The 57,344-nt window shown below is 71.1% G+C and carries 52 protein-coding genes and 3 pseudogenes (1 of these 55 running past the window's edge); 39 read left to right on the top strand and 16 right to left on the bottom strand.

Annotated features, from left to right (window positions below; genetic code table 11):
- The 9 genes from EMA17_RS49205 to EMA17_RS49165 form a co-directional block, all read left to right on the top strand.
- Positions 1-344 carry the 3' portion of a sugar isomerase domain-containing protein gene (locus EMA17_RS49205; protein WP_126643726.1) on the top strand. The gene continues 436 nt to the left of window position 1, outside the view, so 344 of the gene's 780 nt are visible here — the last part of the coding sequence; its start codon lies beyond the left edge, outside the window; its stop codon occupies positions 342-344.
- A complete protein-coding gene (locus tag EMA17_RS49200; protein ID WP_126643725.1) occupies positions 341-1,030 on the top strand; it encodes an SDR family oxidoreductase in 690 nt (229 codons plus the stop codon). Before EMA17_RS49205 ends, EMA17_RS49200 begins: the two co-directional genes overlap by 4 nt.
- The gene (locus EMA17_RS49195; protein ID WP_126643724.1) at positions 1,027-2,361 is read left to right on the top strand and encodes an FAD-dependent oxidoreductase; all 1,335 of its coding nucleotides are present in this window, start codon (positions 1,027-1,029) and stop codon (positions 2,359-2,361) included. The genes EMA17_RS49200 and EMA17_RS49195 overlap by 4 nt, the downstream gene beginning before the upstream one ends.
- Positions 2,362-2,368: 7 nt before the next feature.
- Positions 2,369-3,382, top strand: a complete 1,014-nt coding sequence (locus EMA17_RS49190; RefSeq protein WP_126643723.1) for an ROK family protein — start codon at positions 2,369-2,371, stop codon at positions 3,380-3,382.
- Positions 3,383-3,676: 294 nt separating this feature from the next.
- Positions 3,677-4,777, top strand: coding sequence for a helix-turn-helix domain-containing protein (locus EMA17_RS49185; RefSeq protein WP_160161863.1), 1,101 nt, complete (start codon positions 3,677-3,679; stop codon positions 4,775-4,777).
- Positions 4,778-4,911: 134 nt separating this feature from the next.
- Positions 4,912-5,898 carry a sugar ABC transporter substrate-binding protein gene (locus EMA17_RS49180; protein WP_126643721.1) on the top strand — a complete coding sequence of 329 codons (987 nt, stop codon included), beginning with the start codon at positions 4,912-4,914 and terminating at the stop codon, positions 5,896-5,898.
- Positions 5,899-5,950: 52 nt separating this feature from the next.
- On the top strand, positions 5,951-6,700 hold the full coding sequence (locus EMA17_RS49175) for an ATP-binding cassette domain-containing protein (RefSeq protein ID WP_126643720.1): 750 nt from the start codon (positions 5,951-5,953) through the stop codon (positions 6,698-6,700).
- Positions 6,697-7,701 (top strand): ABC transporter permease, encoded by a 1,005-nt coding sequence (locus EMA17_RS49170; RefSeq protein WP_126643719.1) that lies wholly within the window; start codon positions 6,697-6,699, stop codon positions 7,699-7,701. The genes EMA17_RS49175 and EMA17_RS49170 overlap by 4 nt, the downstream gene beginning before the upstream one ends.
- A gap of 80 nt (positions 7,702-7,781) precedes the next feature.
- Positions 7,782-8,702 carry an alpha/beta hydrolase gene (locus EMA17_RS49165; protein ID WP_246127407.1) on the top strand — a complete coding sequence of 307 codons (921 nt, stop codon included), beginning with the start codon at positions 7,782-7,784 and terminating at the stop codon, positions 8,700-8,702.
- A 262-nt stretch (positions 8,703-8,964) separates the two neighbouring features.
- Here the strand turns inward: EMA17_RS49165 and EMA17_RS49160 are convergent.
- A pseudogene (locus tag EMA17_RS49160) lies at positions 8,965-9,958 on the bottom strand (GlxA family transcriptional regulator).
- Between the two features lie 51 nt (positions 9,959-10,009).
- Between EMA17_RS49160 and EMA17_RS49155 the strand changes: the two are divergent.
- On the top strand, positions 10,010-10,405 hold the full coding sequence (locus tag EMA17_RS49155) for a cupin domain-containing protein (RefSeq protein WP_126643717.1): 396 nt from the start codon (positions 10,010-10,012) through the stop codon (positions 10,403-10,405).
- Positions 10,406-10,500: 95 nt separating this feature from the next.
- Here EMA17_RS49155 and EMA17_RS49150 read toward each other — a convergent pair.
- A pseudogene (locus tag EMA17_RS49150) lies at positions 10,501-11,068 on the bottom strand (Tn3 family transposase); the annotation flags it as partial.
- 54 nt (positions 11,069-11,122) lie between these two features.
- On the opposite strand from EMA17_RS49150, the gene EMA17_RS56270 reads away from it, so the two are divergent.
- Entirely contained in the window at positions 11,123-11,851 is a 729-nt protein-coding gene (locus EMA17_RS56270; protein WP_170222382.1) for a hypothetical protein, read from the top strand.
- Positions 11,852-12,268: 417 nt separating this feature from the next.
- Here EMA17_RS56270 and EMA17_RS49135 read toward each other — a convergent pair whose 3' ends face one another.
- Positions 12,269-13,204: an SGNH/GDSL hydrolase family protein gene (locus EMA17_RS49135; protein WP_246127401.1), complete on the bottom strand. Its 936-nt coding sequence runs from the start codon at positions 13,202-13,204 to the stop codon at positions 12,269-12,271.
- A gap of 152 nt (positions 13,205-13,356) precedes the next feature.
- Positions 13,357-13,590, bottom strand: coding sequence for a hypothetical protein (locus EMA17_RS55880; RefSeq protein WP_126643715.1), 234 nt, complete (start codon positions 13,588-13,590; stop codon positions 13,357-13,359).
- Positions 13,591-14,468: 878 nt separating this feature from the next.
- Here EMA17_RS55880 and EMA17_RS49125 point away from each other — a divergent pair.
- From EMA17_RS49125 to EMA17_RS49110, 3 genes and pseudogenes are all read left to right on the top strand, one after another.
- Positions 14,469-14,726: pseudogene (locus EMA17_RS49125) on the top strand (ATP-binding protein); the annotation flags it as partial.
- A 14-nt stretch (positions 14,727-14,740) separates the two neighbouring features.
- Positions 14,741-15,493, top strand: a complete 753-nt coding sequence (locus tag EMA17_RS56265; RefSeq protein ID WP_371863257.1) for a PCC domain-containing protein — start codon at positions 14,741-14,743, stop codon at positions 15,491-15,493.
- Positions 15,494-15,958: 465 nt separating this feature from the next.
- A complete protein-coding gene (locus EMA17_RS49110) occupies positions 15,959-16,381 on the top strand; it encodes a hypothetical protein (RefSeq protein WP_126643713.1) in 423 nt (140 codons plus the stop codon).
- A gap of 669 nt (positions 16,382-17,050) precedes the next feature.
- On the opposite strand, the gene EMA17_RS49105 is transcribed toward EMA17_RS49110, so the two are convergent.
- The 3 genes from EMA17_RS49105 to EMA17_RS49095 all read right to left on the bottom strand — a co-directional run bounded on the left by EMA17_RS49105 (position 17,051) and on the right by EMA17_RS49095 (position 21,298).
- On the bottom strand, positions 17,051-17,821 hold the full coding sequence (locus EMA17_RS49105; RefSeq protein ID WP_126643712.1) for a hypothetical protein: 771 nt from the start codon (positions 17,819-17,821) through the stop codon (positions 17,051-17,053).
- A 381-nt stretch (positions 17,822-18,202) separates the two neighbouring features.
- Entirely contained in the window at positions 18,203-20,293 is a 2,091-nt protein-coding gene (locus tag EMA17_RS49100) for an HAD-IIB family hydrolase (protein WP_126643711.1), read from the bottom strand.
- A 45-nt stretch (positions 20,294-20,338) separates the two neighbouring features.
- On the bottom strand, positions 20,339-21,298 hold the full coding sequence (locus EMA17_RS49095) for a carbohydrate kinase family protein (RefSeq protein ID WP_126643710.1): 960 nt from the start codon (positions 21,296-21,298) through the stop codon (positions 20,339-20,341).
- A gap of 822 nt (positions 21,299-22,120) precedes the next feature.
- On the opposite strand from EMA17_RS49095, the gene EMA17_RS53095 reads away from it, so the two are divergent.
- The 6 genes from EMA17_RS53095 (at position 22,121) to EMA17_RS49065 (ending at position 28,883) form a co-directional block, all read left to right on the top strand.
- Positions 22,121-22,414, top strand: a complete 294-nt coding sequence (locus EMA17_RS53095) for a hypothetical protein (RefSeq protein ID WP_174861542.1) — start codon at positions 22,121-22,123, stop codon at positions 22,412-22,414.
- Positions 22,411-22,653: a hypothetical protein gene (locus tag EMA17_RS49085; protein ID WP_126643709.1), complete on the top strand. Its 243-nt coding sequence runs from the start codon at positions 22,411-22,413 to the stop codon at positions 22,651-22,653. The genes EMA17_RS53095 and EMA17_RS49085 overlap by 4 nt, the downstream gene beginning before the upstream one ends.
- A 1,115-nt stretch (positions 22,654-23,768) precedes the next feature.
- Positions 23,769-24,239: a hypothetical protein gene (locus EMA17_RS55035; protein ID WP_246127408.1), complete on the top strand. Its 471-nt coding sequence runs from the start codon at positions 23,769-23,771 to the stop codon at positions 24,237-24,239.
- Positions 24,240-24,916: 677 nt separating this feature from the next.
- Positions 24,917-25,234: a hypothetical protein gene (locus tag EMA17_RS49075; protein WP_218043274.1), complete on the top strand. Its 318-nt coding sequence runs from the start codon at positions 24,917-24,919 to the stop codon at positions 25,232-25,234.
- Positions 25,235-25,393: 159 nt separating this feature from the next.
- Complete coding sequence (locus tag EMA17_RS49070) at positions 25,394-25,672, top strand: hypothetical protein (protein ID WP_126643707.1); 279 nt, start codon at positions 25,394-25,396, stop codon at positions 25,670-25,672.
- Positions 25,673-27,893: 2,221 nt separating this feature from the next.
- Positions 27,894-28,883 (top strand): replication-relaxation family protein, encoded by a 990-nt coding sequence (locus EMA17_RS49065; protein WP_126643706.1) that lies wholly within the window; start codon positions 27,894-27,896, stop codon positions 28,881-28,883.
- A 408-nt stretch (positions 28,884-29,291) separates the two neighbouring features.
- On the opposite strand, the gene EMA17_RS49060 is transcribed toward EMA17_RS49065, so the two are convergent.
- Both EMA17_RS49060 and EMA17_RS49055 read right to left on the bottom strand, forming a co-directional pair.
- The gene (locus EMA17_RS49060) at positions 29,292-29,924 is read right to left on the bottom strand and encodes a hypothetical protein (protein ID WP_218043275.1); all 633 of its coding nucleotides are present in this window, start codon (positions 29,922-29,924) and stop codon (positions 29,292-29,294) included.
- 163 nt (positions 29,925-30,087) lie between these two features.
- Positions 30,088-30,708 (bottom strand): tetratricopeptide repeat protein, encoded by a 621-nt coding sequence (locus EMA17_RS49055; protein ID WP_503826248.1) that lies wholly within the window; start codon positions 30,706-30,708, stop codon positions 30,088-30,090.
- Between EMA17_RS49055 and EMA17_RS49050 the strand changes: the two genes are divergently transcribed.
- The 4 genes from EMA17_RS49050 (at position 30,679) to EMA17_RS52425 (ending at position 34,514) form a co-directional block, all read left to right on the top strand.
- Positions 30,679-31,173 (top strand): hypothetical protein, encoded by a 495-nt coding sequence (locus EMA17_RS49050; RefSeq protein WP_126643703.1) that lies wholly within the window; start codon positions 30,679-30,681, stop codon positions 31,171-31,173. The two genes, EMA17_RS49055 and EMA17_RS49050, sit on opposite strands and share 30 nt — an antisense overlap.
- Entirely contained in the window at positions 31,154-31,612 is a 459-nt protein-coding gene (locus EMA17_RS56260) for a DUF4303 domain-containing protein (RefSeq protein ID WP_126643702.1), read from the top strand. The genes EMA17_RS49050 and EMA17_RS56260 overlap by 20 nt, the downstream gene beginning before the upstream one ends.
- Positions 31,613-32,124: 512 nt before the next feature.
- Positions 32,125-32,631, top strand: coding sequence for an Imm15 family immunity protein (locus EMA17_RS49040; RefSeq protein ID WP_160161860.1), 507 nt, complete (start codon positions 32,125-32,127; stop codon positions 32,629-32,631).
- Between the two features lie 449 nt (positions 32,632-33,080).
- A complete protein-coding gene (locus EMA17_RS52425) occupies positions 33,081-34,514 on the top strand; it encodes a hypothetical protein (protein ID WP_160161859.1) in 1,434 nt (477 codons plus the stop codon).
- 852 nt (positions 34,515-35,366) lie between these two features.
- Here EMA17_RS52425 and EMA17_RS49030 read toward each other — a convergent pair.
- Positions 35,367-36,671 (bottom strand): helix-turn-helix domain-containing protein, encoded by a 1,305-nt coding sequence (locus EMA17_RS49030; protein ID WP_126643700.1) that lies wholly within the window; start codon positions 36,669-36,671, stop codon positions 35,367-35,369.
- A gap of 191 nt (positions 36,672-36,862) precedes the next feature.
- Between EMA17_RS49030 and EMA17_RS49025 the strand changes: the two genes are divergently transcribed.
- From EMA17_RS49025 to EMA17_RS49010, 4 genes are all read left to right on the top strand, one after another.
- A complete protein-coding gene (locus EMA17_RS49025; protein ID WP_126643699.1) occupies positions 36,863-37,078 on the top strand; it encodes a hypothetical protein in 216 nt (71 codons plus the stop codon).
- A complete protein-coding gene (locus EMA17_RS49020; RefSeq protein WP_126643698.1) occupies positions 37,078-38,022 on the top strand; it encodes an MvdC/MvdD family ATP grasp protein in 945 nt (314 codons plus the stop codon). Before EMA17_RS49025 ends, EMA17_RS49020 begins: the two co-directional genes overlap by 1 nt.
- Positions 38,023-38,057: 35 nt before the next feature.
- Positions 38,058-38,849, top strand: a complete 792-nt coding sequence (locus EMA17_RS49015) for a phosphotransferase (RefSeq protein ID WP_246127397.1) — start codon at positions 38,058-38,060, stop codon at positions 38,847-38,849.
- 422 nt (positions 38,850-39,271) lie between these two features.
- Entirely contained in the window at positions 39,272-40,480 is a 1,209-nt protein-coding gene (locus EMA17_RS49010) for a hypothetical protein (protein WP_126643696.1), read from the top strand.
- Between the two features lie 229 nt (positions 40,481-40,709).
- Here the strand turns inward: EMA17_RS49010 and EMA17_RS49005 are convergent, their stop codons facing one another.
- The 3 genes from EMA17_RS49005 to EMA17_RS48995 all read right to left on the bottom strand — a co-directional run bounded on the left by EMA17_RS49005 (position 40,710) and on the right by EMA17_RS48995 (position 43,523).
- Complete coding sequence (locus EMA17_RS49005; protein ID WP_126643695.1) at positions 40,710-41,831, bottom strand: methyltransferase domain-containing protein; 1,122 nt, start codon at positions 41,829-41,831, stop codon at positions 40,710-40,712.
- Positions 41,832-42,399: 568 nt separating this feature from the next.
- Positions 42,400-42,978 carry a PASTA domain-containing protein gene (locus tag EMA17_RS49000; RefSeq protein WP_126643694.1) on the bottom strand — a complete coding sequence of 193 codons (579 nt, stop codon included), beginning with the start codon at positions 42,976-42,978 and terminating at the stop codon, positions 42,400-42,402.
- On the bottom strand, positions 42,975-43,523 hold the full coding sequence (locus EMA17_RS48995; RefSeq protein WP_126643693.1) for a SigE family RNA polymerase sigma factor: 549 nt from the start codon (positions 43,521-43,523) through the stop codon (positions 42,975-42,977). Before EMA17_RS48995 ends, EMA17_RS49000 begins: the two co-directional genes overlap by 4 nt.
- Before the next feature lie 635 nt (positions 43,524-44,158).
- Here EMA17_RS48995 and EMA17_RS48990 point away from each other — a divergent pair.
- The 3 genes from EMA17_RS48990 to EMA17_RS48980 all read left to right on the top strand — a co-directional run bounded on the left by EMA17_RS48990 (position 44,159) and on the right by EMA17_RS48980 (position 45,643).
- Complete coding sequence (locus tag EMA17_RS48990) at positions 44,159-44,863, top strand: hypothetical protein (RefSeq protein ID WP_126643692.1); 705 nt, start codon at positions 44,159-44,161, stop codon at positions 44,861-44,863.
- Positions 44,864-45,137: 274 nt separating this feature from the next.
- Positions 45,138-45,404 (top strand): hypothetical protein, encoded by a 267-nt coding sequence (locus EMA17_RS48985; protein ID WP_246127396.1) that lies wholly within the window; start codon positions 45,138-45,140, stop codon positions 45,402-45,404.
- Positions 45,401-45,643 carry a type II toxin-antitoxin system RelE family toxin gene (locus tag EMA17_RS48980; protein ID WP_126643691.1) on the top strand — a complete coding sequence of 81 codons (243 nt, stop codon included), beginning with the start codon at positions 45,401-45,403 and terminating at the stop codon, positions 45,641-45,643. The genes EMA17_RS48985 and EMA17_RS48980 overlap by 4 nt, the downstream gene beginning before the upstream one ends.
- An 862-nt stretch (positions 45,644-46,505) precedes the next feature.
- On the opposite strand, the gene EMA17_RS55685 is transcribed toward EMA17_RS48980, so the two are convergent.
- Positions 46,506-47,498: an HNH endonuclease gene (locus EMA17_RS55685; protein ID WP_126643690.1), complete on the bottom strand. Its 993-nt coding sequence runs from the start codon at positions 47,496-47,498 to the stop codon at positions 46,506-46,508.
- A gap of 577 nt (positions 47,499-48,075) precedes the next feature.
- Positions 48,076-48,303: a hypothetical protein gene (locus EMA17_RS48970; protein ID WP_126643689.1), complete on the bottom strand. Its 228-nt coding sequence runs from the start codon at positions 48,301-48,303 to the stop codon at positions 48,076-48,078.
- Between the two features lie 227 nt (positions 48,304-48,530).
- Between EMA17_RS48970 and EMA17_RS48965 the strand changes: the two genes are divergently transcribed.
- Both EMA17_RS48965 and EMA17_RS48960 read left to right on the top strand, forming a co-directional pair.
- The gene (locus EMA17_RS48965; RefSeq protein WP_160161857.1) at positions 48,531-48,977 is read left to right on the top strand and encodes a hypothetical protein; all 447 of its coding nucleotides are present in this window, start codon (positions 48,531-48,533) and stop codon (positions 48,975-48,977) included.
- Positions 48,878-49,327, top strand: a complete 450-nt coding sequence (locus tag EMA17_RS48960; RefSeq protein ID WP_126643687.1) for a hypothetical protein — start codon at positions 48,878-48,880, stop codon at positions 49,325-49,327. The genes EMA17_RS48965 and EMA17_RS48960 overlap by 100 nt, the downstream gene beginning before the upstream one ends.
- A gap of 598 nt (positions 49,328-49,925) precedes the next feature.
- On the opposite strand, the gene EMA17_RS48955 is transcribed toward EMA17_RS48960, so the two are convergent.
- Positions 49,926-50,159: a hypothetical protein gene (locus EMA17_RS48955; RefSeq protein ID WP_126643686.1), complete on the bottom strand. Its 234-nt coding sequence runs from the start codon at positions 50,157-50,159 to the stop codon at positions 49,926-49,928.
- 298 nt (positions 50,160-50,457) lie between these two features.
- Between EMA17_RS48955 and EMA17_RS48950 the strand changes: the two genes are divergently transcribed.
- From EMA17_RS48950 to EMA17_RS48925, 6 genes are all read left to right on the top strand, one after another.
- Positions 50,458-51,081, top strand: a complete 624-nt coding sequence (locus EMA17_RS48950; RefSeq protein WP_126643685.1) for an RNA polymerase sigma factor — start codon at positions 50,458-50,460, stop codon at positions 51,079-51,081.
- Positions 51,078-52,118, top strand: coding sequence for a hypothetical protein (locus EMA17_RS48945; protein WP_126643684.1), 1,041 nt, complete (start codon positions 51,078-51,080; stop codon positions 52,116-52,118). The genes EMA17_RS48950 and EMA17_RS48945 overlap by 4 nt, the downstream gene beginning before the upstream one ends.
- A 922-nt stretch (positions 52,119-53,040) precedes the next feature.
- Positions 53,041-53,406 carry a hypothetical protein gene (locus EMA17_RS48940; RefSeq protein WP_148112350.1) on the top strand — a complete coding sequence of 122 codons (366 nt, stop codon included), beginning with the start codon at positions 53,041-53,043 and terminating at the stop codon, positions 53,404-53,406.
- 564 nt (positions 53,407-53,970) lie between these two features.
- On the top strand, positions 53,971-54,213 hold the full coding sequence (locus tag EMA17_RS48935; RefSeq protein WP_126643682.1) for a hypothetical protein: 243 nt from the start codon (positions 53,971-53,973) through the stop codon (positions 54,211-54,213).
- Positions 54,214-54,296: 83 nt separating this feature from the next.
- Positions 54,297-54,461 (top strand): hypothetical protein, encoded by a 165-nt coding sequence (locus EMA17_RS48930; protein WP_246127395.1) that lies wholly within the window; start codon positions 54,297-54,299, stop codon positions 54,459-54,461.
- A gap of 826 nt (positions 54,462-55,287) precedes the next feature.
- Entirely contained in the window at positions 55,288-56,538 is a 1,251-nt protein-coding gene (locus EMA17_RS48925; protein ID WP_160161856.1) for a DUF2716 domain-containing protein, read from the top strand.
- Positions 56,539-57,344: the final 806 nt, after the last annotated feature.

The raw sequence follows: 57,344 nt of genomic DNA, 5'->3' as shown, positions 1-57,344 counted from the left end.
CCGAGACCGACGCCGGGGAGTCCCGCCACTCCGGCGGCACCCGGCTGCGCGACCACGCCGACGTCGTGATCGACCTCGGCTCACCCGTCGGCGACGCCATCTGCGCGGTGCCGGGCCTGGACGTGCCCGTGGGGCCGGTGAGCACCTTCACCGCCGTCGCCGTGGTCAACGAGGTCAAGGTTCGGGTCGCCGAACTCCTCGCCGCCGAGGCGGCCATGCCGTCGGTCGTCACCAGCGCCCGTCTGGTCGGCGCCGAGCGCAGCGAGGACCTGTTCGAGGACGCCTACCTGGACTTCGCCCGCCGGGCCGCCTCGACGCTGCGCACCTCGGGTGGACCGCGATGAGGCGTCTGCTGGTCGCGGGCGCGCACGGCGGCATCGGCGCCGCCTGCGTCCGGGCCGCGCGGGCCGCCGGCGCCGGGGTGTTCGGCGTCGACCGGCACGACCACGACGTGACCGTGTCGACCGGCGCGGACGACGCGGTGGCCGCCGCGGTCGGCGCGCTCGGCGGACTCGACGGCATCGTGCACGCGGTCGGCATGTCCGGCCGCCGACTGGGCGACGGGCCGATCACCGAGTGCACCGACGAGGCGTGGCACGAGGTGTTGCGGGTCGACCTCGACTCGGTGTTCCACCTGCTGCGCGCCGGGATGCGGGCGATGACCGACGGCGGGTCGATCGTGGTGATCGGCTCGGCGCTGGCCGGCACCTTCGACGAGGACTTCCACACCGCGGCCTACACCACCGCCAAGGGCGCGTTGATTCCCCTCGTTCGCTCCGCCGCGTTCGCCGGGGCGCCGCGCGGCGTACGCGTCAACCTGGTCGCCGCCGGCCTGGTCGACACGCCCATGGCCGCGCGCGCCATGGGCGACCCCGTGATCCAAGGGCGGATGCCCCGCCTCATGCCGCTCGGTGCCCGGGCCTGCACGCCGGACGAAGTGGCCGACGCCGTCGTGTGGTTGTTGTCCGACGCCGCGGCGCGTACCACCGGATCGGTGCTCCCCGTCGACGGAGGGTGGCAGTTGCGATGACTCTCGTCCCCTTCGACCCGGTCCGGGTCACTCCCGAGGAAGCGGGCCGCTACCCGTTGCTGTGGGACGGCGACGTCGCGGTGATCGGCGGCGGGTCCGCCGGCGCCGCGGCCGCCGTCGCCGCGGCCCGACACGGCCGCGGCACCCTCCTGGTGGAGAGCGCGGCCTGCCTCGGAGGCACCGGAACCGCGGTGCTCGACACCTTCTACGGGCTGTACGCCCCTGGCGGCGCCGAACGTGTCGTCGGCGGCATCGCGTGGGAGGTCTGCCGCGCGCTGACCGACCGCGACGCCGCGTTCGAGCGCCTCAACACCTACGGCGCCGGCACCGGTGTCACCTACGACCCCGAGGTGCTCAAGGTCGTCTGGGACGAACTCGCTCGCGGAGCCGGCGTCGCGGTGCTCCTGCACGCCCGCGCCTCGCGCGTGGTGATGGACGGCGACACCGTGTGCGGCGTGCTGATCGAGACCGTCGCCGGCCCCGGCCACATCCGCGCCCGGGTCGTCGTCGACGCCACCGGTGACGCCGACATCGCCTGGCGTGCCGGTTGCGCGCTGGAACGGCCGCGGGCCGACCGGGTCGTGCAACCGCTCACCCAGACCTTCCGGCTCGCCGGCGTCGACCCCGTCCGCACCACCACCGCCGAACTGCACCGGCTCATGCGCGAACACGGCGACAGCGGCGCCTACGACCTGCCACGACGGGAGGGTTCGGCGCACCGCACCACCGCGCCGGGTGTCGTGCACACCAATCTGACGCGCGTACACGGGGTGGACCCGACCGACCCGTGGCAACTGTCCGAGGCCGAGGCGGAGGGTCGCCGACAAAGCGTCGAGTACGTGCGCTTCCTCACCGAACGGGTCCCCGGCTACGAGCGGGCGTTCCTGGCCGGGGCCGCGCCGCGTATCGGAGTCAGGGAGAGCCGGCGGCTGATCGGCGAGTACGTGCTCACCCGTGACGACGTGTTGTCCGCGCGGGAGTTCGACGACGCCGTCGCGCGGTGCGGCGCGCCGATCGAGGACCACGCGGCGGGCCGGGACACGATCTGGCGCTACGTCGGCTCCGGCGATACAACCCCGACCGGACGTTCCTACGGGGTGCCGTTCCGCTGTCTGGTGCCCCGCCGTGTCGACGGGCTCCTGGTCGCGGGCCGCTGCCTGTCGGCCACCCACGACGCGCACGCCTCGGTGCGTTCGATGGGTCAGTGCATGGCCATGGGGCAGGCCGCCGGCACCGCCGCCGCACAGGCGGCGGCCGGCGGGACCCGGGTGCGTTCGGTCGACATGGCCACGCTGCGGGAACGCCTCGTCGTCGACGGCGCGCTGCTGTGAGCCCGCGATGACCACGATCGGCCGTGAGCGGGACGCGGAGCGGGCCGAGCGGCCCGAGCGGGCCGGCCCCGCCCGGCACACCGCCACCGCCGTGCTCGGCGTGGATGTCGGCGGCACCGACATCAAGTGGGTGCGCTGGGCGAACGCGTCGGTGGTGAACGAGGGTTCGCTGCCGACGCCGCGCTTGGGGCCGGACTCGGTGGTGACGGCCATCGCGCACCTGGTCGGGACGCAGCCGCCGGTCGGGGCGCTGGGCGTGGCGGTGCCCGGGCATCTGGGGCGGGACGGCCGGTCCACGCGTCTGGTGCCGAACGTGCCCGGGGAGTGGGCCGGGTATCCGCTGGCGGACCGGCTGCGGGACGTCACCGAGGTCCCGACGGCGCTGCTGAACGACGCTCGCGCCTTCGCGCGCGCCGAACTGGCCCTGGGCGCGGCCCGGGACCGGTCGGAGGCGGTGTTCGTGACGATGGGCACCGGCATCGGCGGCGCCCTCGCGTTGGGTGGCGCCGTGCTGCGCGGCCCGGGCGACCGGCTCGGTGAGATCGGGCACATGCCGGCCGTCGCGGACGGCACGCCGTGCGGCTGCGGGGCACGCGGCTGCCTGGAGACCGTCGCCGGGGGACGTGCGCTGGCCCGGGCATGGGACCGGGAGGGAGGCTCGGCCGCGCCGGACACGGCCGTGTCCGGGGCCGCGCACCTGGTCGCCGCCGCCCGGGTGGGCGATCCCGGCGCGCTGCGGATCCTGGCCGACGCGGGTGATGCGCTGGGGCGGGTGCTCGGTGGTGCGCTCGCGTTGCTCGGCTTTCGTACCGTCGTGATCGGAGGGGGAGTGGCACCCGCGTTCGAGTTCATGCGAGCCGAGACCGCGCGGGCGTTGACCGGCCGCGGGCCGTTGGTGGGTTGGGTGGATCTGCGGCTCGCCGCGCTCGGGACGCGAGCGGGCGCCGTCGGCGCCGCCCTGGAGGCAGCCTCGCTCGCGTGCTCGGCGTCGCCGTACTCGACCGGTGCCGCCGACGGCTGAGCACGCCGCGCGCCCGGTCCGAACCGGATGGGAAACACATACCGCGGACCCGGCGCGCTCGTGTCGCTGCGGCCGTCGACGCTCACCGAGGGTTGCCGACCGACCGCTCGCCGGCTCCCGGAGCGCGACGCTGTGTGCCCGTGGGTAACGCGCCGTTCGTCGGCTGCGAAGTGTCGAATGTGTGTCTGCGCCGTGCTTGACCTGCGCCGCCCGGGGCCCGGCAAGATGACCGCAGGCACGAGGTACCGCCGCCTGCCCCGACGGCGGTCGGCTACGTCGCGTGAGGAGCTGGTGGTGCGAGGCTTGCTGCTGAGGCTGTCCGCATTGGACCCGAACGCGGAGAGCGCGGTCCGGGTCATCGAGTTCTTCGACCGACTCGTGGAGAACCGGGCGAGCGTGCAGGCGCTGGTACGGGCCGCCGCGAATTTGGCGGAGTGCCCGGCCGGATTCCGGGATCCGCACGGCGGCGCCGCGGTCAGGTTCGACGAGCATGGACGTCCGCTCTCCGGGGCCCTGGGGGTGGCCTCACTGGAGCGCGAATTCGGTTCCACCTCGGACGAACGCGGCACGGTATGGCTGGAGCGTCCCGCGCTCCCCTCCGCGCTGGACGAACTGCTCCTGGAGCGGATGGCCGTCGCCGCCGATGTGATCTGGGACCGGATGGATCGCGGGCGACCGCGGGCTCTGGGGGGCGAGGAACTGTTGCCGCTGCTGCTCGGCGGCCGGGCCTCCGAGCGGGACGCCCGACGGGCGGCGGAACTGCTGGGTTTCCCGCGCGACCAGGAACTGACGGTCGCCGCGATCCGGGTGCCGAAGTCGGTCGCAGAGACGGCCCGGGGTCTGGGTGCCGCCGCCGGTCGGGTGGGCGGCAGCCTGGTGCGCGGCGGCGTGGTCGAGGGGGAGATCGCCCTGGTGTCGGCGTCGCCGCTGACCCCGAACGGGATCGGCGGGACGTTGGAGGGATCCGCCTTCGCCGGTCTGGGCACCCCCCGACCGCCGGCCCGCTGCGCGGAATCGTGGGAACAGGCGCGCACCGCGCTGCGCTTCGCCCGTGCGGGCGGACGCGGTGCCGTCGTCGCCTACGCCGACCTGGGGCCGCTGGCCCTGCTGGCGCAGATCCCCACCGGGGAGAGCATGCGCGAGCCGGACGTGGCGGCCGTGGGCCGGTTGATGGCCACGGAGACCGGTCGCGAGGAACTGGCCGCTGTGGTCAGCGTGTGCCGCACCGGCTCGCTCCGGCGCGCGGCGGTCGACCTGCACCTGCACCACAGTTCGCTGTCGCACCGGGTGCGCAAGGCCGAGCAGGCGCTCGGCTATTCGCTGGAGACGCCCGAGTCGCTGAGTCGCGCGCAATTGGCGGTCCAGTTGTGGCGGTTGGGGCACCTGGAGGACTGACTCGCCAGTTGGCGAACCGTCGCGTCATCGGCGGCCATGCGTCGGATGAGGAAGCCGTCCCTCCGTTTCTACGCTGATGGCCCGACGCTCCACCCGGGCGTCGCGGACATCAGGAGAATCGAGGAGGTTCGCTGATGACGCACATGACGCACGCCGCGAGAACGACGCGCAGAGCACGCCTGGCCCCCATCGCGCTGGTCACCGCCGGACTGCTGGCCGCGAGCGCGTGCGGTGACGGTGGCGGTTCGAGCAGCACGTCGTCCGGACACCGCAAGGTCAAGACCATCACCTACGTGAACCCGCTGCCGTCGTATCCCGACTTCAACATCGCGGGCAAGTGTTTCGAGGCCGAGGCCCGCAAGCAGGGCTGGAAGCCGGTCCAGGTCGGCATCAGCGGGACCGCGGTCGACAACCAGGGCTCGATCAACCAGATCACCCAGGCACTGGCGAGCGGCACCGACGCGCTGGTGGTGGTGCCGGTGGTCGACAAACTGTTCACTCCGGTGATCAAGCAGGCCAGAGGCAAGGGCGTATACGTGGTCGGCCTCAACGCGGGCGACGCGAACACCGGACAACAGACCCAGGTCGGCACCGTGCACCGGCGCATGGGCGCCGTGATGGCGGACGGTCTGGGCGCCAAGTATCCGGACGCGCGGGTGGCGTTCCTGTCCGTGTCGGCCGGCACCGTCTCGCACGCCGATCAGATCGCCGGCTTCAAGGCCCAGGCCGCCGCGAAGTACCCGGGCATGAAGTTCGTCGCCAACGAGTACGACAACGGCGATGCCACGAAGGACGTGGACATCATCGGCAACATGCTCACCGCGCACCCCGACATCACCGCGATCTTCACCCCCGCCGGCGCCGCGCTGCCCGCCGCGATCACCGCGGTACGCGAACACGGCATGAGCGACAAGGTCGCCATCGTCGGACTGGACCTGACCGACGACCACCGCAAGGCGGTCGAACAGGGCCAGATCCACGGACTCGGCATCCAGGGCTGGTGCGAGATGGGCACCCGATCCGTCCAAGCCGTCCGCGACCTGGAGCAGGGCAAGGCGATCCCCCCGAACATCGACACGGGCGCCACGTTCGTCACGAAGGAAACCCTGCCCGCCCAGTGACCCCCGTCGACGCCCCCGCGTCGCACCGGGCCCGTGGAAGCGGAGACCACGCATGACAACCACCACGCACCGACCCACCCTGGAACTCAGGGGCATCACCAAGAGATTCGGGCACGTCACCGCGCTCGACGACGTGCACCTGCAGGCCCGACCCGGCGAGATCCTCGCCCTCCTGGGCGACAACGGAGCGGGCAAGTCCACCCTGGTGAAGGTCATGTCCGGGCTGTACGCACCGGACGAGGGCGAGATCCGACTCGCCGGCGACCCCCGGCGCTTCGCCACCCCCGCCCAGGCCCGCTCGGCCGGCATCGCCACCGTCCACCAGGATCTCGCCCTCGTCGAGTGCCTGGACGTGGCCACCAACCTGTTCCTGGGCCGCTTCCCCCGCCGCGGCCTGTTCGTCGACCGCGCCCGCATGGAACGCGAGACCGAGGAGTTCCTGCGGTCCCTCGACGTGACCGTCTCCTCCGTGCGCACCGAGATCGGCATGCTCTCCGGCGGCCAGCGCCAGATCGTCGCCATCGCCCGGGCCCTGAAGACCGGCGCGGACACCGTCCTGCTCGACGAACCGACCGCCGCGCTCGGCGTCCGCGAGACCGCCCAGGCCGCCGACCTGATCCGCCGGCTCCGCGACCAGGGCAAGGCCGTGATCGTGGTCAGCCACGACATGCAACTCGTCTTCGACACAGCCGATCGCGTGCAGGTGATGCGACTGGGCCGAGTCGCGGGTGTGCGAACCGTCGCGGAAACCGATCGGGACGAGGTGGTCGCGCTGATCACCGGTTCGAGGAGGGACACATGAGCACCGTGACCGTACGCGCCGTGCTGCGCACCGGGTCCGGCCGCGCCGCACGACTGCTCACCGGCCCCCAGGCCGGTGTGTTCGCCGCCATCGTCGTGCTGCTGGCGATCACCCAGGCGCGCAACCCCGTGGCGTTGCAGAGCGACAACCTGATCGAGATCCTGCGGTCCACCGTCACCTACTTCATCGCCGGCTGCGGCGCCACCATGCTGCTGGTCGGCGGCGGCCTGGACCTGTCCATCGGATCGGTCTTCGCCGCGGGCGCCGTCGCCGCCGGCATGCTGATGAACCATGGCGTGCCCTGGCCTGCCGCGATCGTGCTCGGCGTAGCCGTCGGCGGACTGCTCGGCGCGCTGAACGCGTTCCTGGTGATCGTTGCCCAAGTGCCGCCGTTCATCACCACACTCGGCTCGTTCTTCGCCGTCAACGGCCTGGTCACGGTGCTCACCGAAGGCAATCCCCTGTTCGATTTCCCCGAGGGTTTCGGCCGCGCCGGCCAGGGCGAGATCGGCGGTATTCCCTACCTCGTCGTCTACGCCGTGGTCGCGGGTGTGTTGTGCCACCTGGTCCTGGAGAAGACCAGGTTCGGCTACGACACCCGCGCCATCGGCGGCAACGAATCCGCCGCACTGGCGAACGGTGTCGCGGTCGACCGGGTCAAGACCTGGCTCTATGTGATCAGCGGCGGCACCGCCGCGCTGTGCGGCATCCTGCTCGCCGCCCGGCTGTCCAGCGCCGACCCCAACTCCGGCGGATCGTCCTTCGCGTTCCAGGTGTTGGCGGCGACCATCATCGGCGGCACCAGTCTGTTCGGCGGGGTCGGCTCGGTCGGCGGCACGGCCCTCGGCGCCCTGCTGTTCTCGGTCCTGGCCAACACGCTGGTGCTGACCCGGGTCAACCCGCTGTGGCAGAACGTCGCCACCGGCACGGTGCTGGTCCTGGCGGTCATGGTCGACCAGGCCCGACGCCGCCGCCGCTTCCGCACCGGGCGGTCCGGATGACCCGCGGATCCCGAACGACCGCCGCGCCGTCCGTCGACGACCCCACGCAACACCCCACACCCGCCCGGAGGAAGACCAGGATGGATCCCGAAATCGCCGCCGCACTGGCCCTGTTGGAAGCCGTCGACCCCTACGACCTGGCCGCGCACCGCGCACTGCAACGCCGCCAGTACGCGGCCGCGCAACCGCTGCGGGACCCCGCCGTCGACGTCGACCACCTCGAACCCGACGGCGCCGGCGGACCACCCGTGCGGCTGCGCACCTACCGCAACCTCGCCACCACCGAACCCGCGCCCCTGGTCGTCTGGCTGCACGGCGGCGGATTCGCCCTCGGTTTCTGCGAGATCGACGACGACCTGTGCACGTGGCTCGCCGCCCAGGTCGGCTGCCACATCATCGCCCCCGAATACCGCCTCGCCCCCGAACACCCCTTCCCGGCCGGATTCGACGATGCTTACCGCACCCTCGAATGGGCCGTCGCCCACGCGGACGAACTCGGCGTCGACACCGGTGCCGTCGTGGTGGCGGGCGCCAGCGCCGGCGGCGCCCTGGCCGCGGCGGTGTGCCAGCGGGCCAGGGACGAAGGCGGGCCCGCCATCCGCTTCCAACTGCTGATGTACCCGGTCATCGACGACCGGATGGACACCCACTCGATGGACCACTACACCGACACCCCCATCTTCGACCGCTCCCAGGCCGAACTGATGTGGCACCGCTACCTCGGCGACGAGCGCACCACCGTCTCCCCGTACGCCGCCCCCGGCCGCGCCGAGGACCTGTCGGGCCTGCCCCCGGCGTACGTACTGACCGTCGAGCTCGACCCGCTGCGCGACGAGGGCCTCGACTACGCGCTCCGGATGATCCGCGAGGGCGTCAAGGTGGAGATCCGCCACCTGCCCGACGCGTTCCACGGCTTCGACGGCGTCAGCCCGTCCGCGTCCCTCAGCCAGCGCCTGCACGCCGACTTCGCCGCCGTCCTGCGCGGCGCCGTACAGCGCTGACCCACGGCAACACGAACACCAGGCGAGCGAGGCCGGCGGACCACGGGGGTGCCCGCCGACCTCGCTCCCGCCCACGCCGTCCCGGCCGGTTGGGGGGAGCCGAACCCACGGTGTGCCGGGTGCCCGGTCGGCGAAGCGGATCGGAGAGCCTGGCGCGGCTGTCGTATGGGCAGGCCCGTGCCCTCCTCGACGAGCACACCACCGTGCGCGGCGACAGCAGACGATGAGGCACACGTGGTTCGTCGCAGGAGGATGCCCGCCGTCAGGTCGCCTCCGGCCCGAACCGGCGCTTGTATGCCGACGGTGTGATGCCGGTCTCGCGGCGCATCAGCGTGCGCAGATTGGCAGCGGTGCCAAGCCCGCTGCGTCGCGCGACCAGCTCGAACCGGGACTCACCTCGCTCGATCAACCGGCACGCCAGAGCAAGCCGTTCCCCCGTCAGCCACGCCAACGGCGTCGTGCCCAGTTGCGCCCGAAAGCGGCGATGCAAAGTCGCCGGACTGACCGCCGCACGCATCGCAAGGTCCGACACGGCAAGCGGTGAGTCCAACCGTTCCTGAGCCCAGGCCAGGACAGGCGCCAGAGACTCGTCCGGCAGGTCGGGCATGGGACGTTCCACGAACTGCCGCTGCCCACCGTCCCGGTGCGCCGCGAAGACCAGCCGCCGGCTCACAGAGTTGGCGACCTCAGCGCCGTGGTCGCGGCGAACCACATGCAACCCGAGATCGAGCGCAGCTGCACTCCCTGCCGCGGTGAGGATGTCACCGTCATCCACGAACAGCACGTCTGCTTCGAGGCGGACAGAGGGGAAGCGGGCCCGGAAGGAATCCGCCCACTGCCAGTGCGCGGCGGCCCGGCGCCCGTCGAGGACTCCGGCCTCGGCCAGGGTGAAGGCGCCGCTGCAGAAGCCGATCAGGCGCGCACCGCGGGCGTGTGCCCGGCGGACGGCATCGAGCACGGCGGGACGGCGAGGCACGTCGGTGTCCGGGCGATTGGGGACGATCAAGGTGTCCGCCGCGTCGGCCGCTTCCAGGTCGGCGACTCCCGTGAGCGTGAAGAATCCGTCCCGCATCAGGGTGCGGGGCTGGGGGGGAACAGAGCCTGAAGTCGTAGAGATCACGGCCGATCTCCGGTCTGCGCAGACCGAAGACCTCGGTCGCGCAGCCGAGCTCGAAGGGGTTCGAGTTCTCGTCCACGATCACGACGACTCGGTGTACGCCCGCCGCGTGGGCTGCGTGCGAGGATTCTTTCGCCATGTGCAATTCCTAGCACTCGCGGTGGCATGCGGAACGGCTCAGGATGAGCCCATGCGCAGCGAACCCATCCCCCTCGGCAAGGCTCTGGCCTCCTTCGATGCCCTGTGGAGCCCCCGCATCGTCACGCGCGTCAATAACTATGACGTCCGCATCGCCAAGGTCGAGGGCGAACACATCTGGCACGTCCACGACGACACGGATGAGTTCTTCCTGGTACTCGACGGCGAACTGCACATCTCCCTACGCGAGCCCGACGGGGAGCGCACGGTCCTGCTCCCGCAGGGGGCGGTCTTCACCGTCCCCCGAGGCACAGAGCACAAGCCGTACGCTCCGTCCGGCGCCGCAATCCTCATGTTCGAGCCCACCGGGACACCGACTGTGGGCGATCGCCACGACGAGATCCCAGAGCATGTCGACTCAACGACCGGACACACACTCGGCACCTGACCCGACAGGCTTCGGATACGCCACTGCCCATGGCGTAGTCCGACACCGGGTCGGTTGGGTTCACCGACTGCACGGCGAGAGCGGCGCGGAACTCGATCCCCGTCGGTGTCCGGGTCGCGCAGGGGGCGCATTCCGCCGGGCAGGTCGGAGCTGGAAGGAGTACCGGCCGAGCACATCGATGTGATGTCGCGCGAACGGGGAGAGCCGGGAGACGACCTCGTCTCGGACCTCGAAGCCGTCGCTCCGGAGCTGCGTGACGGCGGCGTCCATGTAGCGGATGTTGAACAGTACGAGGGCGTTGAGAACCAGGCCCAGCACGCCGATCCGGTCTTCCATGCCGTCCTGATAGCGCTGGTAGAGCTGCCCGGGCCGGCCGTGGAAGATCTTCCGGGCGAGGGAGTGGCGGCCTTCCTGGAGGTTGGGCCGGCTCTTGATCTGCCGCCGGTGGCCGGGCTCGTCGGCCAGGCGCAGGATGTGCAGGGTCTTGGCGATCCGCCCGTAGTGGGCGATAGCATCGCCGAGCGGGGTGGGTCGGCCGTCACGGGACAGCATCCGGATCACGTCGTACGCGCGAACGGCGCCGGTGTGGATGGAGCCGATGATCCGACGAACGCCCTCCCAGTGGCGTTCGATCCCGGCGAGGTCGACCCGGCCGCGGCAGGCGCGCGGTGAGAAGCCGCGAGTGCGACGCCACCGAGCCGATCCGAGCAGGACACCATGCCCACAGTGCGAGCCGAATACCCGGACCGACTCCGCCGGCACCTCACGGCGAACCCGCTCGCACCCGACGGCGCATGGCTGTTGCCGGCGAGACGGCTCGCACAGGCCTGGCCGGGCGCGGCAACCCTGACCTCGGCTGTTCATCGGCCGACGGTCATCGAGGCGATCACCCGGGCGGGTCTACCGGATCCGGCGGACGTACACGAGTCGCCCCGCACCGCCGAGGAACCGAGTCGGGGCTACGCGGCGGCAGCCGTGCTCCTGGCGGTCGCCGCCACCCTGTGGTCCCCGCACAACCCCAGACCCCACCTACGCAACGGCCCATCCGTCGGCCACGCGCTCGCCAAGGTGCCACAACGACATTTGAACGACGACACATTGCAGCGCCTGCTCCATCTACTGCTCCGAGAACGCCCCGATGGACTCGCCGAACTCGTCCGGTACCTTCCGTACAGCCCGGTCGCACGCGTCGACCTCATGAGCGTCGTGGCGCCCGCCTATCTCATGGCGGCTCCACCCGACCCGCGGGAGCGCGCGGACCCGTACCCCGACCGTGATGCCTGGCAGATCTTTCGCGACGACGTCCGCGACCTTCGCCCCGGCCTCGGCATCGGCGACCACGGCGGCCCGTACCTGGGTCCGCGCAACCCGAACCCGCACCCACACCTGAGACGATCGCCGCGCCTGGAACACGCCCCCACCCCTCCCACCCACCGCACGCGGTAGTCGTGCTCGATCCGCCACCGGATCTTCGCCAACCGCACCACCTCCGCCGTCGACGTCTCCTCCGGCAGGTCGTCGGCGACCGTGTGGCCGGGGATCGTCATGTCCATCGGCGCGGCGAGAGCTTCCTCGGCGACAAGATCGGCTTTTTTACCCCGGCGGGCATGGACCGACCCGTACACGCGTTCTGCGTCGTCGCCGTCGACCCGATCTTCCACCGGGTCCGGTGGAAACGGCTCCGAGCGGCGGGCGGGCGATCCGATACCGGGCATGTCGACGTCGATCGATGACAGGCGCGATGTCCACCAAGCGGTTTGCTTCGGCAGCGGCGCGTCGCTCGTACGCGGCCACCGGAACTTCCCTGGGCCGAGTCCGATCGTCGTGTGGTCGGCCCGAAGGAAGACTGCGGGTCCACGTCCTTCAGTCCAGGGTGCCGAGTATCGTTTCGGCGATGCCCTGGTGCCCGCGTGCGTTGGGATGCATGGGGGCGGCGTCGGCTGCGGGATCGGCGCCCTCGACCCATTTGGTGTCGACCGGCCGGCAGACGTCGTGCCCGAGGCTTGGTGTGTAGATGTCCGCGTACTCCGCGCCCGCAGCCTTGGCGCGTGTGGCCAGGACGTTGTTGATGTCCGGTACGAGATCACGCAGGTAGCCGATATCACCCGGCGCGAACGGCGCATCGCCGGGGCAGACGGGGCCGGACTCGGGCAGGATCGACGGGTAGCCGACGACCAGGATGCGCGCTGTGGGCGCACGTCGTTTGATCGCGTCGAGGGTGCCCGCGATTCGAGGTCCCAATTCCTCGATCCTGCGGGCCAACTCGTCGTGACCGTCGGCGGTGAAGAAGTTCTTGCACGGGCTCAACGACCGGTTCAGCGCTTTCTCTCCGCAGGTGCGCAGCACTTCGGTGAACCCGAAGTCGTTGCCGCCGATGCCGAGGATGACGAACCCGGTGTCGGCGCGCAGTGCGTCCAGTTGTGGTGGCGGTGACCCGGCCACCTTCTGCGGCGCGGCCATGTCGACCGTGGTGGCTCCGCTGCAGGTCACGTCCACGAAGTCGACGATGCCTATGCGCTGGGCCACCAGATGCGCGTAGTTCGCCTGCGAACGGCTGCACCCGGCGGGCGCGTCGGCCACGAGCGGCGGGATCTTCACCCCCGCCGCGTAGGAATCCCCCAACGCCACATAGGTCGTCTTCGCGGTCACCGGTACCCGTGAGAGCGTGGGTGCGACGGTTTGGACGGGCTTGTTCGCGTCGGGCTTGGACCCGGGATCCTTGACCGACGAACACGAGGTCGTCACGGTCAGGGCGAGCAGGGCGCTCACCCCGGCCACCATCGATCGCCGCACTGCCACGCCGAACACTCTTCTCCGGAGACCAACTCTTGGTTTCGACACGCCACTTGGCAACCTGGCGGCGGGTACCGCAGACACTATCCGGGTGGGGGAGCGTCGGCTTGTACGGACACGACGGGCCGGAAACGGCCCAGGGCTCGCACCATGTCGTTTCAGGCCGGCACGTCCAACTGGCGACCGATGATGTGGGCGAGGACACCGGACGGCGCGTCCTGGGCCTGCCGCATCTCGACGCAGACCCGCTGTGGACGGGCGGGACGCCGGCGGCCGGAGGCGGGGCGGGCCAGGTTGTGCGGATGCGCGCCTCTGTCGTCGAGGCCCGGCGCCAGGGCGACGGCGTCGAGCACGTCGGGCGAGACGTTGCGGCCCGACCCCGTTCGAGGCATGCGTGGTAGTCGACGCTGACCCCGGCCAACAGGGCGAGTTCCTCCCGACGCAACCCCCGCACCCGACGCGGACCGCCACCGAAGTCGGGAATGCCCATGTCCTGCGGACGCAGCCGCGCGTAGGTCCCGCGACTATGTCTGCCGCGCCGTGGGCCTGCGCCCTGGCTTTGTTACTGAGGGCGGGAGTCGTTTCGATGTGTCTGTGGGAGTCGGCTTCCGACCGAGTTTGCGGTGTCCGTTTGTTTTGACGTCACCTGGTGCCTTGCGGTGGGACGGTGGAGTGGGCTTCTGCCGTGGGAGGCCGGATGGGGAAGTCGCAGTCGAGGGTCGACCTATACGCCGCGATCCGGCGAGATCATCGCCAAAGCGGTTTGTCGCAGCGGGCTTTGCAACGGAAGTACAACGTCACCTGGCGGACGGTGCGGCGGGCGTTGGACGGGCAGTGGCCCGGTGAGCGGAAGGCGCCGCGACGCCGGGAGACGCGGCTTGACCCTTACAAGCCCCTGATCGACGGCATGCTCCGGGCGGACTTGGACGCACCTCCGAAGCAGCGTCACACCGCGAAGCGGATCTTCGACCGACTGGCGGACGAGCACGACGCCGACGACATCTCGTACGCCATGGTGCGCGCCCATGTGAAAGACCGACGGGCGGAGGTGCGGCGGGAGGCCGGGCTGGGCCCGCAGGCGCTGTTCGTGCCCCAGACGCACCTGCCCGGGGCCGAGACGGAGGTGGACTTCGGTGAGGTCCAGGTCGTGTTCGCCGGCACGGTGACGCGGGCCTACCTGTTCTCGCTGCGGTTGTCGTACTCCGGCAAGGCGGTGCACCGGGTGTTCGCCACCGCCGGGCAGGAGGCGTTCTCCGAGGGCCACGCCCATGAACTCGGCTACATGGAACCCGACCGCCGCGGAGCCGAACTGCCGTTCCAGGTGCTGACCGAACGCGAGGAGAAGAACAGCGTCGCCATCGCCTCGAACGAGTCGTTCAGCGGCTGGACGAAGACCTTCACCGACCCGCGGCTCTGCGCAGCCATCGTCGACCGGCTCACGTTCAACGGCGCAATCATCCAGACCGGCACCCAGTCCTACCGCCTCGCCCATATCGAAGCCCAAGCCGGACGCACCGCGACCGGGTAGCCCGAACGATCAGGATGGACGGGTCGGAACACGCGGCGCCCGCACAGGCGCGCCCAGAATCCGGGCAGGATGGTGCACACGCCGCGACTCGAGCAGTCCGGTGGTTCGTTCGCCTTGCCAAGGAGGTCTTGAGCCCTATGCGCTTCACGCAAGTCAGCGTCGGCCGCACGTTCGGCATCGCCCTTGACGAGGGCGAAGATTTCCTTCCCCAACTCGTCGCCTTCTGCACCGAGCACGGCATTCGCGCCGGATATCTGCCCATGTTCCTGGGCGGCCTTCGCCACGTCCGGCTCGTCGGCACCTGCGAGCGCATGGACAACCCGGACGCACCCGTATGGTCAGCCGCCGAATACGAACTGGTCGAGGCCCTCGGCTGCGGAACCATCGCCTGGGGACGAAGAAGCGAACACCGTCGCGCCCCACATCCACGTGGCCGAGGGCCTGAAGGGCCAAGCCGCCGAAGGCAAGACCAGCCACCTCCTCGCCGGAACCGTCCAGTTCATCCACGAACTGCTGCTCGTCGAAGTCCTCGAACCCGCCATGACACGCCCCAAGCTCGGCCCCCCACCGAGTGCCGACACTGCAATTCGGCGCACAGGGCGCCTCCGCATAGGAGTGCACTCGTCTGCGGTGGACCAGGCGATGGTTTCCCACGCCCGACAGACACCACAGCGAGCAAGTTAGTTATCGCGAACACCACGTTGCGGGGGCCGGGCAGTACCCAGCCCCCGCAACGTTGGTCAGGGACTGACATCAATTCACACTGACGTTGGTCTTGCTTCGGTGCCGCAGGTGACTCCCGAACTCGCGTCGAAATGACTTCCACGGAACGTGACGCGGTCATGTGCCCCGCAGGCCGTCGTTGCCCCGGCGCTCGCTCCCACGACCCGGTCGATGATCGCGAGCAAATCCGTTCCGACCGGTGAGCCGGCCAGGAGTTCGGGGGAGTGGTGCAGGGCTGTGAGGGCTTGGCGGCAGGAGTAGTGCGTGAGCACGTCCTCGCGGGGCACACCGGTGATGACGCATCCGAACCCGCGGGGACTTCCACGGGCGGGCACCCGCGCACCTCCTGGAAATCGCGGGCAACGCCCCCGAGCGGCTGATCCTCTCCCGCGGCCACGGAATCAACCTGGACCCTGCTCGGCCTGGACGGCCTGGTCCTGGACCCCCGGGCAGCCCTGCACGTCACGGTCCTGACGGCGGCCCGCAGGCACGACGCCGACATCGCCGCGATGACCACCACGTCGGGTGCCGGCGCCCATGTCGCGGCCCACGGGCGGCACTTCGCCCGACACGACGGGACACGCCTGGTGTACGCCGTCCACGGGCACGTCCCGTACGACGACACGAACCACCTGTCCGAGCTGTACCGGATCCACCACGTCGACCCGGCGATCCGCAATCTGTTCGCGAACCGGTTCCTGCCGTTGTGCTCGCTGCACGAGAAGTCCGGCCTCCGAACCGCCCAACTCGCGGGCCTGCTGAAGTTCCCGCGCCGCGCCACGCTCGCCGGGACGCCTGTACCGCGGAGCACAGTCCTCGAGCAAGTGCGGACGGCGGTCCGGGCCGGCGACGCGCGCTGGGTCATGGACGTCCGTGTGCTGCCTCATCTCTTCCCACCGACACCGACAGTCCCGAGCCGCACGGACGGATGATTCGAACCTCGACCGGGGTGCACGTCGGCGAACAGAGGGCCCTCACAAGCGCTGCCGCGCTTGTGAGGGCCCTCTAGGGTCGGGTCGTATCGGGACACTCGCGTCCTCGGGACGGGTCATCGCGATGGGTGGTCCTGCAGCGGGCGGTTCGGCGTTCGGTGCAGATGGGATGACATGGTCGGCCGCGTGGGGATCGCGTGCGGGTGTGCATCCGACACAGGTCATAGGGCATTTCGACCGGGGCGACCCTCAAACGCCGCGCGATGCGGGTGTCCTCCTCGTCGTGTCGGCCTTTGCGGGCGGCGCGTTCACGAAGGGCTCGGGCCTCCGCGGGTGTGAGTGGCACACCCGCTTTGCCCCATCGGCTTCGCTCGCTCACGCTCGCCGCCCCGGGGCCGTGCCGTCGCGCGCGCTGCGCCCAGGCGTGGGTCGGGGGAACTCGTCCCATGTCCTGCCGTCGAGGTCGCGGCCGGCTCTGCCTTCAGCCGCTGGTCGTGGTGGCGTGGAGGGTCACGCGGCGGGGCTGGATGGTGATGGTGTCGAGCACGACATGGTCGGCGTGATGGAACCAGAGATCCTGAAGGAGAGCGTCAGCCACGGGAGTTCATCATCGCGGTTCCGGTGACGCTCCGTGGCCCTGGCATCAAAAGTGATCCAGAACCAGTTTTTTCAGAGAGCGTTGACAGCCTCGGGTGATGCGGTGGGGAGCAGCCGTTCGGCGAGCGACGCGCTCGCCTGCGATGCCGTGTCGACGTCGATGGTGCCGCTCGCCCGGCCCGGCAGGTTGGTGCCCGTGGCACGCCAGCGCAAGGGCAGTGATCGTGGAGCGGGTACCCGGGCGGTGATGGTCACCGGCTCGAGGTCGACGGTGTCGAAGGCCCGCACGGATACGGGGGAGAAGACGATCTCGACATCGCCGTCGTGCTCGTCGATCTCGGGGGCACGCGGATCGGGGAAGCGGTATGCCAAGGCGCCGAGGTCGCGTGGCGACCACGTCGCGCCTTCTCGCGTCATCCATTCCGGGACCGGCGACGGCAGCAGATTCCTGCGACGTGGGCCGTAGGCGCGCGGCGGGTCGGGAAACGCCGCGACCGGCGGCGCATCGGCGGGGAGGGCGACCACGGTCCCCTCCTTCGCGACGGTGACCATGACCTGGACACCCTCGACGTAGTGCTTGCCCGTGTTCACCAGCCGAAACCGCAACGTCGGCCCGGAGACGAGCAGCCCGCGGGCCTCGCGCACGAACTTCTCCCGGCAGTCGGCGAGGTGGGCCTCGACCTCGGCACGGTACTCCGCGGGTGACCGCGGATCGGGCTCCGTCGTGGTGAACGCCAGGGACACGTACGTCCGGCGCACGCGCTCGCCGATGCCGCGCAACTCGGCGACGTACCGGAGCTCCTCGGCCGTCCAGGTCTCCCCGGCGCGTTCCCGGGCGTCCAACTCCGCCCCTCCTCGAGAGTCCTCGCGCCTTCGCCCGACTCGGCAATCACCGTGTCCACCTCGGGGAGCGTCGATGCGTCGAACCCCTCACTGTGCCGGGCCCGCCCCTCCCAGGTTTCCAGGGACGCCAGCGTCTCGCGTCCGCGTCGTTCGAGCCACGTTCGCAGGCGGTCCTCTCCCAGGTCGAACACGGGTACCTCGCCGACGACTTCGAGGCAGATGCTGTCCTCGATCTCGGGGCCGCTCCGGCGTGTCAACAGCCGCCGGATCAACGCGATGTCCTCGGACTCCGTCCGGCCGCAGGCGGCCGCGTCCGCACGGCGGGATGCGATGGCTCCGTGGCTCCGTGGCTCCGTGGCTCCGTGGCTCTTGCGACTGCGCTCACTCCTGGATCGCGTGGATGATCCGTTGTGCCCAGTCGACGGGCTGCTCGTGACCGAGGCGCCGGGACAGCAGGTCCAAGCGGACGCGACGCTCCGAGGGAGCGAGGGCGAGGGCGCGCGCCAGGACGGTCCCCAGGTTCTCGGGTGAGCGGGGGTCGGTGAGCAGCGCCGCGTCGCCGAACTCGGCGGCCGCGCCCGCGTGGCGGGAGAGCACCAGGATGCCGGGCCGGTCGGATTCGCGGGTGCCGACGGCTGCCTGCGCGGCGACGAACTCCTTGGCCGTCAGGTTCATTCCGTCCTGCAGCGAGGTCACCCAGAACACGTCCGCGGAGAGGTACTCGTCCACCACCTCGGTGGGAGAGAGGGTGCATGGAACGTATTCCACCGGTTGCCAACCGCTTTTCTGCCAGGCGCCGTTCACATCGGCGATGCGCCGCTCGAGAAGCCGGCGGGTGGAGTCGTAGGCGGTGATGCCCGGCTCCGGTGGCGGGCAGACGAGCCGGAACGTCACCCGTTCGCGCAGGTCGGGGCGCTGCCGGAGCAGTCGCGCGATGGCGTCGACCTTGTGGACCGGGGCCTTGGCGTAGTCCAGGCGCTCCACCGACAACACCAGATGCCGCAGGGTTGGTCGGCGGAACGGGATCCGGCCGCAGGCGAGCGCCTCGATGGCGAGCCGGTCGATCCCGAGCGGGTGGACGCCCACGCGTGGGAGCCGGGCCGGGCCGGTCGGGCCGGTCGGGCCGGTCAGGGTCTGCCGGAAGTGTTCGGCGAACGTGTCGGTGTGGAACCCGGCCCAGTCCAGGCAGGCCAGCGAGGCCCGCAGTTCCGAGGCGGCCGGCAGGGCGGCGAAGATCTTCGCGGGCGGGAACGGTGTGTGGTGGAACAGGCCGATGCGCAGGTCGGGTCGGGCGGCGCGAAGCAGGCCGGGCACCAGCCACAGGTTGTAGTCGTGCAGCCAGACGGTTCCCCCGGGCGCGGCCTGCGCGCTGATGTGCTCCGCGAACAGGGTGTTCACGGCACGGTAGTGGGCCCAGCTGTCCCGGTCGTCGACCATCAGGTGCGGTTCGGACATCAGCACCGGCCAGAGGGTCTCCTTGCACGCGTGGTGAAAATAGCCGTTCCATGCGGAGAGGCCGAGCGGGACGAGGGACAGCGGCGGTCCGGGGCGCCGCGTGCCGCCGTCGGGCCGGCATCCGTCTCGGGAGACGTCGGCCGCGACCCAGACTCCCGGCAGGCCGTCGGCGAAGGCACTGTTCAGGGTGGGCAGGATGCCATTGGGGCTGGTCGACCTCTGCCGGCCCCCGTCGATCCGGCACGCGGGTGGGCGGTGGTAGCCCACCACCAGTCGGTGGCGGCGCCCCGACCGGCCGGGGCCGGGCGATACCCAGCCCAGCGCTTCCAGGGCCGCCAGGATGCCGGCCGCGCCCGGGCGGTCCGGACGGTGGACCAGAGGTTCGTCGGAAACCGCTGCCCGTAACGCCGGTTCCGCGTTCGCGACGAGGACGCTGTGCGTACCGAGCCGAAACAGCGACAGATCGTTCAGCGAGTCCCCGGCCACCAGGATCGAATCCGCCGCCCAGTCCGACATCTCGGCCAGCGCCTTGAGCGCGCTCCCCTTGGAAGCCCCCGGCGGCAGGACGTCGAAGTAGCGGCCCGCCGAGTGGATCCAGGTACAGCCGAGCGCTCGAACGGTCTCGGTGATCTCCCCGGTCAGGTCGTCCGGCGCCAGGTGGTAGGAGCAGCGGCCGTCCTGGACCACGTCGTGCTGGTAGACCAGCGCCGGGAAACGGCGTAACGCCGCACGGACGCGGTCTCGGCCGGGCCACCCGGCGCGCAACCGGACGCGGAGGCGTTCGACGGGCGAGAAGTCCGTGCCGTCGATCACGCTGGCGCCCACGTCCGCGATGATCCAGCGCGGCGGCGGCAGGAGAGGGTCCCGCAGCAGGCCGCGGACCGAAGACAGTCCGCGCCCCGTGGCGAAGACCACCGTGAACTCGGGATGGCGGGCGAGTGCGGCCTTCAACCGCAGCCGATCCTCTGCGTCGCCGTCCAGCAGCGTGCCGTCCAGATCCGTGACCAGAATGCGCATCCGGGGGACGCTAACACGAAGCCGAAACGGGGCGGAACCATAATCTCACTCGGCGCAACCGCGGCCGCAGGTGTGCGACGTGTCGGACCCGCGATCCAACCAGTGGGACAGGCGATCGGCACGGAGGGCGGCGGCGGAGCCCGGGGCGGTCGTGGCGGCGGCTCCGCAGGCCACCGCGAAGGCGAGCGAGTCCGCCACGCTCCGCCCTCCGAGCAGCCCGTGGACGAACCCGGCGTTGAAACAGTCGCCCGCTCCCGTGGTGTCCACGACGTCCACCGGGACGGCGGGCACGTCGTGTCTCCGGCCGTCCCACACCGCGGTGGCGCCGTCGCCGCCGCGCTTGACCACGACGGTCGGCACGAGCGCGCTCAACTCGGCCAGGGCGTCGTCCAGGTCGACCGTGCCGGTCAGGCGCAGCGCTTCGGCGAGGTTCGGCACGAAGACGTCGACCAGGGCGAGGGCTCGCCGCACCGCCGCGTCGTCGAGGCCGGCCGCCACGTCCTGGCAGTCCATCACCACCACCGTGCCGAGTCGCCGGGCGACCCGCAGGGCCGCCAACGTCCCGGCGTCCCAGCGAAGTTGCGGAAGCATCAGCACTCGCGGCCGGTGCTCCCGGAGCAAGGCACCGAGGGGCCGAGGATCGATCCGGTCCAGGTAACTGACCATCGCCCGGTCCCCGAACCCGGACAGTGAGACGGTAAGACACCGGACCGGGCGCGGATGGTGACGGAAACCGGTTTCGTCCAGCCCTTCGCTCCGCGCCGCGGACAGCACCTGGGCACTGAACGGGTCCGTGCCGAAGTCGGTGCTCCACAGCACGTCGTGGCCCAGGCGATGGACCGCCATCGCGAGGGTGTAGGCCCCGCCGGGCACCAGCGCGAACCCCTCCGCGAACACCTCGCCCCCCTGACGCACCGGCTCCTGCAACGCATGAAAGACGAGATCCGCGAAATACGCGCCGGCGACGAGCACATCACGCCGCGGCGCCGAGCCGTTGGTCGACATTGCGCGAGCATACGTCCGGGGACACTCCGAGAAACCGAGTCCCACATGTCCGGCCGTCCCTCGGAGTTTCGGTCTGATGGTTCTTGTAGCCGACCCACTCGGCCCTCCCGGGTTTGTGGCTGAAGAGCGCCTGCTCATCAAGTGGGGAGACGATCTCCACCGACGACCACGGCACGCAGGCGATGGCCGGGTCGGGGTTTCCGGCCGAGGCAGGCCCGGAAGCGGATCGCCGGGCCGCGGTGCGACGGCTGAGCCGGTCACGGGTCTGCTTGGGTCCGCGCCGGCGCAGGTCGCCGTGTTCGTCGAACCAGTACTGCTGGGATCCGGACCTGCCGCAGCATCTCGACCTTGGGCAGCCACCGAAGCCGGGCCGGGGTGGTGGGAGCAGGCGCCGCGCCGCTGCCAGGACGTGCGTGGAGTCGGTGCGCCAGCGCCCGCGTCGCCTGACCAGCCCCGCCTCCGCCGGACCAACCCCGCGATCGACGCGGGGCCTACGGCGGAATCGGCCCCGCGCGAGCGGGGATTGCTCCAAGCGCATCGGTATCGACATCGACACCGAGGCGTCGGCCCCGTGCGAGCGGGGATGCTTCGTAGGGACTCGACTGGTATCGAGCCGATTTGTGATCGGCCTCGTAGGCTGGGGTGTTCGGCAGGCGACGACCTCGGCGCGCAGCATGTCGATCCGCAGGTCCCGGTCGCTTTCGCGGAGTTTGATGCCGCCTCGTTGCGTTCCACCCGCCTCCCAGGGCGCGCCGCGGGGCGCGTGTCCCGCCCGAGTGCGCCGGCTGCCGATCACGCGGGCCGCGGTGTCACCCTGAGGCCATGGACCACGACCTCCGCGACCCCGACCGGCCGACCATCACGACCACCATCGACGGCCGCCCCGCCACCCTCCCCGGAACCCTCGCCGACATCCGCGCGGCACTTCCCGAGGACCAACGCGACGCGTTCGACGAGGAGATCAACAATGCGGCGATCCGGGACCTCGCCGCCATCGCCGTCCACTGGGCCATTCCCCCCGAGGAGCATGCCCGCATCGCGGCCGATGCCGACCGCATCCGATCCGGCGATCTCACCGGCGTCGTCGACGTCCACGGCAGGCCGGTGGAGCGGTGAGTGGCTACTACGTGCAGTACTTGGACCGTGCCCGCGGCGAACACGGGGCCCTGCCCGCCGTGACACGACGCGGCTTCGACCGCGCCGTCGCCGACATGGCCCGTGACCCCCACGCCCACGGCGCCGCCATCCGCGGCGACAAGGACCGGCGCTCCGCGTGCCTCGCGGGGGTGATCACCGAGTACGAGATCAGCCGCGACGTCCTGGTGGTGACCATGCTCAAGCTCGTCTCCATCTGAACCACCGGTGACCACCGGCCACCCCACCCGCCGCGTGTCGGGCCGACCAAGCCGTACCCCCACAGAAGTGTCGAGCCGGCCCCGCACGCGAGGAGTACCCCGCCCGCCAGGTTCGCCTCGGCCCAGCAGCGTTCCACGTACGGCCCAGGCTACGTTGCCGACGGGGAGGGGAAACCGAGGCGGCGAAAAGTGTTCCGACTGGTACAGCACCGCAAGCGGGATCAACGCCGGGGAGAGACGGCCGTCCCTGCACCTCCGCGACCGTCCGCCGGTCCTCCGTGCGATCCACCCACGGCAAGCGCACATCCGCTGTCCGGAAGCCGACACCCGCCGCGCCGCCCCCGCGCGGGACACCTCCGGGCCCGCAGTTACCTGCTGGCGTCGAGTCGGTCGACAGCTGCGCTCCGGGGCGGAGGCGGTCGGCGCGACCCGGGCGTGCGAAAGGGGGGTGTGGACGGAGACGAACCGGGCGGTGCGGAGCGTGCGGCGCCGAGCCCGGTGCGTGCAGCTCGCGAGGGGCTCGCCGGGGGCGCGCCGGCGTTCGACGGGTGATCGCGGACCGGGCGTGCTGCTCGCGGGCGATCCGCGCCCGCCTGCGGGCGGCGGGGGTGCGGGTGGTGGTGTGGTCCCCGAACGCGCCGTCGGCGGGCGAATCGTCGCCGTCGGGGTCGTGCGCGGGCGTCCGCCCAAGGCTCGACCGGGAGGCGTATCGCGAACGCAACGTCATGAAGCGGTGTTTCGCCCGCCTGAAGCAGTTCCGGGCGATCGCGACACGCCACGACAAGCTCACCGCCCACTACGGCGCGCGTCGCCCTCGCCTCGCTGATCCTGTGGCTCCGCGAACCACAACCATGCTCCCCACGTGGCGATCGGCGCGAACGGGCACATGCTCTCCCCCTTCCCGTTCAACTCCTCCCCGGACGGCGGCGCGGGGTCGATCCCGACGCGGACCCGGCGCACGGTATACACGACTGCCGTATACCCGTGCCCGACAGGGGAGTGCGGGAGCACGAGCTCATCCGCCCACGGTTGTGCCACACCAGGAAAACAGGCCCGGTCCGAGGCCATTGCCGCGCTTTGATCCCAACGAGTCACGAGCGACACCAAGGAGCGACATGGGAGTCGACACCAACGCGATCCTCGCCTATGGCTACGACATCGGCGGCGGCGAACCCTGGAGGATCCGCGAAGCGACCGGCGCGAACGGCGAGATCGAACTCGACTGGTACGACCCCGACTCCGACGGTTTCATCGAACTCTGCCGGGAGCGCCTCATGGCAGGCGTGGGCATCACCGCTCGCCGGCCTCCGCGCGACGAGACCGGTTTCGAGCGGGAGCGTGCGGCCCGGGAGGCACTCGGCGTCGAGTTCGAGACCTATTGCTCCGACGGCCAACCCATGTATCTGCTCGCCGCCCACGCCATCATCGTGGCCCGCGGCGACATCAAGACCATCGACCTGGACGCGCTCAGGGCCGTCCCGGGGCGCGAAGGCTGGGACGCGAAGCTCGCCGCCGCCGTGGCCGCGCTCGGGATCACGCCCACGCAGGACCGGCCTCGATGGCTCCTGTGCTCGTACTGGGGCTGACGACGGCCCCGGGGGTGCCGACTTCGACGAGGGCCCACATCGCCCAGTGGCGGAGATGACCGGCGGGATCGTTCAACGCCTTCACCCACAACCGAACGCCCCCGCCCCGCGAGAGGGAGGAAATCCGGGGCCCGCACCGCGATTTCCCCGACACGTGGTGACTCGTCCTCCAAAGCGGCGACGAACAGGCACGAACCGGAAGAGTCACCCAGCCCGGCCACAGCCATCGCCGCCTCCAGTGCCGAGACCCGCAGTCCCCCGTCGTCCCAGTCCGCGTACATCATATGCGGCCCGCAGAACCTCGATCGCGGCCGATCGCCGTGGACGCCCGGCGCAGCCGCCCGGGCAACATGTCGGACATGCGTCCGAAGGTACGTACGTCGTCGTGCCCGACGACGTGACGCCCCGATGGGCCGGTCGGATTCGCCCGAACGGATCACCGGCTCCGCCTTGCCTCGATGGCGGTTCGGCGGCAACACGCCGACGGTGTGCCCTTTCGGCGTATGAAACCGACAATCGAACATATGTACGGTCACGATGGCGGCGACGACACCCCGGGGTGGGAGCGCCCGGGTCGTTTCGCCCGCGTCCTCGCCGGGACGAAAGCCGCCTCGAGGCCGCGGGGTCGGGCGGGTGTGGCGCCGCCGGGGTGGCCGCGGCAGGTGCGTCCGCCGGGTGTGCCCGGGTGGGAGCGCACGGCCGTCGCATGGTTGTGGGACCTGTGCCCGCCCGGCTATCGCAGCCACGACGTGCTCCGCAGACACCCGCTGATCCTGACCCGAATGGCCCTGCAACACGTCGGCGCCGCGCTCGCGGCGGCCCGCCACGGATACGGCACCGCCCGATCCGACCTCGCCACCACCGTTCCCGCCACGGTCCTGGAACAGACGCTGCGCCTGTACGCCCTCGAGGGCGCGCGGGCGGCGGCGACCGAGCGGGCGGTGCGCCTGGTCGGGGAGGCGTTGGCCGGGGAGCGGTGGGAACCGCGCCTGTGACACCGCGGTCGACGCGTTGGTCGGGATGCGCCTCGGCACACGCACCCGCGCTCCCCGGCCGCAGGGCGGGCAAGCCCGAAAGTGGAAGCGCGGGGCCGAAGTGCCCGCAGATGCGCGTGCCTTCGGGAAGGCCGGTGTGGTCCGGCCGCGCTCACGAGCATGGATCTGAGCGACGACGAGCGGGCCCTGCTCCGCGAGATCGCGGCGTCGCCGAAGCCCGTGGCGATGTCCGACTTCTTTCACGAACTCTCCCCGCCCCCGGGGCCGTTCCCGTCGGAGGAGGGCGCTCCGAAGCAAGAGGCCTGGACGCAGCGGCAGATCGACTGGTACGGCGTGTCGCTCTCCCTGTGGCGCACGGGTTGCGTGCGTGTGGTGTCCCCGGCAAACGGCGAGCGCCCCGATCTCGTCGAAGCGACCGGGGCGACCGACACCATTTGATTACCGGACCGTCCTGGTGGGCCGCCCGACGGACGGCCCACCAGGACGGTCCGGGGTGTTGATCGGGAACGGGCTCGCCGGATATCCCGTGCGTGTTCGGCGAGCCCGGCCCGCCGTGGGATCGGCGTGGACGCGTGGCGCATTGCCGCGACACCCGTCGTGGTGACCTGGGCGGGTACCGAATGCGTTACCCGTCGAAACGAGCCCGGGTAACGCGGTGACCTGCATGGGTAACGAAAGCGTTACCCACCGGCGAGACCTCGGGTAACGCTTGCCCGGCACTCGTGCGTCACCGGTTGTCGAGCCATTCGTCACTGAACATCCGCTGCAAGGAGCCCACTTCCGCCGCGACGTACACGGCGACGTCCTGCCCGCCGCTGCGGTCCGGTCGGAACCGGTCGGGCGTCTGCCCGAGGAACGCCGCGTTGTCGGTCCAGGCGGGCGGGACGAGGACCTCGCGCAGGGTGTCGACCAGGTCGGGAAAGCGCCCCTCCCGCCGGGCCGGGCCAGATGAGAGGGCAGCCGGCGGTACATCGACGGCGTGTTCGGTACCTACCCCTCGGAGATCACCCGATACCGGAGCTGCCGCAAGGTCACGCCGACATCGAACTCGGGGACGATCTGTCGGACCCGGTCGACCACGACGGGCCGGTGGACACGTTCCATGCGATACATGTACCCATCGCCCGAGCGCGGGCCCGTGCGATGCGCGGTACGAAGCCGCCGTCCGTCTCGGTTGGGGTGACCACCGGACGCGTCGGCGATCACCGCCGGCACGTCCAGCCGGTCGAACTCGACGATGTGCGCGCGCCGTGCGACGCCTGCCCGACCGGTCCTGTCACGTTGCCCGGATTCCCGGCGTCGGGCAGGTGACGTCCGAGCATGGTCCGAAGCACTGCTCACGGTGTCGGCAGGACGGGTGGGGTGAAGGCCTCGCTCCAGTGCAGCATGTCCCCCAGGTGTCGTGGGCGCCGGGCGCCGGTGGGGTCTCGTTGTCGTACGCCTCCCGCAGTTGCTCGATCCAGGCCTCCGTCCGGTCGAGGTGGGTTCCGTCGTCGTCACCGCGGCTGCGCCGGGCTTTCGTCGTCCCCGGTCCAACGGGCGTGGGCCGAGAAGGTGTTCGAGGACGGGATCGGGGTGGGCGGCATGGTCGATGGCGTCGTCGATCGCCTCGGCCGGGACGTGCAGCCGCTCGGCCCACCCCGGGCGGGACATCACCTGTGTGGCGATGCGGGCGCAGCCGGCGGCGACGACCACCGCGACCGTCTCCGCCGACGTGAGCCGCACGGCGCCGACGACCGGCCCGCCGGGCTCGTAAACGGGTCCGGGTAGGGCATCGGCTCGCCGTGGGGCCGGGGAAGTGCGGGACAGGGGTCGACCTCGGCCGGGCCGTACGGGTCCATCGCGGTCAGCGTGTGCTCGATCCCCCGGCCAACGCCTACACCGGCCCACCGGGCCGACCCAACCCACCGAGCCAGGCACCGGCCCTGCTCCCGGCCGCCGCGATCCGCTGCAACGCCTCGCGTGGCTCCGGTGTGGCGATGGTCGACTCGGCGATGGGACCGGAACCAGCCTGCGGCAAGTGATGATTGCCCGCCCGGTGAACGAGCGAACCCGAGACCGGACGTGCGGCACAGGCGCCGCGACCCGCCGGGTGGCCCTTGCCGGATCCGAACCGACAGGTGTGTAATCGAACCCCGGCCGCCCTCCGGACCGACCCGGCGAGGACCCGTCTCGCCCGCCACGGTCCCCGACACAACCCGAACGCGCCGCGGACACGCCCCCGGCAACTCGGGCGGCAATCCGGGCGGCAACTCGGGCGGACACTCTCATCGTCCGGGCATCTCTCCACGTCTCCGCAGGTCACCGCGCCTGTATCCAGGCCGGTGGTGCCCCGGACCGTTTGTAGAGAAGTGTTCTCTCCAATCCCTGCGGCGGCCGCGCGGATTGCAGTCCACACCCTCGTCGCCCCGGCCGGCCGTCATCCCTCACGACCTGTTCCCGGCGGCTGCCCCGGTCCGACCCGCCCCCGGTCCGACCCGCCCCCCGTTCCGGCCTCGCCGCCTCGGGCCCTCCCCCCGGCCCAGTCCCGCCCCGTCCGCCTTGTCGGGGCTCGACGCCCCAAGCTGCCCTGCCCTGCCCTCCCGCGCCGACCGCTCGGCCGCTGCGCCCCGCTGGCCGGCCTTGCCTCGTTGCACGACCGAGAAGAAGGAGTTTTGCGATGTCCGCCGACGAAGTCTCGTCGTCTCGTATCCGAAAACTCGCGGCCCGGTTGACCGACCGGGACCGCCTGATCCTGCGCACCCTGGCCACCCACCGCCTGCTGACCACCCACCAGATCGCGGAGTTGGCGTTCGACAGCCCGGTCACCGCCCGCCACCGCATGCAGCAACTCGAGCAAATGCAGGCCGTGGACCGGTTCCGCCCCAGGGCGGACCGCGGTTCGTATCCTTCCCACTTCGTCCTGTCCCCCGCCGGCGCCGCGGTGGTGGCCGTCGACGCGGAACTGGAGACGAAGCCGGCGATCCGCCGCGCCCGCCGCGACCGCGAACTCGGCCTCAAATCCCCGAGCCGCCTGCGACACCTGCTCGGCGTCAACGGCTTCCACACCGCCCTCCAAGCCCACGCCCGCACCCACCCCGACACCGCCGTCGAACGCTGGCTCAGCGAACGCGAGATGCCCGAACAGGGCCTGTACTCACAGCGCGTACGCCCCGACGCCGTCCTGACCTGGCGCGAAGGACCTTCCCAATCCACCCTCGCCCTCGAATACGACACCGGCACCGAACGCCTGGCCCGCCTCGTCGACAAGACCGACCGCTACGCCGCCCTGCTCTCCCTCGACCCCCGCACCCCGGACGGATGGGAGGCCGACGAACTGTTCGGCCACCAACGCCCCATCGTGGTGTTCGTTTTCACCACCACCCACCGCGCGACCCAGGCCCGCGCCGCACTCGAGCGCACCTCCACCACCGCGCCGATCGCCACCGGCGTGTGGACACCGGGGACCTCCCCGGCCGAAGCCCTGTGGCTGCCGCTGCACACACGACCACCACGTCTGCGCCTGGCGCGACTGGACACGACCGCCCTCCCATCGGGCGCACCGGCACGGCCCGAGTCCGGGTCGGCTCCCGCGCGAGGCCGGGCCGGATCCTCGGCGCCGTCGACGGTGGACACCTGGTTCGAGGACGACGAGATCGGCCTTTGGTAAAGACGCGCGCACTACACCGTTGTGAGCGGACGGCACACACACCTCGTCGGCGCACCGCATCGTGCGAGGGGGTACGCACCGCATCGATGGACCACACCGCACCGCACCTCTTCGCGTCGCACCGCACGTGCGCTCGCGGCGCGCTGTGTGTACCCGAGCGGATTCCGGTCATGCGCTGCGATGTCGATTCGGGCGATCGGGACAACAAGAGTTCCTCCCGGATTGGCGCCCCGGTTCAGGGAGTGGTGGCAGCGCCCGCCGTCGAGGACCATGTCCATCAGTTCGACCACCTCTGTCGGCGTACACGTCGAAGTGCCCAGGCAGGTACATGCGAGCGTGCTCACCGCGTCGCACGCGCTGACGGCTGCGGGACCCGTGTTCCGGGCCGACGAAACCGGGCCCGCTGCCCTACGGCTGCCTCGGGACGATCGGCGCGGGAAGGTCGAGCACGCGGGCGAGGGCGGCTGTGACGGGAGCGCAGTGGTCGGGCAGGTGCTCGGAGGCCCAGGCGGCTGCCAGCGCGAGGAAGTCGGCCAGGTCGCGTTCGGCACCGGCGAGCAGGTGGCGGAGCTCGGTGACGGACATCTCGATCACCGGACTGTCGCTCTGTTCGGTGTCGACGGTGAGCCGGACGGTGTCGCCGAAGAGCTCCGCGACCGGTGACACGGGCGCATGTCCGAATCCGAGCGGACCGCCGCCGTCGACGAACCGGTGCCAGTCGCGCCAGTCCTCCAGCCCATCGCAGCAGCCGGGCAGGAAGGTGACGCCCGTGGAGTCGTCGGTGACCCGCAGGCCGCCGGCGGCGAAGAGACTGTCGAAGGTCAACAGCCCGTGAAGGAACGAGCCGAGTGCGTCGTCCGGACGAGGCGGGCGCTCACCGTCGGGGTCGATGTCATTGCAGCCGACGATGCACATCACGGCCGTCCCGACCTCGACGGGTGAGAGTCCACCACCGAGAGGTAGGAAGTCGAACGGCTCGATCTTGCCGACAGGCCAGAGGTCGAAGCGGTCGGGCGTGCGTGTCTCCAGGACGGGCTGCATCACGATCACCCGGCGAAGTGTTCCGCATCCCACGCCCGTAGCGCCGCCCGTTTTGCCGAGCACTCCCCTCTGGGCCAGAGGAGCCGAGCACCTCGGTTGTACCGTCCTGAGCAGATAGAGGTGTACGCCGACAACCTCGGTCGCCTCGTCCGGGGAGATGGGTTCACGCGGTCCCGGCGACGAACAGCCTGGTCACCCCTTGTCCACGCGGCCGCGACCACCCCGACACCTCTACCCGAATCCCCCGGTGCGGGGAGACGCCTTCCTTCTCGCCCGGCCCGAGATCCCGCCGAGGCATCGACGAAGAACGGCTCGTCTCCTCACCCGTCCCCCAGTGAGGCGGGGGGAGCGGAGCGGGCTGGACGTCCGACGCCCAGGCGAGGTGGGCGCGGTGTTCGAGTTCGTCGGCGCCGGGGATGCCGTCGGTGCGGAGGCGGTGCAGGCGGGCGCGCATGTCCTGGCCGGTGGTGTCGACCTTGAGGGAACGCACGCCGGTGGCGCAGGTGACGAATTCGTTCCAGGTGGCGATCGCGGTGTCGGGGTCGCCGCGGCGTAGGTGGAGTTCGCCGAGGACGGCCAGGACGATCGCGCGGGTGCGCCTGCGGTCGAGGCCGTGGACGTCGAGGGCGTGCCGCAGGTGGGCCTGTGCCTCGTCGAGTTCGCCGAGGCGGGCGAGGACCATTCCGCTCTCGTGGGCCCAGCGGCCGATGCTGTAGTGGCCGGCCCAGGACGTTCCCGAGGTGTGGGCGGGGGCGTGTTCGATGTGGGTCTGGGAGGAGGCCAGGCATCGGGTGACGGTGGCGCGGTCCTGGTCGAGGGCTGCGGCCTGCGCCAGGGTCGCCTCCTACAGCGTGATCGACGAGGTGCTCAAGGGCGCCTTCGCCAACGCGTTCTTCATCAACCCGCTCAGCGACGTATCAGGCAACTTGCCGGCGATCCCGTCGTCCTCGACGACGGCAATACCGGCGCGATCTTCGCCGGCAACGGCGGAGGAATCCTCTACGCCATGGGCCCCGACAACAAGGTGTACCGCTCACACACCGCTGCCTTGAACGGCGGTTGCACGCCCATCGCGACCGACCTGCGCGACTTCCTCGACTGCGTCTTGGCGTTTTTTTCCGTGACGATCCGGACCAACGCAACGCAGGATGAGCGGGCATCCGGCTGTGGGACCCACTCTGTGGGCGGGGCCGGCCGGGAATTCGTAGGCATGCGCACGGGGAGTCGCTGTGACGCCATCCAAGGCTGATCCCGCCGAAGCCGTGTACCGGGCCGCCGTCTCGGACCTATTCCGGGAGTATCCGGAGCACGACTTCCACTGCTGCGCGCCGGTCACGTCGGGCGAGGCTTTCGTCCCGTCGCTGTCGGCCTGGTCGCCCCAGGCCCTGGCCGCTGCGGCGGGTGGCCCCGTGACGAGGCCGAAGTGTTGTGGTGGTCCTACGCGGCCTCGCCGTTCTGCGCCTATGGCGAGCGGTACTTCGCCCCGATCCGGAGCCTGTTCGACGCCCGAGCGCAGGTTTTCGACCTCCCCGACGACGAGGGGATGCCGAGTTCGAACTGCGGTTGCGCGCGATGGTCACGGCGTTGGCCCGCCTCGACGCGGAAGGGCTGGTTCGGGCGTCTGTCCGTCGTCACCGTCGTCGAGGTTCCCGGGGACGAGGCCGACAATGTTGCCCACGTCTGCATGAACCCCTCGGCGGCAGCCGCCGCGTTCGTGGCAAGCTCGCCCGAATCTGCGCTTTGCACCTCCGGCCGCCGCGTGCGTGGCCACCCTTCGGTCCCGGGACGAAGGTTCGGTGGTCGTACGTGGTCGTTGTGAGGAGTCGCTACGGCGACCAGCCCGAGTTACCTACTGAGATCCGGGTGTTATGGGCATGTCGGTACGGGAACGTCTCCGCAGTCCACCACGAACTCGACACCCGTGTCGGAATCGTCGCCGACACCAATACCACGGGCGACGATGCCACACCCCCACGACAATCCCAGCACTGACAAACACACCCACCAGTGCGGTGGGTGCGCCACCTCGGCCGTCCGGACACTGGATCCGGTGCCTTTGCCGTCGACGTTTCCGCGTGAGGGTGGACAGTACTTCGTCCCTGCGGGAACTCCGTTCTTCTGGGCCATCAAGTCCACACATCGGGGGAACCCCCGTAGCCGTCGGCCGGGATGTGTTCTCGTCGTTGCCCCCGGAGGGCTGATGCACGTCGATCCGAGGTTCGTGCCAGAGTTCGTGGATTTGATCCATTGCGAGCGACTCGACGATCTCGACCGGTTTCTGGGGCCGGTCGAACTCTTCGACGAGTTGCCGCTCTACTCCCGATTCCATCAACTGGCATTTCTCGACAGCCTGTCCGTCGGGCAGAAGAACCGCCTGCTGATTCGTGCCGCCGCCGCGCACCTGCCACGAATCGTCGAACACGGCAGGGGCCACGACTTCTTCTGCATGCTCTCCGTCCTGTCATGGGACGAGTGGGAACTCGGTGGTCTCATCGAACCGGCATTTTGGTACACCAAACCCAGCAATCGGCCCGATCCCTCAGACCCGCGCGGGATACTCGACTATCTCCGCTTTCGGCCGCCCACCAGCCGATACGGCCTGTTCGTGGCGGACGCCCTCGACCACGATCCCCGTTATGTCATCCGGGACGACTCGGGAACAGATCCTTTGACGAGGCGGGTCTACGTCATGGTCGGTGAGTGGTAGACACCGAGGATAGTACGGGGCGCCGCCCGATTCGCTTGACCGCGTGCAGGGCATGGCGAACTCCGCGGAGCGGTCGGCAGGCACGTCGGCGAGCACGTGCACCGTCCGAAGTACCGCAGGTCGCCCACCACTCCGGCCGGCACGTGATCGCCGTCGGCGCGCAACAATTCGACGATCTCGGCGGCGAGTTCCGGAAATGCGTGCACCAACATGGGGTACTCGACCGCGGTCATGGCAGAACCGTACGGGAGGTGCATGGTCTCGCTTCGAGACCGGAGCCGATCGCGGGATCCACGGTGCGGTGTGGACGCGGAAGAAGGCCGAAATCGCCGTTCGCCGAACGCTGTTCCCCGTCGGCCCCTGTCGGCTCGGGCCTGCCGGGATGGATGTGCGACGATCACGACGTGGCCATACCTGTCCCTCCACCGTCCGATGCACCGTGCTCGCCCGTGCGTCCCGCGTCGGCGATGTCCGTCCTGGCGGCGCTGCTGGATCGTTCGCTGGATCGGATGGCGGACGCTGCGGCGGATGTCCGCCGGTTCGACCGGGAAGCCATTCGCGAGGCGGCGGATGTGTGGGACAACAATCTGTTTCCACTGTTCTGGGCCGCGAGCACGTCCAACGCCGGTCGACGCGAGCGGCGGGCGACGACCGTACTGGAATGGATGGCCGACTTCGGCGAGCGCCGGCGCGCATGGATGACCGAGCAGGCCGCGATCGCCGGGTACGACCTCGAACCGCTCCTACCACCGGCCGGGCCGCACATGCCGGGCCGGGACTATCGCGGACACGTCATGGCACCGCAATGCCGGCTCACGCGCCACAACGTGGACGAGTTGGTCCCCGACTACGATCTGGCGGCGGCGTCGGTCCGCCACCTGCGGGTGGAGCGTGCCGGTACCCGCCTGACCGCTCATGTCCGACTGGTCGCCGACCGCAGGTTCGCCGTCGACGAGCCCGCGCCGCCCGCCCTGCTGGACGTGTGGCTGGACGACGTCACCGACATCGCCTTCGACCTCGCCGACACCCGGGCAGTGACCCTGCACACCGGACCGCGAGAGGTCGGGATCTCCCTGGGCCCGGGCGGTCGGCTCCGCGCCGCCGGCGGCGAGTATCGCCTGGACGACCGCTCATGGCACCTGTCGACCGGCGGCCGCCGCGCCGACGCCACCACCCCCGCCCGAACCAGCCGATCGAATCCACCTCGGCCGCCGGGCGCAGACCTGGACCCCGACGCACACGCCGCCGCCACACTCTTGCACCACGCCATGCTGGAACTGCGTTCCGTACGATACGCCGCCCACGCGGACGACGTCCCCGTGCCGAAGTTGTGCGAAGCCTTCTCGGGAGCGGGCGAAGCGATCCTGGCCGCCGGGTCGCAACGCGGCGCCCACCGCCGCGAGGCGGCCTTCCGGGACGTGATCCGAGCCTGGGCCGACCAAGGCGACCCGGACATCACCCGCTGGATCGCCACCGTCCTCAAGCAACGCGCGGGCCGCCCGGACATCATCGCCCCCCGCCCTGCACAACGAACAACTCCCGACCTCCACGACGGCCCGCCCATGTCGCGTACGCCGTCGCAGGCGGTTCTCGTCATGGCCGCCTGGACGGCGACACACACCGACTACGGGACAGAGCGTCCGGCCGCCGCCCAGCTCCACCTCGCCCTGCCGCCCCGCAACGACGACACCTCTTCGGCCCCCTGGCGACTGCGCACCGTCGACTGCGCCGATCCGGACACCTTCCGCCTTCGCACCGATGCGTTCCATGGCCCCGGCCGGCTCGTCCGCGTGGGCAAGCCCACCACCGCCCGCGGTCTCGACCTGCACCAGGGCGCCCTGCACGTCACGACCGGAGCCGGCCGGAGCACGTCTGTGATCTGACCCTCTCCCGGCGCCGTCACCGCGCGTTCCCCATTCTTTGACAGCGGGAGGCGATGTCCACCTCGAGGGAAAGACGAACAGGGTCTGGGCCACGCACAGTTCCTCGCCGCGCGCCGCGTCGGCGGCTTCCCCACCCTGGCGGAGTCGCAGCGCAGGCACAGGCCGCAGGGGTGCTCGCCGGGGATCGGACGGCGGTCCGACGCGGCCCGACGGACAGGAGATCCTGGCGTCGACGACGATCGCGGCCAGGCCGATCCCCCGGTCGTAGTACAGGTGCACCCCGGCCCCCGCGCCGTGGTGGACGGGCCACATGTCGGCCCGCGACACCCACCCGGTGCCGTCCCCCTGCGATCCGATGGTCTCCAGGACCCCGTCGAGCGCGGCCGCCGCCCGCTCGTGCGTCATGCCGAACCTCAGCGGCCCCACGTGCTCGAACGGCGTGAACGACCACACCGCGCGCCGTGATTCCTCGACCACGTCCCACATACCCGCCACGCCGAACCCCCGCCGCTCGTCCGTCGATCCCGCGGCACGCGGCCGACGCGCGTCCGACGTCGGGGAGGCTACGGGCACGGGGCGACAACCCGGCTCATGCACGCCATCGAGTCACCGACCGGCCAAAGGATCGACGGGTCGACGGCGGGCTCGGTTTCGCGCCTTCCCGCCGTGTGTGCGTGCGGCTGCCGGTGGGCGGTGTTCGGCGGCTCGACACGAGGGGACGTCGATGGCGGGTTCCGTCCCCTTGCCGACGTCGAGAACCGGTTCCCGGCACGTCGCGCGGCCACGCTCGCGGAGGACTCGAGGACCCGGGCGCATTTGCCCGCCGGTGGTCTTCGTCGGGGGCGGGTGTCGTCAACGGATCCCGGTGGTGGTGAGGAGGTTGGCGACGCCGATGGCATGGGGGTGTCGTTCGGCGAGTTCGGTGACGATGTGGCGGATGGTGGGTCGGTCGCGGACTTCGCCGGGTGCTTCGTGGTGGGCGGCAATGAGGGCGGCGGCGGTCTGTTCGGGTTTGCCGAGTTGCCACCACGCGCGGGCGAGGTCGGTGTGCAGGCGTCCGCGCCGTTCGGCGGTGGGGAACCGTCCCGGGTGGAGGTCGCGTCCGGCGTGCAGGGCGGCGCCGGCGTCGCCGAGGGAGTACAGCACCCCGATCTCGTACAACCCCACCGATGCGGGCGTGACCGTGAACACCGTCCGCGCCTCGGGCCCGCTCGGCACGCGCCGGGCGGCACGTTTGGCGTCGGCCATCAACTCCAGCGCGTTCGCCCGGTCCCCGGCCGCCGCGCAGGTGTAGGCGGCGGTGCACAGCATCTGCGCGTAGGCGGCGGCCTGTTCCGGGGTGCTCAACCCGGTGGCCTCCACGCGCGCGGCCGCTTCCAGCGTCACACGCTGCGCGGTGGCCTCCTGCCCTTGGTGGCGCAACACGATGGCGAGCATCCGCGCCGACGATGCGGCCGCGAGGGGTGCGCCGGACTGGTGGGCGTACACCGTCGCCCGGTCGGCCGCGGTCCGCGCCCGCTGGTACCGGCCGATCTTGGAGAGGGTTTCGGTGGCGAGGTCGTAGCACGCGGCCAGACGCGCGAACGCCGCCGCGTCGCCCGTAGTGTCGGCGTGGGTGTGGCCGGCCGCGAGCAACTCCGGCAACGCCGCGACCAATCGGGCGTGATCACCGCCGTCGTACCACCCGCGAGCCCGCGCCAACAGGGCGAGCACATCGTTCCCGGTGGTGGGGGAGGAGCGGGTGGGGATGGACGCGAGCGCCTGGTCGATCCCGCCGAGCATCGTGGCGGGGACGGCCGCGAGGGAGGCGGTCAGCAGGCGGCGTCGGCGCATCGAATCGTCCTCCTCGTCCCGCCGCACGGCGGTCCGGCCCACCCTAGCCGGTAGCGGCGCGCTCACACCCAGTGCCGCGCCCAGCACCCCGACAGGCATGTCCACCGCTGCGGCCAACCTGCGCAACACCGCCACGTCCCGACCCGAACGCGCGCCCGACTCCAGGCGCGAGACGGTCGACGCGGAGTAGCCGACGATCGACCCCAGGTCGCACTGCCGCCACTTCCGCGCCAATCGCCCCAGACGCACCAGGCCCCCGACATCACCACGCGCGGCCAGGACCCGCACCCGCGGCGTATCCCACGGCGGACGGAGCTCGACCATCACGACCCCCTCGGGCGCGCGGCGTGCAGACGATGTCCGCCCCCACCGTAGCCGGCGAATCACCCAGCGTCGACGCCATGTGCACAACACGCACACCGCATGCACACCCCGCACACCGCCTTCCCACCCCCGCCCCGACGCGATGTCCTGGAAACGCACGACGGTTCGCACCACACACGAAGGGACTTCCCGTGGCAACTCCGTTGCTCCTGACCCGCCGACTCCCGATTCCCGCCCCGACCGGCCGCTCTCTGCCGTTGCCGGAGCACCGCTACGACCCGCTGGTCGGCGCGAACGTCGTCGCGGACGGCCGGCTGCTGGTGGAGGCGGCCGATCCGGCGACGGTGGCGAACTACACCAGCACGCAGGACCAGGGCGGCGTGCGCCGCAAGGACGACCCCAAGTAATGCCCCCTCGCGAAGCCCGTGTGATCGTCGTCGCGGCCGAGGACGACCTCACCGCCGACCTGGTGGCGAGCCGCCTCGGCCGCGACGCGTTCATCCGCCTGGACCCCGGCCGCCTGCGCGAAACCGTCACCGCCGGCGGCCGGTTCGCCGCCGGCACCTGGGCCACCACGATCGACGACGGCCGGCGGGCCGTGACCGTCGGCCCCGCCACCTCGGTGTACTGGCGCAAACCCACCCGCCCCGACACCCACCCCGACGCGGACGAACGATGGCGCGCCGACGAGAACACCACCGCACTCCTGGGCCTGCTCCGCGCCCATCCCGTCCTGTGGATCAACGACCCGCTCGTGGTCGACGCGTCCGAGCACAAACCCACCCAGCTCGCCTGCGCCGCCCGCCACGGTCTGCGCGTACCGGACACGCTGTTCACGTGCGACCCGGACACGGCCCGTACCTTCGTGACCGCCCACCGCGACAAGGTCGTGGTCAAGGCCCTCACCCAACGCCACACCACCCTGATCCCCACCACCCGCCTGCGCGCGTGCGACGACCTCGACGCGATCGCCGGCACCGTCCACTACCTCCAGGCCCTCGTCGAGGACCGCCTGTTCGACGCCCGCGTCACGGTGGTCGGGGATCGGGTGTTCGCCGCGTCGATCGCCACCGACGGTGCCCTCGATTGGCGTACCGTCCCTGCCGCCGACTGCCGCCATGCCGCGATCACGCCACCCGCCGACGTCGAACGCGCCTGTGTGGAACACGTGCGCGAACTCGGCCTGGTCTACGCCGCGCTGGACTTCGTCGTCACCGCCGACGGCTGGACCTACCTGGAGACCAACTGCGCGGGCGAGTTCGGCTGGATCGAAGCCCTCACCGACCTGCCGATCTCCACCGCGATCGCCCGCCTCCTCACCCACCACACCCGCGCAACCACTGCCACCTGACACCGCACGGCGCCCGTGCGCGCGAGGATGTGACGATGGACCCGCTGCTCGCCGCCGCTCTCGCCGCCCTCGACGTCACCGACGAGCCCCACCCCCTGACCACACACCACACCGACGCCTGGCGGGCCGGCCGCTGGAAGATCAAGACCACGACCGAACCGGCCGCCGCAGCCCTGCTGCTGCACGAGGCCGAAGCCGTGCGACTGCTGCATGCCCGGGGTCTGCATCCCGCCGACGGCCGACACGGGCGCGTCGGCGACGGGGTCTGGACTGCGGTGGAGTTCCTGCCCGGCGTCGACCTGTGGCGGTGGTGCGCCCTGGGCCGCGTCCCCGACCCGCCGCCCGACTTCGCACCGCGCCTGACCACGATCGCCCACCGCGCGTTCGCCGGACTCGACGACCTCCACGCCGCCGGATGGCGCCACGGCGACCTGCAACCCTGGAACATCCTGATCGACCCCGGCGACCAGCCCGTGTTCGTCGACCACGAATACACCCACCACCAGGGCCTGTTGCCACCGGCGGGCCCCTACCGGGGCGGCATGGACCACGCCACCACACCCGGCGTCGCCCGCCAACTCCTGCACACCCCACCCGAGGTCCACATCCGTCTCACCCCCGCCGACGAACGCCACGCCCTCGCCGCCGCCCTGCGCTGGGCTTGGACCGGAACCACCCCCGCCACCACCCGCGACGTCGGCCCGGGCGTCACCCTCGACGACCTCCTCGAGGACATCGCCACCGGCCGACACCACGTCCCCCTCGCCGACGCCCGCCCATGGCCGGCCCCGGAACTCGAGGCCCTCATTGCACACGCAACAACTTAGACCCCACCGACCACCACGGGCCGCCCAGCCCCGCGTGCGCCCTGCCCCGGATGCCCACGCCCGAGAGACCCCGCCTCGACAGCAGCCGCCTTCGACACCTGCGGGCGACGACAGCGCGGCCGCGGGCGCGGCCACGCGCGGGCCGCACGTCGAACCGGCACCGATCGGGCGTCCGCTCCACCGACCCCACAGCGACCGTCGACACCCTCCACCGAGCCCGGATGCGCAGCGTCCCCGGTCGGTACCCGCGGCGCCGACAGCACCCGAAGCGCCCCGTCGCCCCACCCGCCGAGGCGTACGCTTCGGGACCACGCCCCGACACGGCCGCTCACCTGAGCGAACCCATCTTCAGAGGCAAGTGGCCAGTGAGCAGCGCTCGCAAACCCGTGGCCGGATCAGATGCCTACTGAGACGCTCATGGGGTGGACATCGATGCACAACAGACGAGCGGGATCGAGGACGGCCCGGCTGGTGCGGCCGCGCCGTGGGCCTGGGACAACTGGCGGCGTCGGGACGCGGGAGAACCCGTGGTGACCACCGCGGAGTTCGCGCTCTACAGCGACGCATCGTTCGCCGGTGGGCCTGTGGGTGACAGTGGCCCGTATCGGTTCATCAGCACCCTTCCGGCTCCGTTCCGACCTCGCATGCGCGCAGGCGTGGTTCTGCGCGTGGACGATCACGTGCCGCGTCGGACGCCGAAGATGGATGCGACCGACGCCGAGGGGTGGTTGGCTTTGAGGCCGGATGACGAAATCGCGGTCCTCGGTTCGCTGGCTCTGGGAGTACGGCTGCGGTCCGGCGGTGCGGTGCGGGTGTTCGAGGACGACTCCGACCTGCGGGGTCGTCCCGTCGAGTACGACCATGAACCCTGCCCGTTCCGCCTTCCCGAACCTCCCGAAGTTCTTCCCGGCCTGGCCGGTCGGGTAGTCCCGTTCGAGGGAGTGGCCGAGTGGATGGGCCGCTTTCGGGACCTGGCGCCCGGACACGCCCTGGCGTTGATGCGCGCGGCCCGCCACTACCGCGACGCGCTGTGGTGGGCCGAGGAGGACCCCGAGATCGCCTGGCTGTGGCTGGTCTCGGCGCTGGAGACGGTCGCGGTCGAGGAACAGGCGATCACCGATCCCGTCGAAACCCTGGGCTTGTGGAACGAGAAGGTCCGGAAGGCCCTTGTTGCGGCCGGCGACGAAGACCTGCTGTGCGTGGTCGCGAAGGCCGCAGGACCACTGGTCCGCAGCACAGCGCGTTACCGGTCGTTGATAGAGAGGTACTTCCCCGCCCCGCCATCCCGACGTCCCGAGACGGACAGGGTCCTGTGGGAGCGCGAGAACCTCATCGCGGCCGCGACACAGGTGTACGGCTATCGCAGCAAGAAGCTCCATGTCGGGCTGCCGTTTCCCTCGCCCATGTGCGCGGCCCCGTTCACGTTCACCGGCCAGACACCGCCCGAGCGCCCACCCGGGCTCGCCTCTGCCGCCGGTTCGAGCACCTGGAGCGCAGCAGATCTGCCCATGCACCTGCATACCTACGCCCACATCACTCGCGAGGTGTTGATGAACTGGTGGCGAGCACACGCAACCTCGACAACCCGTGCCGCCGACACCAAGTCGAACGGACAATCTTCGCTTGAGTGAGCGGGGGCACGCCGGGACCGGTGGTGGTGTACGACGGCTGCGGACGGTGGCACCAGCCCGGACAACGACGGTGCAGATGCGTTGACGAGGCAGATGTTCGGGCGACATCCCGGCCGGACACGGCAGGCGCAGCGGGCCGGCCGGGACGGACGACCGGCCCGCGTGGATCCGTGTCGTGGAGTTCTCGTCCACGGTCGGCCGACGTCGCCTGGCGCCGCCGTCACGCGGGTTACGTGGTCGTCGGCCACCTGGGCCCGGTGTCGGAGTCGTAGGCCCACACGAACTGCGTGTCGGGAGTGACGGTCATTCCGTGGTCGTACAGCCCCGGGGCACCGGCGGCGATCCACCGGTCCCAGGCCGTCTCCACCTCGTCGCCCAAGCGCCGTGGGCCGCCCTGGTACAGCGTCGTCATGCCGTCCGCGGACGCGGAGTACACGGCCCAGGAGGCGTCGCCATCGTGGATCCAGGCATTGACGCCGTCGGCGTCGCGCGCGGCGCGCACCCGCAGCTCGGGCAGCGCGACACGCAACGCGAACAGCAGATGCGCGTCGTCGCACAACGGCGCCAGGTCCCGGACGACTTCGCGCTCCTCCCCGACCTCCGCGTCGCCGCGTACATCGGCGAAACCACGTTCGGCCGGGGTGCCCCGGGCGGGCATGAACGTGGCGAGCCCCTGAACCCACCCGCTCGCCGAGCCTCCGTCGTCCGCGACGGTCAACGCGAGGTGCCCCAACCGCCCCCACGGTGTGACCACACGGCCTCCGGGTCGGGCCTGCGCGATCCACGCCCACGGCACCCGCTCCACCGCGTACGTCGAGATCACCCGGTCCCACAGCCGCTCCGACGGACGACCGGCCGCGCCGTCCCCGACCTCGACGCACAGGTCCAGCCCGGAGGCCGCGAGTGCCTTGCGGGCCCCCTCGGCCAAGCCCGGATCGACCTCGACGCTGACGACGTTGCCGGGCCCGGCGCGCCGGGCGGCCAACGCCGCGTTCCACCCCGTCCCCGTACCCAACTCCAGGACCCGGTGCCCGGGTTCCAGGAGCAGCGAGTCGAGCATGTCCACCACCACCGCCTGGCACGACAGGCTCGACGTGGGAACCCCGTCGACGACCTGCGTCACCGCCGCGTCGTCCGGCCCCGCGTACACCAGCGCCACCCACGCGTCCTCGTCGACCCCCCGATCGACCGGCACATAGCCGTCGCCGTCCCAGCGCCACAGCCGGTCCGGCGCGAACTCGTCCCGGGGCGTGGACTCCACGGCAAGCCGGATCCACGGCGCGCGCTGTGGCCATTGCCCACGCCGATCCATCTCGACCGCCAACCGCGACCGCGCCTCGACAACATCCACGCGAGCTACTTGTCCTTCTTGTGCTGGCCGTTCGACGGCGGAGGAGCAGGCACCTGCCCATCGGAGTTGTTCGGCGGCGGATTCCCCTTCGACGGATCCGGCGGCGGCTTCTCGTGCTGTCCCATGAACGCCTCCTCGATCACCCAGAGAAACCCCATGATGACGCAACACCACATCGGCGCGGAAGACACACCCCACCGCGACCCACACCACCCGTCGCGCGGCACCCCCGGCCGCCTCAATTCCCACAGGCCAACGTCTCCGCTGCGCCCAGGCGAAGGAGTGTCCGGCGCCGTCAGAGCAGCACCGGGTTCGTCGTACGGGGTGTGCGTTCGCCACTCGGCGTCGCTTCGACCGGGACGACGATACGGGCGTGCGCGACCGTGTTCCGGTGCGGTGTTCGCCGCGCCGCGCCGATCGTCCGGGGACATCGCGGTGACCGTCGCGAACATCACGTCGTTCGCGCCGTCGAGTCCGGCGCGTCCAGCCGGTGCGCCGCGGTCGACGGACTGCCCGGCACCGGCCCCTGGGTCACTCGGCCGGTGCGCGGGCCGAAGGGCCCGGTCGCTCAGGTTCTGCCGGGTTTGCCCGTCGAGACCAGCAGGAGGACGGACGAGCCCGGTGCCACCGGTTCCGCGCCGCCCCGGGGGTGACTGCCGATCACCTGCCCGGCGGGAGCGTTCCAGTCCGTGTGCCGCATGATCGTGCAGCTCAGTCCGAGTCCGCGCAGCAGGCTTTCGGCCTGTTCGACCGGCATGCCGGCCAGGTCCGGCAGCGCGATGCCCGCTCCCGCGGTCCGCTCCTGCTCCCGTGTCGGAGTCGCGTCGGCGCTTCCGCTCCTGGGGGTGCCGGTGGCGAGCGGGGTGCACGCCCCGTTCGCCGGTGGGGACAGGGACGGGGAGGCGCCGGGCGCGGGCGGCACGGGCTTCAGCGCGAAGGACCCCACCGTGGCGCACGCCAGCACGCAGCACGCCGCAGCGGTGCCGAGGAGCGCCCGGCGGGTGCGGCCGCGGCCGACGGCTCGCTCGATCGCGGCCGCGTCGACGACCGGCGCCGTCGGCCCGTCGGCGAAGGAGGCCACCGCGGCACGCAGCTCGGCTTCGAGGCCCGGCTCGAACGGGGCCGGTCCGGACGACGTGTTCCTCACTTCGTACCTCCGAAAGCGGCCGACGGCGGGTGCGGCGCCTGGGCGCCCGATACGGAATCGCGCAGCTTGGCCAGGCCGCGGGCGAGCTGGGACCTCACCGCACTCGAAGAGATGTCCAGGACGTCGGCGACCTGCCGGGCGTCCAGATCGTGCAGGTAGTACAGGACCACCACGCTGCGCATGCCCATCGGCAGCCCGAGCAGTGCCTCGATCAGTTCCGCGCGCAGATCCACCTGCCCGAACCGGTCCCGGGGGTCGGCCGTCTCGGGCACCCCCGACAGCCCGGGGCGCTCGCCCCGGCGCGACAGCCGCCGCCAGCGGTCGTTGGCCAGGTTGACCAGCACTTTGCGCACGTACGCCTCCGGCGAGTCCGCCACCGCGACCTTCCGCCAGTGTCGGCACGCCCGCTCCAGCGTCTCCTGCACCAGATCCTCGGCCACGTGCACGTCACCGGTCAGCGCATACGCGGTGCGGAACAACGCTCCCGACCGCTGTGCGACGAACTCCGTGAATCCGTTGCCCGGACCGCTCCTGCGAAACCTCACCCGCCGACCTCCTCTCCTCGTCCCGTCCCGATCACTGCCCCCATGACGGCGGAACGGGGCCGGGTGCTGCACCGAGCCGCCGGCAGTGACGTGAATCACAGCCGGGACGGAAGGGTGTCCCAGGACCTCGCGCCGCTGCCGCCCGGGGTGCGGGCGGGTGCTCCGTCCCGGCTGTTTTGAAAGTTCTTGTCGATTGATCATGTGTTGACCGGTGCGTTTGCAGGATCTGGGATTTTGGATCTTGGGTGCGTGGCCTGGGTTTTGCGTCTTGCTCGGCTTTGGTCTGGCTTGTGGCCTGTGGTTTGCAGGATTTGGGACGGATGGTCGGTTCGGTTGGGAAAACCTGTGGACGGGGGCGGGGTTGCGTCTCGGTGGCTGTTCGTGTCGTTCCTGATCGGTGTCGTTTCCGAGGGCTGCCTCGGCGGGTGAGGCCTGGGACGTCCGGTCGGCGGGTCCTGGCCGCGGTTGAGGCGAACCGGTGTCGCTGGCGTGGCGGTTCCTGTGGGGCGCCTTTCGGTTTCCTGTCTGGTTTTCCTTACGACTTTCGGGCTCGGTTTTCAGTGGATGCCGGGTCCGTCGTGTTGTTGCGGAGTGGCTTCGTGTGGTGTATCCCGTCTCGTTGTATCGGAGGAATCATGAGTGATCGGCCGGTTTCCGAAGCCGGGGTTGTCGGCCCCGGGCCCCTGGTTCCCCTGGACGAGGCCTACGTCGCGCACGCGGAGGTCCTGCGCGAGGTGGCGGTGTGTGCGTGGGACGCGGTGCCGCTCGCGCGGGGCGCGGGGCGCGGACCCGGGCACGACCTGGAGGCGGCGCTGCGCCTGGCGGACCTTGCGGCGCGGTTGGTGGAGTGTGCGGTGGTCGTCGCGTTGGAGGGCGGTGCGTCCTGGGCCGATGTCGCGGTGTTGGCGGGGGTGGGCGAGGACGAGGCGCGTGGGCGGTGGGCGGGTCCGGTCCGGGACTGGGTGGGAGCGGGTCGACGACGTCCGCCCGGTCGGGTCGATTCGGTGACCGTCGCCGGTGACGTCGACGCCTGGTATCGCGGTGTGGAGCCGGGGGTCGAGGGTGTGGTGACGGCGGGCCTGGTGTCCGCGGGCCCGTCGGGGGAGGCCGCGCGGGAGGAGGCGGATCGGGGGCGTGCCGAGGCCGCGGCGCTGTGGAGGACGAGTCCGGGTGGGAGCCTGGAGTCCGGGGTCGCGTGGGCGAGTGGCCTGAGGACCCAGGCCGAGCACCTCGAGCGTCTCGCGGTCCTGGAGCCGCCCCTGGCGGACGAACACGTCGCACAGGCGCGTGAGCTGCGCGAACTCGCGGCGCTGGTCGAGCCGATGCCCGGCCCGTTCTGAACCCACCGCGAGTGTTCGGCATGGCGGCGGCGGTCGGGTGTCGGCGGGTGTCGAAGCCCGCCCGGCGCGGGACCGGCCCGTCCCCGATCGCGGCGTCGTCGATGTTCCGCCTCATGCCCTCCCGGCGTTTCGGGCGGTTCGATCCGCCCTCCCCGGCGGCCGGCCGGGGGGTCGACGTGTTCCGGTTCCGGCTTGTGTGTGGGTGGTTCCGTGGGTGTGGTGGTGCGCGCATACTGGTCGGTGTTCGTGGCGGCACACCGGGGAGGGTCGGGGGATGCACAGGCCGACGATGCGGGTGCGGGGCGAGACGGTGACGTTGCCGGGCACGTTGAACGAGATCCGCGCGTCGTTGTCGGCGGAGCAGCGGGAGGAGTTCGACCGGGAGATCGGCGACGCGGAGTTGCGGCATCTGGCGCAGGTCGCGGTGTCGTGGGCGATCCCGCGCGAGGCCCGCGACGACGCCGACGCGGCCGTGGCGCGGATCGAGGCCGGCGACCTGGACGGTGTCGTGAATCCCGACGGCACGCCCGCGACGCCGTGACCTGGCGTGTCCAGCTCACCGACGAGGCCCGCGACGGTTACGACCACCTCGACGCCCGCCAGAGGAGCGCCGTCGACCGGGGCTTGCGGGAGCTTGCCGACGATCCGTATCGCAGCGGTACGCGTCCCGAGGGCAAGGATCCGGACCGGCGCACCGTCGCGTTCGGTGACGTCATCGTGGTCTACGTGATCAGCGCCGGCGTCCTGGTGGTGACCGTCGTGCACCTGATCCCGCTCTGAACACACACGCCGACCGGTCACCCTCGGAGTCGGCGGCCAGGGTCCGCGATGCCGGCTTCGTCTTCCTCGGTGGGGTTCGGCGAGTTGTATCCGCGGGCCGCGTCGGGGGTCGGTTGGCGTTCCGGGTTGCCGCACGCCCGGGGTCCTGATCGGGACGGTCGTGGCGTGGTGGTCGGGTGCGGACGATCCGGTGGAGACGACTCCGGGGGTGGCAAACCGTTGGATGTGCCACTGCGCTGACGCGAGGGCGCCGGCTCGTTCGCCGGCGAGGGTGCGGTGACTTACGAGAACGCCGGCCTTCTCCCCGGCATCGGCGACAGTTGCTCGTCGTTCTACGCCTGGTCGTGCGGGCGACGGTAGCGGACCGTGCGATCCGGTGTGGTGAACGCGTGATGGGTGCGCCCCGTGTACTCCACGCGTTCCACGACGGCTCGGAGGCCGTGACCGGCATGGACGCGACCGCCGCAGACCCGTGGGGGAGCGGCTCCGTCGCGACCCGGTCGAAGGACCGGCGTGAGGTGACGCTCGGCTGCGGGATTCTCGTCGTGTACCGGATCACAGCCCATCGGCTTCCGGTGACCGTCGTCGACATCCTCTCGCCGTGGCGCGAACCTTCCAGCTCGTCTCGGTTCGTGTGGCGCCGTGCGGGAAACGACGTCGAGGTCCCGCACGTCGAGGGCGTCGCGCCCGCCGGGGCGCTCCGGCCGTGTCGCACCTTCATACGGCACACGGCGGGCCGATCGGCGCGGCACCCCTACGCCCGTGCCCGCTCGAGGACCTCGCGTGCGGGCGCGCGACGGGATCGCTGCCCGCACGGGTCGCGGCCCGGACACGCGTGCCGTCGTGTCCTCTTCGACGCGGCTCAGTGCCGGTGTTCGGCTCTTCCCGAGGCGGAGGGTCCGAAGCCGTTGCCCGGCCCCCGAGCCCGCGTACGGCTTCCGGTGTCGCCAGGGTCGTCGTGCGCGCCGGTTGGTTCCGTGCTCGTTTCCATGGCCCGGGCGTGTCGTTGTCGGGCGGTGTCGCGCAAGATTTCGCGGAGTCGTTCGGCATTCGTTCCGCGTGTCTTGACGGCGTGGCAGTTCGGGCACAACGCGATCATGTTCTCCGGGTGGTCCCGGCCGCCGCCGGCGAGATCCCGGACGTGGTCGACCTCGAGTATCGGTTCGCCGGCCGGCGTGACCTCGCGGAAGTCGCCGCTCGCGCACACCGGACTCTCACACCGGCCGCCTGAGCGTGCGACGACCAGGCTCCGTGCCTCGCGCGAGCGTCGCAGCCGGAGGACGGCGGTCTCGCGCGGCGGGAGACTCCCCCGATCCGGGGCCTCCAGGTCCCGGACCCGCCGACGGTAGTCGGTCGGCACGGGGATCGTCGCGTCCGCCGCCGATGTCGTGGCGGTCTCCTCGGGAAGCGGCTCCACCCGAAGCTGTGCGGCCGTGGTCCCCGGAGTGCAATCGGGACACCACAGCTTGTTCCGCTCGGTGTACTCGCCCTCGCGCGCCCCGGGGACCAGCCGCCGCCCGATGGGATGACCACGAAGGTGGAGCGTGCACGCGAGGCCGTACTCGTAGTCGTGGAACCGCCCGTCCTCGCTCCGCTTCCGTCGGACGACGACCTCCAGGTTCCGATGCGGCTTGGCGTACTGCACCAGCCATCCCGGTATGCACGAGGGCCCGTCCGGCACCTTCCGCCAAATGCCGTCGACACCTTGCTCCTTGTCCAACAGGCCCCCCACGCTCACGGGTGCCGCGCACACCCCGGCCACGCAGACTACGGCGGACCGGCATTGTCGTGTGCGGGGATCCAAGGGCTTGCGCGAGGCCGCGCCCTGTGAGTTCTCGGGTTTCTTTGTGGGCATGGGCTGTGGTCCCGGGGTTCGGCCGGACGGATCCGTGTTTCCCAAGGTGCCGTTCGACCCGCCCGGATCGCGGGTGTCCGGTTCCGATCGGGGACCTGCGGTGTGATGACCTGCGGTTCCGAGGTTCGGCTGGAATGCCGGATGTATCGCGGGAATCCCCATGGATTCTCTTGTGTCCGGGCGGGGGATCGGGCCGTGCGCCGCGGCGGCGCGGTGAGGTGTTTCGGGACCTCGACACCGGCCGACCCCCGACGCTGCCGGAGCCGGCCCGGTAGGGCATCTCGCGTCGGGTCGACGTTCGAGGGCCGGCCGTCGGACGCCGGGCCGGTCCGGTGGCGCGTGAGCGGGCCCGGACACGCCCGAGGCGGTCGACCGGTCACCGATCGACGCCTCGAACCCCACGCGAACCTCACTGTGGTGTCGCCGTTCGGCCGGCCGTGTCCTACCGCGAACTCGTCGTGTCCCCGCCCGTGTTCTCCTCCCGCCGCCCGACGTCCCCGATTGCCGTCGTGGCCGTCATCCGGGGATGCCCCGGGCGGCTTCCGTCCGGGCCTGTGCGCGGACGGGCGGAGTCGGCTCAGCCGAGGAGTGTGTGGGTGATGTCGGCGATCGTTCCGGTGAGGTGTCCGGTTTCCGGGCCGGCTCCGACGAGGATCACGAGTGCGAGGGTGGCGAGCGCGGTGCGGACGCGTCGTCGCCGCCGCGGTGATGCGGTCCCGCCGGTCGTGTCGGTCGTGTCGGGCCGGTCGGTGGGGGAGTCGGGGTTCGTGTCGGTGGGGGTGTGGCGCCGGAAGGGGTTTCGCACGGGTTTCTCCCAACAGGGTTCGGGTGTGGGCGAGTTGCGCGGTCCGAGGTGACCGACGGAACCCACGATTACGGCCCGGACGCTGTCGGTGACCGGGTTGGATGATTGTTCGGCGGACGTGCCGGGGTTGTTCGGGAAACAACCCCGGGTTGTCCCGGGACAACGACGCGGGCAGGGGGCGGGCGTGGGACGAACCGAACGCCTCGAGCCGGGAGTTGAACGATCTGGTGTGGTTGTTGCGCGACTGGCTGGACGAGGCCGGTGTCACCGTGCGGGCGTTGCACGCCGCGCTGACTCCCGAGCATCTGACCCCGCCCGCGCACCACGACCGCCCCGACCGCGTGCCCGCCGCGACCGTGCCCACCCTGCGCGTGCTGCGCACACGCCTGAACGGCGAGGGTCTGACGTGGGAGTTGGTCGCGGCGGTCGTTGGCGTGTGCACCAACGAGCACACCCTCCAACACGAACGCCTCGAGCACGCCCGCGCGTTGTGGACCGCCGCCTACCGCCGCCTACCGCCGCCTACCGCCGCCTACCGCCGCCTACCGCCGCCTCACCCCGCGGCGCCGGCCCCGTGCCCGCGGACACCGAGCGGGCGTTCCCGTGCCCCGGGTCCGCGCGCCCCGGATCCCCCGCGCCGACCCCGCGATCACCCGACGACCGCGACCGTCTGATCGCCGCGCTGGAGGAGGCCAACGAACTCCGCAAGGCCCTGGACGAGAGCCACCGGGCCCACGCCCGCGCCGAGAAGGCCGCCCTGCTGCTCTACGTCCTGGCCGACCACCTCCACCGACACCTCACCGACCTCACCCGCGAACGCGTCCACCTGCTCACCCACCCCCCGATCGACCACGACCGATTACACGGACTCGACCACGAGATCGGCCTCACCCGACACCGCAGCGACATCACGCTCGACCACCTCGACCGGGCTCGCACCGCCCGCGACCGGGTGAAGACGAACACGATGGAGTCGTCGCCCGCGTTCGAGCTGTCGACCAGGGTCGAGGTCGCGTCGGGGTAGGTGCTGGGGATCAGGCCGCCGCCGGAGCCCCCGGCCCCGACGACGGGATTGCCGTTCACGATGCCGGAGTTGCCGGTGCCGCCCCGGCCTCCGGCCCCGTAGCCGGCCCCGCCGCCCCGCCCGCGCCCGCCGGGGAGGACGGCCTGCCCGCCGGGTTGGGCGTTGCCGTTGGGGAAGGTGCCGGAGGCGCCCGCGGTCGAGGTGCCTTGGCCGATCCCGCTCGCCGCCCGCGCCGCCGCTGGCGGTGGCGGTCCCGGCCTCGCCGCCCGCGCCGCCGCCGCCCCGCGAGCCCTCCGACGCCGCCGCCGAGGCCGTTGCGGCCGCTGTCGGCGCCGCGCTGGCCGGCGAAGGAGAAGGCCCCGGTGCCGCCGCCGGACCCGGCGGTCAGCAGCGGGGTGCCGGTGGAGTCGGTGACCGCGACCAGGTCCCCGCCGAGCCCGCCCACATTGCCCGCGGGCAACCCGGTGTCCAGGGGCCCTTCCTGCCGACGGTCGCGTTCAGGACCCGCCCGGGGGTGACGGCCGGCGTGGCCACCACGTGGGCGCCCTCGCCACCGGGCACCCGACCCCGTTCGCAAAGCCCCCGGCGCCGTCGAGCGTCACGACCACACCGGATACGGCCGGCGGGACGGTGACACTGCCGGTGCCCCGGCCGAGCAGGTGATCGTGGTCGTGGCGCCCGAGACCACCGGGGTGCCGCACATCCCGTCCGCCGCCGCAGGCCCGGCCAGCGCCACCAGTCCGCCGACGGTAAGGGCCGTGCTCGCGACCACCGAGACCGCGCCGCGCCGCCAACGCGGGTACGGGCGGCGCGACCGGATGATCGAAGACACGGATCTCTCCCCTTCTCCCGATGCGCGCCGTGGCGGCGGGAATCGGAGGACCCCGGAGACCGACGTCGAGCCGCCGCGTCCGTTCCTTCATCAACCGTCTTCGTCCGCTGGTTCGCCTTGCCCTGCGATGGACCGGCACGATGTGGTTGTGACCATCGAATTGCCGCACACGGCCTCCGAGGCAGTTGCGACGGCCGCCCAGCCGCGCCGCCGCGGCGAGAACCCCTTCGCGGCGGGTTTCCGATCCTTTCCGGCACGATAGTGGGAACCCCCGGGTGGGCCGCGCACATGTAGGGGTGTGAACATCTCCACCGAGACCGACCGCGATTTGTGGGACAGGGCTTGCGCGGGCGAACGCTCCGCGTTCGGTGACCTGTTCGATCGCCATGCCCGCGCGGTGCACAACTTTCTCTTTCGGCGCACCGGCTCGTGGGCCGACGCCGAGGACCTGACCTCCGCCGTGTTCCTGCACGCGTGGCGGATCCGGGCGGAGGTCGTGCTGTTTCAGGACAGCGCGCTGCCGTGGCTGCTTGGGGTCGCCCGCAACATGGCCGCGAACAGCGGCCGGGCGCTGCTACGTTACCGAGCGCTGCAGGCCCGACTCCCGCTCCCGCCGGCTGCTCCCGATCACGCGGACGAGGTGGCCGCGCGACTCGACGACGAACGCGCCATGGCGAGCGTGCTCTGTGCCGTCGCCGCGTTGCCCGAACGCGATCGCGAGGTGCTGGAACTGTGCGTCTGGAGCGGTCTGTCCCAGGAGGCGGCGGCCGCGGCCCTGGGCGTGGCCGTCGGCACGGTCAAGTCCCGGCTGCACCGGGCCCGCGCCCGCCTGCGCGACCTCGTGGCCGCGCTCCCTCCGCCCGCCGGCGATCCCGCCGCGACCAATCGTCCGTCTTCGTGCGTGAAGGACGTGTCCCGATGACGAGCCCCCACCACCCGCCCGCCGACCGGGATCTGCGGGCACACGCCGCACGCCGGGCGGAGGTACTGGCCCTGCTCGACGACGCGGACGGCCTCGACGACGCCGACGCCTTCGTCGACACGATCGTCCCCGTCGAGATCGCCGCCGCTGGCGCGCGGCGTTCCGGCGCGTCCCGGCGAGGACTTCTCGCGCGACACCGTGTCCCCCTGATCGCCGCCGCATCGGTCGCCGCCGTGGTGGCCGGTGTTGCCGTGGCCCTGCCCGACAGCGACGCCCGACCCCACAGGGGGTCGACTGCGGCTTCCCCGTCTCCCGCCGCAAGCACCTCGATGTTGCCCGAGTTGTCGAGGAACCTGCTTCCCGTACCGGCGGACCGGGCGATGTCGGAACCACTCGCCCGCAAGTTCGTGGCCGACTGCGTGCGGACCGTACCAAACCCCGAGGGCCGCCCACAGACCGAACTGGCAGAAAAGTTCCGCCCCTACCTGGCGGTGCGGACACCACGGTCGGGTCGGCCGGACGAGTACTTCGCGATCGCGGTCGACGACCGGGCCCGGTTCGTGGGGTGCGGAGGCGAAGCGGACCCGACATCGGTCCCGTCCCCGGAGGGCGACCCCCGGGACACCACCTGGATCGACGGCCCGGTCGACTACGGCGGCGGCGGGGGCAACTCGCTCGCCGGGAACTGGACGACCAGCGCGTGGGGCCGATACACCGGCGCCGTCAGCCGGATCACCATGGACGTCGGTCGAGGCGAGCAGGACGCGTTGATGGCGGGCGGGGTCTGGTACGTCTCGGCTTCGTCGCGGCGCCCGAACGAACCCGTGAACAACGACGACCGGCTTCGTGCGTACGACGCGTCGGGCGCGCTGCTCTGGGACTTCGTTCCGGGCAAGGCCCGGAGCGCGGACGATTGCGTCCGCACTCCCGACGGCCGCACGCTTTCCGCGTCCCCGCACGACGCGAACGCTCCGACGGAACCGCCGAAGTGCCGCCAGGCGATGCGCTGGACACCGGGCGATCCCCAGGGGCGCTGAGCAGGTCGGGGAGGAACGATCCGGATCCGATCGGGGTTGCCCAACCCGGGACGTCGGTCGCCTCGTTCGCGAGGGCGGCCACGACGGCTGCGTCTTCTCAGTGGCGGGTTCGGGGTGCGGTGGCCTGACCTGGGGTGGGGCACCGACCGGGAATTCGTCCTGTGTCTGGTGACCTGGGACTTCTGTCTGTGGTGGTGGGTGGGCCTTCCGGTGATGGGTGGGTTGACCTGTGGTGTCGCAGGGTTTGAGAAGGCCGCGCAACGCGATTGAGATTTCCCCTGTGGCGGGCTGTGTGTTCGCGTATCGGAACCGTGCTTGGCGGCCGTTCGTGTCGTTCCCGAGCCCGAGCCCGAGCCCGAGCCCGAGCCCGAGTCCTTGCCGACTGCCGCGCCGGTGGGTGAGGCATGGGCCTTTGCGGAGTCCGTCCGTGTTGGTGATCGGGTCGGGGCGGGGGTCGTTGTCCGTGTGGAGTTCGGCCGAAGGGCGCGACGGCGCGGACGATGGTGACGACCAGGACCCCGGAACACCGCCGAAAGGCTCGCTCCGCTCCGCTCCGCTGCGCCGTTGTTGTTCCGGCCCCGCCCCCGTGGCTTCGCCGCCGAGAGGGTGTTTGGGTCCTCGTTGTCGCCGATCCGCACGACTGCGGGACTCGCCGTTGGCGCCCGGCGGCCCGTCGTACGGTGTCGAAGGCCGGGGCTGCAAACGCTCTTTCAGGGTGTGCCGGGTGTCCCCGACGTTGGGGGTTGTGAGGGGTTGGGCGAGGCGGGGTCGTGGCGGGGGATGATGGTGCGGTGGTGGAGGTTCATGGGCATCGGCTGCGGTTGGGGGAGGGCTCGGGGTGCGGTTCGTGCCGGGTGGGTTTCCGTTGGTGGTGCCGCAGTCGCCGTTGCAGTTGTGGGCCTATGACGCGGGTCATTCGAGGATGGTGTTCCGTCGTCAGACGCAGTACGGGATCCGCTACGACGACGACCGGGTCCTGGACGTGTGTTTCTGGGATGTGCGGAAGGCGATGATCGAGCCGTACGTTCCCGGCGCTGTCGTGCGTCCGCTGGACGTGCCGCCGCCGGGTGAGGTGCCGGTGCCGGAACACCGTCGGGCGAGGTACTTCTCCGTCACGGGGACCAGCGCCCTGCACGGCGGCGCCGCCGGGCACTGGGTCCTGTGCGGGAGTGTGTCGTGGGGGTGGTGGGACATCGGGTGGAACGATCCGAGTCCGTTCCTGGACGAGGCGTCGATGGAGTCCCTCGACGCGGTCGTCTGGCGGGGGCGGGTCGAGCCGCCCGCGTGAGCGTCTGCGCGGCCGACTCGGACGATCCCGGCCGGGCCGGACGACGGTCGGTTCCCGATCGTGGCCGCCGGCGTGGTGCCGCCGGGCCCGGTCGGTGGTGTCACGTTCGGGCGGGCGCGTTCGTCGTCGTGGAGTGGCGCGTGCGCCGGGAGGGTGTTGTCGTCGAGGAGCCGGCGTACCCACGACCGGTGCGTGACGAACGTGGCTCGACACAGGCCGCGTTCGGGGTGGTCCTCCCCAAGGCCGCCGATCGCCGGGTCCACGGGGTTGTCGGGGTCGGTCGGTTCGGACAGGGCGGCGGTCACCGGCACCACGGTGAACGACTCGTCCCGGCCGGGGTACTTCGGGATCGGTCGCCCGGGCGCGGCAAAGACGGCAGCGCCGCCGACGTCGCCGATGCTCGTCACGCCCGACATCTCCACCCGACCCGACGCCCGCGCGGCCTCCTCGGCCGCCCCGGCATTCGGGGTCGTGGCATACGCTCCGCAGCCTCTCGGGCGATGGGCCGGACACGGGGTCCGCGGAGCGGGCAGACTGGGAGGGCCGACGGACTCGGGAGGCGTGATGGCGGTGGAGGGCAGGCCCGCGACGATCGCGGAGATTCGTGAGCGGTTGGGGCCGGAGGAGCGTGTCGAGTTCGAGGAGCAGCTCGCGAACACTCCGTTCGATCAGCTCTACGCGAAGATCGTGTTGGAGTGGGCGTTGACGCCGGAGGAGCGCGCGGAGGATCGTGCCGTTCTGGACCGGGTGCGTGCGGGGGACTTCTCCGGGTTGCGCAACCTCGACGGCACCCCCTTCGCGCCGTGAGTTACGCGGTGGCGTATGCGCCGACCGCGGAGGTCGAGCTCAGGCGGTTGGGGCCCGATCGGTTGCGTGCGTTTGAGCGGGGCATGAGCGTGCTGGCTCGGGATCCGTACGGGAACGGGTCCGCGCCCGCCCGTGCGGGCTACGAGGATTGTCGCGATGCCACCGTCGCCGACGTGGTCATTCGTTACGAGGTCTCCAAGTCGGTTCTGCGTGTCACCGTCGTTCGGGCCGCACCCAGCCCCTTCTGACGATCCGCCTTCGTGTCCGGAAGCGATGGGACCCGTTTTTCCGGTCGAGTTTTCCTCCTCGGTTTTCCTGTCGACTTTCGGGTTGGGTTGTTGTTTGGGTGCCGGGCTTGTGGGTGGCGTTGTGCGACGTTGCGCTGGCTGCCGGGTGGTTGTTGGTGTGAGTGGTCGTTGGTTCTGGGGTGGCGTGGGGTGTGGGCTGGGGTTTCGCAGTTGTATCGGGATGGTTGTTCCGGGCGCAGGGTTGGTGGGCGTGGTTTCGGGGTGCGGGTGGGTGTTCGGGTGGGCTCGGGCGGGGTTGTGAGCTGGGGTTTTCTCACTTCTGTTGGGTTTCGCGGGTGTTGTGGGATGCGTTGAGATTTTGTGCAGTTCGGTTGGGGATGCCATAGGCGGCGGTAGCGTTTGGCGGCCCGTTTCGGGTGGTCCGGGGGCTCGGCCCGAGGGGCAGCGGGGTTTTCAGGGTCGCGTGTGGTGGTGGATCCAGGACCGCAAAAGGTCGTCGGGTCCGGGGGCCAGCGTGTGAGTCCGAGTGTGTGGGCGGTGTGTCCGAGGAATGTGGTCACGGCCGGGTGCCGGTCGGGCCGGGGCGTCGCCGCCAGGCGCGTACGAGCGAGGGCGCGGGCGAGGGTGACCGTTTCGGGGTGGATGATCACGGGCCGGGCGGTGAGTCCCCAGGAACTGCCGTGCGTGGTCGTGTGGTCGGGGTCGGCCGCCGCCAGACGGTGTCCTCGCGCTCGCCATTGGCCGGACGAGAGCCGCACCGCGCTCGGCGTCCCTGACATTTTCAATGGCGTCGCGGGAACCGCAGTGCTTGAATACCGCGGTGGTCATGAATGTGGAAGAACTGCTGGCAGCGTACGATCGCAGCCTGCGTAGCCCGGATTCGGCGCATCCGCGATTCGGCACCGTGGTCGAGCGGATCGGACCGCTGGCCCTCACGCACTACGGCACCCACTGCATCGTCGATCACCCCGCCCTGGACGCCTCGATCTCGACCGCGCAGCTTGCTTCGCAAGTGCAGCAGTGCGCGGCTGCGCGTGTGGAACCTGTGGAGTGGCGCGTGTTCGCCCACGACACAGAAGCGTCACGGCTGACGGCCTCGCTGGAAGCGGCGGGTTTCACCGCAGGATGGGAGCGCAGTGTCCTGGTCGGCGAAGTCGCCGAGCTCGACTTCCCCCGGCCGCAGCCGGAGTGGGGAATTGAATCGGTCCGGTGGGACGAGGCGCAGGCGCAGCAGGCGCTCGACCTCTCCGCCGGCTCCGGGCCGCACCGGGTCCCCCTGTCGGTCTGGCACGCGATGGGCTCGATCCCGTACTGGGACGTCGATGTCCGCGTGCTGACTCACCGCGGAAGGGTTGCCGCGGCGTGCTGGCTGGAGACCGTTCGGGGCACCGGGTTCGCTGCTGTCGGGGGCCTGACCGCTTCACGTGCCGAACTGCTCGCCAAGCTGCCGTTGTGGCGGTTCCAGCCGCCGGCGAAGGGGTTCCTGGTCGCCGAGGCCGACGGGCAGCTGCGCAGCGCCCTTGTGGCCGTTGGGTTTCGGGACGTCACGATGGTCCGGTCCCACCGCTGGGCCCCGCCAGGCGAGCCCGCTGTGGCCCCGCCCGCGAGGCATTCTCTTCACGACGCCGGGTCCGGACGGATAGCGCGTCGCGGCGAGGCTCGCATCGGCTTCGATTACGCCAGCGGGAGCGGGCGGTATACAGCGCCGCTCGACTCGCGCCGTTGGTTCTACGGCATGCTTGACCGTGGCGCTCCGGCGATCTCAGCTGCCGAAGGCGTCATCGAGCGCGGCCTGCGTGCCTGCGTCCGGCCCGGTGAATGGGTCTACCAGTGCCGTCCATATCTCAACGGCTGGGAGTTCGATCCGCACCGCGTCGGCGGCCCGGGGCAGCCGCCCTGGCCGGGCAGCGCCATCGCCGACGATGAGTTCCAGTTCCTCGTCACCGCGGATGCCCGCCTCGGCACGTTCGCCCACTACGCCGAACAAGCCCTCGTCGTCTTCGGAGACGACCTCATCGAGCAGGTCGCCAATGACCTGGACCAACTGCTCGGCGACGGCGTCTGGACCTTCGGTTGAGCAATCGGATGACGCCCCGTCACCGATTTCTCGCGAATGTCCTGACTGAGCCGCATTCCGTGCCGTGAACCGGTGGAGCGCATCTCCGCAGAGACCGCGGTCGCGTCGTTGTGCCGGTCCCAGCCTGGGACGTCCGGTCGACGGGCTTGATGCCGTTGAGTCGATCCAGGGTTGCAGGCGTGGCGGTTCCTACGGCGTGTCTCGGTTTCCTGTCGAGTTTTCCTGTCTGGTTTTCCTCACGACTTTCGGGTCGGGTGTCCGGGTCTGTCGATGGCGCTGTGCGTGTTGCCCGGCCTCTGGCGGGATGGGCGGTTCGGATGTGCGGGGGCCGCAGGAGGGTACCCAGGCCGCTTGTGTAGCGGTTTCTGGTGGTTGCGTGGCGGGCTTGTGGTAGTTGTGGAGGCTGGTTCGATGGGCCTGCGGGTCGGTGTCGGTTCGCTTGCTTGATGTGGCGGTGGGGCCGCGGAGCGGCCCGGTCCGGGGTCCCGGTGGGACCCCGCCCGTCTCCCGAATCGTACCCGGGTCGAGTTTTGATGCATGCTCTTGCCCGGTGATGCCGATGCCGACCTAATATTGGAAGTGTTCGGCGATCGTGAAGTCGCCTGTTTCCAACAATCGTTGATGGGCGGCGGTTCCAAATCCTGTGCTGTCGTGGGGTATTGGTTTTGTTCCATGGGACGCCGCCCCGGTTTTCCGTCTCCCGCGTGAACACGGGCCCGGACGCGAACCCCGGTCGCTGCCGGCGCAGTTCCGGGGCAACGACGGTCGCCAGTCGAATGCGGGTGATGGGGTGGCCAATCGCGTAG

This window comes from Embleya hyalina, from assembly GCF_003967355.1.
GTDB classification, from domain to species: Bacteria; Actinomycetota; Actinomycetes; order Streptomycetales; family Streptomycetaceae; genus Embleya; species Embleya hyalina.
The sequence above is the reverse complement of the archived record's forward strand: the minus strand, read 5'-3'. Positions and strand labels throughout refer to the sequence as shown.

What these genes read in the sequence shown, in the direction of transcription:
- EMA17_RS49190 (WP_126643723.1), top strand. Translation starts at nt 2,369, where the DNA reads ATGACCACGATCGGCCGTGAGCGGGACGCGGAGCGGGCCGAGCGGCCC.
- EMA17_RS55035 (WP_246127408.1), top strand. Translation starts at nt 23,769, where the DNA reads ATGGGAGTCGACACCAACGCGATCCTCGCCTATGGCTACGACATCGGC.
- EMA17_RS49020 (WP_126643698.1), top strand. Translation starts at nt 37,078, where the DNA reads ATGCCCCCTCGCGAAGCCCGTGTGATCGTCGTCGCGGCCGAGGACGAC.
- EMA17_RS49095 (WP_126643710.1), bottom strand. Translation starts at nt 21,298, where the DNA reads ATGTCGACCAACGGCTCGGCGCCGCGGCGTGATGTGCTCGTCGCCGGC.
- EMA17_RS56265 (WP_371863257.1), top strand. Translation starts at nt 14,741, where the DNA reads ATGGACGGGTCGGAACACGCGGCGCCCGCACAGGCGCGCCCAGAATCC.
- EMA17_RS48985 (WP_246127396.1), top strand. Translation starts at nt 45,138, where the DNA reads ATGCACAGGCCGACGATGCGGGTGCGGGGCGAGACGGTGACGTTGCCG.
- EMA17_RS49070 (WP_126643707.1), top strand. Translation starts at nt 25,394, where the DNA reads ATGGATCTGAGCGACGACGAGCGGGCCCTGCTCCGCGAGATCGCGGCG.
- EMA17_RS49195 (WP_126643724.1), top strand. Translation starts at nt 1,027, where the DNA reads ATGACTCTCGTCCCCTTCGACCCGGTCCGGGTCACTCCCGAGGAAGCG.
- EMA17_RS48925 (WP_160161856.1), top strand. Translation starts at nt 55,288, where the DNA reads ATGAATGTGGAAGAACTGCTGGCAGCGTACGATCGCAGCCTGCGTAGC.
- EMA17_RS49015 (WP_246127397.1), top strand. Translation starts at nt 38,058, where the DNA reads ATGGACCCGCTGCTCGCCGCCGCTCTCGCCGCCCTCGACGTCACCGAC.
- EMA17_RS49100 (WP_126643711.1), bottom strand. Translation starts at nt 20,293, where the DNA reads ATGCGCATTCTGGTCACGGATCTGGACGGCACGCTGCTGGACGGCGAC.
- EMA17_RS49155 (WP_126643717.1), top strand. Translation starts at nt 10,010, where the DNA reads ATGCGCAGCGAACCCATCCCCCTCGGCAAGGCTCTGGCCTCCTTCGAT.
- EMA17_RS53095 (WP_174861542.1), top strand. Translation starts at nt 22,121, where the DNA reads ATGGACCACGACCTCCGCGACCCCGACCGGCCGACCATCACGACCACC.
- EMA17_RS49180 (WP_126643721.1), top strand. Translation starts at nt 4,912, where the DNA reads ATGACGCACATGACGCACGCCGCGAGAACGACGCGCAGAGCACGCCTG.
- EMA17_RS49110 (WP_126643713.1), top strand. Translation starts at nt 15,959, where the DNA reads ATGACCACCACGTCGGGTGCCGGCGCCCATGTCGCGGCCCACGGGCGG.
- EMA17_RS55685 (WP_126643690.1), bottom strand. Translation starts at nt 47,498, where the DNA reads ATGCCCACAAAGAAACCCGAGAACTCACAGGGCGCGGCCTCGCGCAAG.
- EMA17_RS55880 (WP_126643715.1), bottom strand. Translation starts at nt 13,590, where the DNA reads ATGCCTCGAACGGGGTCGGGCCGCAACGTCTCGCCCGACGTGCTCGAC.
- EMA17_RS49170 (WP_126643719.1), top strand. Translation starts at nt 6,697, where the DNA reads ATGAGCACCGTGACCGTACGCGCCGTGCTGCGCACCGGGTCCGGCCGC.
- EMA17_RS49065 (WP_126643706.1), top strand. Translation starts at nt 27,894, where the DNA reads ATGTCCGCCGACGAAGTCTCGTCGTCTCGTATCCGAAAACTCGCGGCC.
- EMA17_RS48945 (WP_126643684.1), top strand. Translation starts at nt 51,078, where the DNA reads ATGACGAGCCCCCACCACCCGCCCGCCGACCGGGATCTGCGGGCACAC.
- EMA17_RS49060 (WP_218043275.1), bottom strand. Translation starts at nt 29,924, where the DNA reads ATGCAGCCCGTCCTGGAGACACGCACGCCCGACCGCTTCGACCTCTGG.
- EMA17_RS49175 (WP_126643720.1), top strand. Translation starts at nt 5,951, where the DNA reads ATGACAACCACCACGCACCGACCCACCCTGGAACTCAGGGGCATCACC.
- EMA17_RS48940 (WP_148112350.1), top strand. Translation starts at nt 53,041, where the DNA reads ATGGTGTTCCGTCGTCAGACGCAGTACGGGATCCGCTACGACGACGAC.
- EMA17_RS49040 (WP_160161860.1), top strand. Translation starts at nt 32,125, where the DNA reads ATGCACGTCGATCCGAGGTTCGTGCCAGAGTTCGTGGATTTGATCCAT.
- EMA17_RS48930 (WP_246127395.1), top strand. Translation starts at nt 54,297, where the DNA reads ATGAGCGTGCTGGCTCGGGATCCGTACGGGAACGGGTCCGCGCCCGCC.
- EMA17_RS56270 (WP_170222382.1), top strand. Translation starts at nt 11,123, where the DNA reads ATGCCCACAGTGCGAGCCGAATACCCGGACCGACTCCGCCGGCACCTC.
- EMA17_RS49200 (WP_126643725.1), top strand. Translation starts at nt 341, where the DNA reads ATGAGGCGTCTGCTGGTCGCGGGCGCGCACGGCGGCATCGGCGCCGCC.
- EMA17_RS48990 (WP_126643692.1), top strand. Translation starts at nt 44,159, where the DNA reads ATGAGTGATCGGCCGGTTTCCGAAGCCGGGGTTGTCGGCCCCGGGCCC.
- EMA17_RS49030 (WP_126643700.1), bottom strand. Translation starts at nt 36,671, where the DNA reads ATGGTCGAGCTCCGTCCGCCGTGGGATACGCCGCGGGTGCGGGTCCTG.
- EMA17_RS48935 (WP_126643682.1), top strand. Translation starts at nt 53,971, where the DNA reads ATGGCGGTGGAGGGCAGGCCCGCGACGATCGCGGAGATTCGTGAGCGG.
- EMA17_RS49165 (WP_246127407.1), top strand. Translation starts at nt 7,782, where the DNA reads ATGGATCCCGAAATCGCCGCCGCACTGGCCCTGTTGGAAGCCGTCGAC.